49 protein-coding genes and 1 pseudogene (1 of these 50 running past the window's edge) are annotated in these 57,671 nt (G+C 69.8%); 29 read left to right on the top strand and 21 right to left on the bottom strand.

What is annotated here, in order from left to right; all coding sequences use genetic code 11:
* Positions 1-530, bottom strand: the 5' portion of a protein-coding gene (locus ACNPQM_RS07700) for a class I SAM-dependent methyltransferase (protein ID WP_418083406.1). The gene continues 301 nt to the left of window position 1, outside the view; the window shows 530 of its 831 coding nt (coding positions 1-530); its start codon is at positions 528-530; the stop codon falls past the left edge of the window.
* 165 nt (positions 531-695) lie between these two features.
* Here ACNPQM_RS07700 and ACNPQM_RS07695 point away from each other — a divergent pair, with 165 nt between their 5' ends.
* Positions 696-1,997 (top strand): sensor histidine kinase, encoded by a 1,302-nt coding sequence (locus ACNPQM_RS07695; RefSeq protein ID WP_418083405.1) that lies wholly within the window; start codon positions 696-698, stop codon positions 1,995-1,997.
* A gap of 11 nt (positions 1,998-2,008) precedes the next feature.
* A complete protein-coding gene (locus ACNPQM_RS07690) occupies positions 2,009-2,665 on the top strand; it encodes a response regulator transcription factor (RefSeq protein WP_358857126.1) in 657 nt (218 codons plus the stop codon).
* A gap of 213 nt (positions 2,666-2,878) precedes the next feature.
* On the opposite strand, the gene trpS is transcribed toward ACNPQM_RS07690, so the two are convergent.
* On the bottom strand, positions 2,879-3,949 hold the full coding sequence (trpS, locus tag ACNPQM_RS07685; protein ID WP_358856927.1) for a tryptophan--tRNA ligase: 1,071 nt from the start codon (positions 3,947-3,949) through the stop codon (positions 2,879-2,881).
* Positions 3,950-4,223: 274 nt separating this feature from the next.
* Positions 4,224-4,352 carry a DUF6126 family protein gene (locus ACNPQM_RS07680; RefSeq protein ID WP_234432866.1) on the bottom strand — a complete coding sequence of 43 codons (129 nt, stop codon included), beginning with the start codon at positions 4,350-4,352 and terminating at the stop codon, positions 4,224-4,226.
* Positions 4,353-4,518: 166 nt separating this feature from the next.
* Between ACNPQM_RS07680 and ACNPQM_RS07675 the strand changes: the two genes are divergently transcribed.
* The 3 genes from ACNPQM_RS07675 (at position 4,519) to ACNPQM_RS07665 (ending at position 6,806) form a co-directional block, all read left to right on the top strand.
* Positions 4,519-5,601 (top strand): LLM class flavin-dependent oxidoreductase, encoded by a 1,083-nt coding sequence (locus tag ACNPQM_RS07675; protein ID WP_345517276.1) that lies wholly within the window; start codon positions 4,519-4,521, stop codon positions 5,599-5,601.
* Between the two features lie 6 nt (positions 5,602-5,607).
* Positions 5,608-6,258 (top strand): FMN reductase, encoded by a 651-nt coding sequence (locus tag ACNPQM_RS07670; RefSeq protein ID WP_418083404.1) that lies wholly within the window; start codon positions 5,608-5,610, stop codon positions 6,256-6,258.
* A gap of 125 nt (positions 6,259-6,383) precedes the next feature.
* Complete coding sequence (locus ACNPQM_RS07665) at positions 6,384-6,806, top strand: universal stress protein (RefSeq protein WP_358860868.1); 423 nt, start codon at positions 6,384-6,386, stop codon at positions 6,804-6,806.
* A 206-nt stretch (positions 6,807-7,012) separates the two neighbouring features.
* On the opposite strand, the gene ACNPQM_RS07660 is transcribed toward ACNPQM_RS07665, so the two are convergent.
* Positions 7,013-7,417, bottom strand: a complete 405-nt coding sequence (locus ACNPQM_RS07660; protein ID WP_358860867.1) for a hypothetical protein — start codon at positions 7,415-7,417, stop codon at positions 7,013-7,015.
* A 118-nt stretch (positions 7,418-7,535) separates the two neighbouring features.
* Between ACNPQM_RS07660 and ACNPQM_RS07655 the strand changes: the two genes are divergently transcribed.
* On the top strand, positions 7,536-8,423 hold the full coding sequence (locus tag ACNPQM_RS07655) for a hypothetical protein (protein ID WP_418083403.1): 888 nt from the start codon (positions 7,536-7,538) through the stop codon (positions 8,421-8,423).
* Positions 8,424-8,559: 136 nt separating this feature from the next.
* Entirely contained in the window at positions 8,560-9,504 is a 945-nt protein-coding gene (locus ACNPQM_RS07650) for an NADP-dependent oxidoreductase (protein WP_418083402.1), read from the top strand.
* Positions 9,505-9,643: 139 nt separating this feature from the next.
* Here the strand turns inward: ACNPQM_RS07650 and ACNPQM_RS07645 are convergent, their stop codons facing one another.
* Positions 9,644-10,054 (bottom strand): RNA-binding S4 domain-containing protein, encoded by a 411-nt coding sequence (locus ACNPQM_RS07645; RefSeq protein WP_358860864.1) that lies wholly within the window; start codon positions 10,052-10,054, stop codon positions 9,644-9,646.
* A gap of 275 nt (positions 10,055-10,329) precedes the next feature.
* On the opposite strand from ACNPQM_RS07645, the gene ACNPQM_RS07640 reads away from it, so the two are divergent.
* Together ACNPQM_RS07640 and ACNPQM_RS07635 are read left to right on the top strand one after the other, a co-directional pair.
* Positions 10,330-11,811, top strand: a complete 1,482-nt coding sequence (locus ACNPQM_RS07640; RefSeq protein ID WP_418083401.1) for an APC family permease — start codon at positions 10,330-10,332, stop codon at positions 11,809-11,811.
* A gap of 49 nt (positions 11,812-11,860) precedes the next feature.
* Complete coding sequence (locus ACNPQM_RS07635) at positions 11,861-12,832, top strand: hypothetical protein (RefSeq protein WP_418083400.1); 972 nt, start codon at positions 11,861-11,863, stop codon at positions 12,830-12,832.
* An 18-nt stretch (positions 12,833-12,850) separates the two neighbouring features.
* On the opposite strand, the gene ACNPQM_RS07630 is transcribed toward ACNPQM_RS07635, so the two are convergent.
* Positions 12,851-14,920, bottom strand: coding sequence for a PhoX family protein (locus ACNPQM_RS07630; RefSeq protein WP_418083399.1), 2,070 nt, complete (start codon positions 14,918-14,920; stop codon positions 12,851-12,853).
* Positions 14,921-15,157: 237 nt separating this feature from the next.
* Here ACNPQM_RS07630 and ACNPQM_RS07625 point away from each other — a divergent pair, with 237 nt between their 5' ends.
* Positions 15,158-17,050 (top strand): VWA domain-containing protein, encoded by a 1,893-nt coding sequence (locus tag ACNPQM_RS07625; RefSeq protein ID WP_418083398.1) that lies wholly within the window; start codon positions 15,158-15,160, stop codon positions 17,048-17,050.
* Here ACNPQM_RS07625 and ACNPQM_RS07620 read toward each other — a convergent pair.
* Both ACNPQM_RS07620 and ACNPQM_RS07615 read right to left on the bottom strand, forming a co-directional pair.
* Positions 16,984-18,207, bottom strand: a complete 1,224-nt coding sequence (locus ACNPQM_RS07620; protein ID WP_418083397.1) for a sensor histidine kinase — start codon at positions 18,205-18,207, stop codon at positions 16,984-16,986. The genes ACNPQM_RS07625 and ACNPQM_RS07620 overlap by 67 nt on opposite strands.
* The gene (locus ACNPQM_RS07615; protein WP_358860871.1) at positions 18,204-18,857 is read right to left on the bottom strand and encodes a response regulator transcription factor; all 654 of its coding nucleotides are present in this window, start codon (positions 18,855-18,857) and stop codon (positions 18,204-18,206) included. Before ACNPQM_RS07615 ends, ACNPQM_RS07620 begins: the two co-directional genes overlap by 4 nt.
* A 147-nt stretch (positions 18,858-19,004) precedes the next feature.
* Between ACNPQM_RS07615 and metG the strand changes: the two genes are divergently transcribed.
* Complete coding sequence (metG, locus tag ACNPQM_RS07610; RefSeq protein ID WP_418083396.1) at positions 19,005-20,609, top strand: methionine--tRNA ligase; 1,605 nt, start codon at positions 19,005-19,007, stop codon at positions 20,607-20,609.
* A gap of 79 nt (positions 20,610-20,688) precedes the next feature.
* On the opposite strand, the gene ACNPQM_RS07605 is transcribed toward metG, so the two are convergent.
* The gene (locus ACNPQM_RS07605) at positions 20,689-21,495 is read right to left on the bottom strand and encodes a L,D-transpeptidase family protein (protein ID WP_418083395.1); all 807 of its coding nucleotides are present in this window, start codon (positions 21,493-21,495) and stop codon (positions 20,689-20,691) included.
* Positions 21,496-21,768: 273 nt separating this feature from the next.
* Entirely contained in the window at positions 21,769-23,553 is a 1,785-nt protein-coding gene (aspS, locus tag ACNPQM_RS07600) for an aspartate--tRNA ligase (RefSeq protein ID WP_418083394.1), read from the bottom strand.
* A gap of 182 nt (positions 23,554-23,735) precedes the next feature.
* Here aspS and ACNPQM_RS07595 point away from each other — a divergent pair, with 182 nt between their 5' ends.
* On the top strand, positions 23,736-25,841 hold the full coding sequence (locus ACNPQM_RS07595) for an ATP-binding SpoIIE family protein phosphatase (RefSeq protein ID WP_418083393.1): 2,106 nt from the start codon (positions 23,736-23,738) through the stop codon (positions 25,839-25,841).
* A gap of 34 nt (positions 25,842-25,875) precedes the next feature.
* Here the strand turns inward: ACNPQM_RS07595 and ACNPQM_RS07590 are convergent, their stop codons facing one another.
* The 3 genes from ACNPQM_RS07590 to ACNPQM_RS07580 all read right to left on the bottom strand — a co-directional run bounded on the left by ACNPQM_RS07590 (position 25,876) and on the right by ACNPQM_RS07580 (position 28,709).
* Complete coding sequence (locus ACNPQM_RS07590; protein WP_418083392.1) at positions 25,876-26,958, bottom strand: AI-2E family transporter; 1,083 nt, start codon at positions 26,956-26,958, stop codon at positions 25,876-25,878.
* Between the two features lie 86 nt (positions 26,959-27,044).
* A complete protein-coding gene (locus tag ACNPQM_RS07585) occupies positions 27,045-28,007 on the bottom strand; it encodes a pirin family protein (protein WP_418083391.1) in 963 nt (320 codons plus the stop codon).
* A gap of 261 nt (positions 28,008-28,268) precedes the next feature.
* Positions 28,269-28,709 carry an SseB family protein gene (locus tag ACNPQM_RS07580; protein WP_037701899.1) on the bottom strand — a complete coding sequence of 147 codons (441 nt, stop codon included), beginning with the start codon at positions 28,707-28,709 and terminating at the stop codon, positions 28,269-28,271.
* Positions 28,710-28,881: 172 nt separating this feature from the next.
* On the opposite strand from ACNPQM_RS07580, the gene ACNPQM_RS07575 reads away from it, so the two are divergent.
* The 3 genes and pseudogenes from ACNPQM_RS07575 to ACNPQM_RS07565 form a co-directional block, all read left to right on the top strand.
* A complete protein-coding gene (locus tag ACNPQM_RS07575) occupies positions 28,882-30,708 on the top strand; it encodes an acyl-CoA dehydrogenase (protein WP_418083390.1) in 1,827 nt (608 codons plus the stop codon).
* Between the two features lie 398 nt (positions 30,709-31,106).
* A complete protein-coding gene (locus tag ACNPQM_RS07570; RefSeq protein WP_358860851.1) occupies positions 31,107-32,405 on the top strand; it encodes a M18 family aminopeptidase in 1,299 nt (432 codons plus the stop codon).
* Positions 32,345-32,797: pseudogene (locus ACNPQM_RS07565) on the top strand (DUF4232 domain-containing protein); the annotation flags it as partial. The gene ACNPQM_RS07570 and the pseudogene ACNPQM_RS07565, both read left to right, overlap by 61 nt.
* Positions 32,798-32,928: 131 nt before the next feature.
* Here the strand turns inward: ACNPQM_RS07565 and ACNPQM_RS07560 are convergent.
* The gene (locus ACNPQM_RS07560) at positions 32,929-34,746 is read right to left on the bottom strand and encodes an NHL domain-containing thioredoxin family protein (RefSeq protein WP_418083389.1); all 1,818 of its coding nucleotides are present in this window, start codon (positions 34,744-34,746) and stop codon (positions 32,929-32,931) included.
* 121 nt (positions 34,747-34,867) lie between these two features.
* On the opposite strand from ACNPQM_RS07560, the gene ACNPQM_RS07555 reads away from it, so the two are divergent.
* Positions 34,868-35,359, top strand: a complete 492-nt coding sequence (locus tag ACNPQM_RS07555) for an LURP-one-related/scramblase family protein (protein ID WP_358860849.1) — start codon at positions 34,868-34,870, stop codon at positions 35,357-35,359.
* A 100-nt stretch (positions 35,360-35,459) separates the two neighbouring features.
* Here ACNPQM_RS07555 and ACNPQM_RS07550 read toward each other — a convergent pair whose 3' ends face one another.
* On the bottom strand, positions 35,460-36,260 hold the full coding sequence (locus ACNPQM_RS07550; RefSeq protein ID WP_418083388.1) for a carbon-nitrogen family hydrolase: 801 nt from the start codon (positions 36,258-36,260) through the stop codon (positions 35,460-35,462).
* A gap of 181 nt (positions 36,261-36,441) precedes the next feature.
* Between ACNPQM_RS07550 and ACNPQM_RS07545 the strand changes: the two genes are divergently transcribed.
* Positions 36,442-37,266 (top strand): maleylpyruvate isomerase family mycothiol-dependent enzyme, encoded by an 825-nt coding sequence (locus ACNPQM_RS07545; protein WP_358860847.1) that lies wholly within the window; start codon positions 36,442-36,444, stop codon positions 37,264-37,266.
* A gap of 62 nt (positions 37,267-37,328) precedes the next feature.
* On the opposite strand, the gene ACNPQM_RS07540 is transcribed toward ACNPQM_RS07545, so the two are convergent.
* Positions 37,329-38,639, bottom strand: a complete 1,311-nt coding sequence (locus ACNPQM_RS07540; protein WP_418083387.1) for an MFS transporter — start codon at positions 38,637-38,639, stop codon at positions 37,329-37,331.
* Positions 38,636-39,310, bottom strand: coding sequence for a GntR family transcriptional regulator (locus ACNPQM_RS07535; protein ID WP_358860845.1), 675 nt, complete (start codon positions 39,308-39,310; stop codon positions 38,636-38,638). The genes ACNPQM_RS07540 and ACNPQM_RS07535 overlap by 4 nt, the downstream gene beginning before the upstream one ends.
* Before the next feature lie 173 nt (positions 39,311-39,483).
* Here ACNPQM_RS07535 and ACNPQM_RS07530 point away from each other — a divergent pair, with 173 nt between their 5' ends.
* Both ACNPQM_RS07530 and ACNPQM_RS07525 read left to right on the top strand, forming a co-directional pair.
* Positions 39,484-40,383: a D-alanyl-D-alanine carboxypeptidase family protein gene (locus tag ACNPQM_RS07530; protein WP_418083386.1), complete on the top strand. Its 900-nt coding sequence runs from the start codon at positions 39,484-39,486 to the stop codon at positions 40,381-40,383.
* Between the two features lie 41 nt (positions 40,384-40,424).
* Positions 40,425-40,610 carry a hypothetical protein gene (locus tag ACNPQM_RS07525; RefSeq protein WP_418083385.1) on the top strand — a complete coding sequence of 62 codons (186 nt, stop codon included), beginning with the start codon at positions 40,425-40,427 and terminating at the stop codon, positions 40,608-40,610.
* A gap of 75 nt (positions 40,611-40,685) precedes the next feature.
* Here ACNPQM_RS07525 and ACNPQM_RS07520 read toward each other — a convergent pair whose 3' ends face one another.
* From ACNPQM_RS07520 to pdhA, 3 genes are read right to left on the bottom strand one after another with little or no spacing between them, the layout of a single operon-like run.
* Positions 40,686-42,086: a dihydrolipoamide acetyltransferase family protein gene (locus ACNPQM_RS07520; protein WP_418083384.1), complete on the bottom strand. Its 1,401-nt coding sequence runs from the start codon at positions 42,084-42,086 to the stop codon at positions 40,686-40,688.
* 11 nt (positions 42,087-42,097) lie between these two features.
* Entirely contained in the window at positions 42,098-43,078 is a 981-nt protein-coding gene (locus tag ACNPQM_RS07515; RefSeq protein WP_418083383.1) for an alpha-ketoacid dehydrogenase subunit beta, read from the bottom strand.
* A 2-nt stretch (positions 43,079-43,080) separates the two neighbouring features.
* A complete protein-coding gene (pdhA, locus tag ACNPQM_RS07510) occupies positions 43,081-44,229 on the bottom strand; it encodes a pyruvate dehydrogenase (acetyl-transferring) E1 component subunit alpha (protein WP_358860840.1) in 1,149 nt (382 codons plus the stop codon).
* Positions 44,230-44,567: 338 nt separating this feature from the next.
* On the opposite strand from pdhA, the gene ACNPQM_RS07505 reads away from it, so the two are divergent.
* The 3 genes from ACNPQM_RS07505 (at position 44,568) to ACNPQM_RS07495 (ending at position 46,843) form a co-directional block, all read left to right on the top strand.
* Positions 44,568-45,227 (top strand): response regulator transcription factor, encoded by a 660-nt coding sequence (locus ACNPQM_RS07505; protein ID WP_358860839.1) that lies wholly within the window; start codon positions 44,568-44,570, stop codon positions 45,225-45,227.
* Positions 45,228-45,367: 140 nt separating this feature from the next.
* Positions 45,368-45,796, top strand: coding sequence for a pyridoxamine 5'-phosphate oxidase family protein (locus ACNPQM_RS07500; RefSeq protein ID WP_418083382.1), 429 nt, complete (start codon positions 45,368-45,370; stop codon positions 45,794-45,796).
* Positions 45,797-45,859: 63 nt separating this feature from the next.
* On the top strand, positions 45,860-46,843 hold the full coding sequence (locus ACNPQM_RS07495) for a phosphotransferase (RefSeq protein ID WP_418083491.1): 984 nt from the start codon (positions 45,860-45,862) through the stop codon (positions 46,841-46,843).
* A gap of 203 nt (positions 46,844-47,046) precedes the next feature.
* Here the strand turns inward: ACNPQM_RS07495 and ACNPQM_RS07490 are convergent, their stop codons facing one another.
* A complete protein-coding gene (locus ACNPQM_RS07490; RefSeq protein WP_418083381.1) occupies positions 47,047-48,609 on the bottom strand; it encodes a protein kinase domain-containing protein in 1,563 nt (520 codons plus the stop codon).
* Between the two features lie 303 nt (positions 48,610-48,912).
* On the opposite strand from ACNPQM_RS07490, the gene ACNPQM_RS07485 reads away from it, so the two are divergent.
* The 7 genes from ACNPQM_RS07485 (at position 48,913) to ACNPQM_RS07455 (ending at position 57,512) form a co-directional block, all read left to right on the top strand.
* Positions 48,913-50,544, top strand: coding sequence for a protein kinase domain-containing protein (locus ACNPQM_RS07485; protein WP_418083380.1), 1,632 nt, complete (start codon positions 48,913-48,915; stop codon positions 50,542-50,544).
* 183 nt (positions 50,545-50,727) lie between these two features.
* Positions 50,728-51,153: a hypothetical protein gene (locus tag ACNPQM_RS07480; RefSeq protein WP_418083379.1), complete on the top strand. Its 426-nt coding sequence runs from the start codon at positions 50,728-50,730 to the stop codon at positions 51,151-51,153.
* A 926-nt stretch (positions 51,154-52,079) separates the two neighbouring features.
* Positions 52,080-52,271: a hypothetical protein gene (locus ACNPQM_RS07475; RefSeq protein WP_358860835.1), complete on the top strand. Its 192-nt coding sequence runs from the start codon at positions 52,080-52,082 to the stop codon at positions 52,269-52,271.
* 84 nt (positions 52,272-52,355) lie between these two features.
* The gene (locus ACNPQM_RS07470; RefSeq protein ID WP_418083378.1) at positions 52,356-52,970 is read left to right on the top strand and encodes a PadR family transcriptional regulator; all 615 of its coding nucleotides are present in this window, start codon (positions 52,356-52,358) and stop codon (positions 52,968-52,970) included.
* Positions 52,971-53,233: 263 nt separating this feature from the next.
* Positions 53,234-54,013, top strand: a complete 780-nt coding sequence (locus ACNPQM_RS07465) for an ABC transporter ATP-binding protein (protein WP_418083377.1) — start codon at positions 53,234-53,236, stop codon at positions 54,011-54,013.
* Entirely contained in the window at positions 54,010-56,844 is a 2,835-nt protein-coding gene (locus ACNPQM_RS07460) for an FtsX-like permease family protein (protein ID WP_418083376.1), read from the top strand. Before ACNPQM_RS07465 ends, ACNPQM_RS07460 begins: the two co-directional genes overlap by 4 nt.
* Positions 56,845-56,963: 119 nt before the next feature.
* On the top strand, positions 56,964-57,512 hold the full coding sequence (locus tag ACNPQM_RS07455) for a bacterial proteasome activator family protein (RefSeq protein ID WP_327245455.1): 549 nt from the start codon (positions 56,964-56,966) through the stop codon (positions 57,510-57,512).
* Positions 57,513-57,671: the final 159 nt, after the last annotated feature.

Below are 57,671 nucleotides of genomic sequence, written 5' to 3'. Positions count from 1 at the left end.
TCCATCAGTGCAGCCACTGTGCCCGGGACGAAATTGGTGAAGGGCAGGCCGGAGACGATGACGTCGTAGGACTGCCGTGTGTTCAGGTGCTCGATCCGCGTTTCGTGGATGCTGACCCGGACACCGCCCTCGCTCCGTACCGGCACGAACGCCTTGCCGGGCTGGTCGTCCCGCACCTTCGTATGCGTCGTGCGGCAGTCCCGCATCTGCGCGTGCGGCGCGGGTTCGCCCCGGCCCGGCCGGTATTCACGGACGACGCTCCGCAGGACGTCGGCGAAGCGCGGGTTCGCCTCGACCACGTCCAGAGTGCTTCCCGGGGCGAGCAGCGGCAGCAGACAGCGGGTGACAGGGCCGGTTCCTGCGCCCACCTCCAGTACATCCAGGGGTTGTCCGGCCCGCTCGATGACCGGTGCGGCGAGGGCGCCGGCGAGTCGGCGGCTGCTGGGTGCGACCGCGCCGGTGATGCGGAAGCCTCGCGCGGCCTCGGTGACGAAGAGCCGGGTGTCGGCGAAACGGGGCCATGAAGTCATACCAGTGACGCTAGGTAGCGGGCGCTCTTCGGGAATCGGCCGTTGCGTCCGGGTGTACCGGTACAGACGTCATCACCGAGGCGCACGCGCCCCCGACGAAAGTAGGGGGTGGACGCGACCCAAGACCGATGGGCCCCGGCCCCTTCGGCTGACTACGATCGGTCGGTGGAACACAAATACCCCCACCGGGGTCCGGTGTGGACGGAGTGGTTGCTGGCCGGCGGGGTGCTGCTCCTCGTCGCGCAGGGGCTGGCCAAAGCCCGCTTCGAGGTGCAACTGCTTTCCGCAGGACCGATTGTGGCTGTCGCCGCCGCACTGTTGCTGCCGCTTCGCTGGCGCAGTCCGCTCGGTGTGGTCCTTCTCGCCGGGGCGGCGCTGGGTGCGCAGGGCGCGTACGAACCCATGACCGTGATGGTTTTCCACCTGGCCGCACAGGGCCGGGTGCGGGTGGCGGTGACAGCGGGTGTGATCGCCGGTGCGCTGCCCTGGGTGTGCGCGCCGCCGCTCAGCGGAGGCATGACGCCGGCGTACGGCGCCGCGCTGCTGTTCGCGCTGGCGCTGACGGCCGGGCTGTGGTGGCACAGCCGTCGGCGGCTCATCGATTCACTGAGCGAACAGGTCGAACTCCGGGCCGAGCAGGCCAGGTCGGCGGAGCGGGCCCGGATCGCGGCCGAGATGCACGATGTGCTGGCCCATCGGCTGAGCCTGTTGGCGCTGCACACCGGGGTACTCGCGCTGCGTGCGGAGTCGCTGCCGCCGCAGATCGGTGAGCGGATCGCACTGCTGCGCGCCACCTCTGCCCAGGCGCTGGCCGATCTGCGGGACGTGCTGGGCGCCTTGCGTGCGGAGGACGATGCGGTGTGGGAGGACGGGAGGGATCCCGTGCAGAGAAAGGTGCCGGCTCCTGCGTTACGGAACCTTTCCGAACTGCTCGACGAGGTAAGGACCATCGGTCAGGATGTCGAGGCCGAACTGACGGGGGAACCCGATGCCGCACCCGCGACTCACCTCCTCGCGGTGCACCGGCTCGTTCAGGAAGGTCTCACCAACGCCCGCAAACACGCACCGGGCACGGCGGTGCGACTACGGGTGCACTACGGCGCCCCGGCCACGGAGGTGGAGTTGGTCAACTCGCCCCTCGCAGCGGCAGCTTCACGGGCCGATGGAGGCATCGGCCGGGGCTTCGGCCTGATCGGGCTCGCCGAACGGGTGGCCGGGCTGCACGGCTCTCTCGCCCACGGTCCGGAGCCGGATGGGGGATGGCGGCTCGCGGCCCGTCTGCCCATGAGTGCTCCGGACGGTGAGCCGGCCCGAAGAGCCTTCGAGGAAAACAGGGCGCCCCGCACGGCCGGACCTGTCGGCGGGCGAGCGGGCAGAACCTTCGGCAAAGGCGTGGCCAAGACCATGTGCAGGGGTGTGGTGAAGATGATCGGGAGGCGGTCCGTGAACCGGATCGGGCAGACATGAGCGAGGCTCGGATCATCAGCACGATGGTGGTGGACGACGACGCGTTGGTCCGGCTGGCCCTGACCGACCTCCTGGCGACCGACGCCGGCATCGAGGTCGTCGCCCAGGCGTCGGACGGCCTCCAGGCCGTGGAGGAGGCTGCCGTCCGTCGGGTGGACGTCGCCCTGATGGATGTGCGGATGCCGAGGCTGGACGGGATCGCGGCCATCGCGCGACTGCGGAACCTGCCGCATGCCCCTCGCGTCATCACTCTGACCACCTTCGACCTGGACGAATATGTGTACGAGGCATTGGCAGCGGGTGCCGACGGGTTTCTGCTCAAGGACTCGGACCCTGCCGAGATCCTGCGGGCCGTACATGTCGTGGCCGCCGGTTCGGCGATGCTGCATCCGTCCGCCGCACGTCGGCTGATCGACCGCTACCATCGCGGCGCCCGGCCGGGGGCCTCGGCCGTGCGCAGACGGGTGGGCCGGCTGACGCCGCGCGAGCGCGACGTCCTGGCATTGCTCGCGGAGGGGGCAACCAACTCGGAGATCGCCGGGGGGCTGCGGATGAGCGAGAGCACGGTGAAAGCCCATGTCAGTCGCATCCTGACGGCACTGGAAGTCGGAAATCGCGTCCAGGCGGCACTGGCCGCCCGGGACGCAGGCCTGATGCCTGACGCCTGAATCGTGCTCGCCGCATTGCGTGGCGGCGGTGGCGGGCGGGAGCGGCATGGCCCAGGCCCCGCGGGTGGCGGGCCTCCCCTGGAGGGCCGCCACCCGCAGCCGCGCCGATGACGCCTGGAACATCGCGGCACTGATCCTGGACGTGTCGGCACGGAACGCCTGGCCGGAAGCCGACCCGGCCCGACCTGGCTGCCCCGACCCGGCCGGGATCCGCTACAGCACGCCCCCCATCACCCCCCGCACCTCCGCCAGCGTGGCCTCGGCGACGGCATTGGCTCGCTCGTTGCCGGTCCGCAGGACCGACCGTACGTACGCCATGTCCTGCGCGTACTCCGCCCGCCGCGCACGCACCGGCGCCAGCCGCTCGTTGACGGCCTCCGTCACGGTCCGCTTGAGCACGGCGCCACCGCCGTCTCCGATCTCCTCGGCGACCTCGTGCGGGTCGCGGTCGAGGCAGAGCGCGGCGAGGAGTACGAGCCCCGACACTTCGGGCCGGGTCTCCGGTTCGTACGTGATGTGCCGGTCGGTGTCCGTCTTCGCCCCGCGGATCAGCCGGGCGGTCTCGTCGGCGGTGGCGCCGAGCGCGATCGAGTTGCCCCGGCTCTTGCTCATCTTGCCGCCGTCGGTGCCGAGCAGGAGGGGCGCGGCGGAGAGCAGGGCGTCCGGCTCCGGAAAGACCGTCCCGTACCGCTCGTTGAAGCGGCGGGCGACGCTCCGGGTCACTTCGAGGTGCGGCAGCTGGTCCTGTCCGACGGGGACGAGGTTGCCCTTGCAGAACAGGATGTCGGCGGCCTGGTGCACGGGATATGTGAACATCAGCCCGCTGACGGCGGACTGCCGGGAGTGCGCGATCTCGTCCTTGACCGTGGGATTACGGTTCAGCTCGGCAACGGAGACGAGGCTGAGGAACGGCAGCATCAGCTGGTTCAGCGCGGGCACGGCGCTGTGGTTGAAGATCGTGGTGCGGGCCGGGTCGATACCGATGGCCAGGTAGTCCAGCAGCATCCCCTCCATGTGCTCGGTGAGCCGGTCGGCGACGTCCCGGTCGGTGAGCACCTGGTAGTCGGCGATGATCACGAAGACGTCCACGCCGAGGTCCTGGAGCCGGACACGGTTGTGCAGGGTCCCGAAGTAGTGCCCGAGGTGCAGCGCCCCGGTGGGCCGGTCCCCGGTCATCACCCGGAACCGCCCGGGATCCTGCTGGATCTGCTGCTCCAGCTCGGCACTGCGGCGCTGGGCGGGGGTGGTGACGGATGCGGTGACGGGTGCGGCGGCGGTGGTCATGGTCTCTCCTCGCGGTGCTGGTTGCGTGGAGGACGGCCCGCCAGGAGCGGCATCCGTACCCGTGCGAGGGCGCAGAAAAGGGCCGTCCATATCGAACGGCCCTGGTTCCGTGCAGATGAGGCGGCCGCTCCTAAGTGGAGCGCCACCAGTTTCGGCACGGTACGGAGGTCATGGGCCGAGTGTAACGCGGTCAGGCTCCGCCCACCCGGCTTCGGCGGTGCTGCAATCACGGCGAGAACCCTCGCGGCCGTCGGCGTTCCGCCCGGCGGGCGGCTCACTTGTGGGCGTGCTCGCCCACGTAGAACAGCAGGTAGACGAAGCCCGCGAAGAGGTGCGTGGCGAAGACGTAGACGAAGACGCGCAGCGCGACGCCACGCTCCTTCCAGCTCTCGCTCTCGCTCACGGGCCCTGCTTTCCTTCGTGCCGACGCGTTCCTGGCCTGTCTCGCCGTCCAGGGTACGCGCCGCCGGGGTCCCCGCTCCGGCGACGGAATAGGCAGAAGGGGTGCCCTGTTGTAGAGTGCGACCAAGTAGTTCAAGGTTCAACCATTACTTACGGAGGCGGGCGCCATGGAGTTCGGGATCTTCACCGTCGGAGACGTCACCACCGACCCCACGACCGGCAGGACGCCGACCGAGCACGAGCGGATCAAGGCGACCCTCGCAATCGCCCTGAAGGCCGAGGAAGTGGGCCTGGACGTCTTCGCGACCGGAGAGCACCACAACCCGCCGTTCGTCCCGTCCTCGCCGACGACCACGCTCGGCTACATCGCCGCCCGCACCGAGAACCTCATCCTGTCGACGTCCACGACGCTGATCACCACCAACGACCCGGTGAAGATCGCCGAGGACTACGCGACGCTGCAGCACCTCGCGGACGGCCGGGTCGACCTGATGATGGGGCGCGGCAACACCGGGCCGGTCTACCCGTGGTTCGGCAAGGACATCCGCCAGGGCATCCCGCTCGCCATCGAGAACTACGCCCTGCTGCACAAGCTGTGGCGGGAGGACGTCGTCGACTGGGAGGGCAAGTTCCGCACACCCCTGCAGTCCTTCACCGCGACCCCGCGCCCGCTGGACGGCGTCCCGCCGTTCGTCTGGCACGGTTCCATCCGCTCCCCGGAGATCGCGGAGCAGGCCGCGTACTACGGCGACGGGTTCTTCCACAACAACATCTTCTGGCCCATCGAGCACACCAAGAAGATGGTGAACCTCTACCGGCAGCGGTACGCGCACTACGGGCACGGCACCGCCGAGCAGGCCATCGTCGGCCTCGGCGGCCAGGTGTTCATGCGGAAGAACTCGCAGGACGCGGTACGGGAGTTCCGCCCGTACTTCGACAACGCGCCGGTCTACGGGCACGGGCCCTCCCTGGAGGACTTCTCGCAGCAGACGCCGCTGACCGTCGGCTCCCCGCAGGAGGTCATCGAACGGACCCTGTCGTTCCGTGACGCCGTCGGCGACTACCAGCGCCAGCTGTTCCTGATGGACCACGCGGGACTCCCGCTGAAGACGGTCCTGGAGCAGCTCGACATTCTCGGCGAGGAGGTCGTCCCGGTGCTGCGCAAGGAGTTCGCCAACATGCGGCCGGCCGGAGTGCCGGAATCCGCCCCCGTCCACCCGGCCGTCGCCGCCCGCACGAAGGAGATCTGACCCACCATGCAGAACGAGGCTCTGAAGATCGTCGCCGTGTCCGCAGGGCTGAGCCAGCCGTCGTCGACCCGACTGCTGGCCGACCGGCTGGCGGCCGCCGCCAGGGAGCGGCTGGCCGCCGAGCAGGACCGGCCGGTGGAGGTCCAGGTGATCGAGCTGCGCGATCTGGCCGTCGACATCGCGAACCACCTGGTGACGGGGTTCCCGCCGCGGGCGCTGAGCGAGGCGATCGGTGCGGTGACGGCGGCGGACGGCCTGATAGCCGTGTCGCCGGTCTTCACCGCCTCGTACAGCGGACTGTTCAAGTCGTTCTTCGACCTGATCGACAACACGGCGCTGACCGGCAAGCCCGTCCTCATCGCGGCGACCGGCGGCACCGGCCGGCACTCGCTCGTCCTGGAGCACGCGATGCGGCCCCTCTTCGGCTACCTGCGAGCGACGGTCGTACCGACGTCCGTGTACGCCGCGTCGGAGGACTGGGGCTCGTCAGGTGACGAGTACACCGAGGGGCTGCCGTCCCGGATCCGGCGCGCGGGCGGCGAACTCGCGGGGATGATCGCGGGCGGCCGGGCGGTCTCCGGAGCATCCAGGGCACGGGGGCTCGACGACGAGGTGGTGCCGTTCGAGCAGCAACTCGCCGACCTGCGGCTGGACTGACCTGCCGCTGCCGGGCGGGGCGGACCCACCCGGAGGGCTTCTGTCCGGTTTGACTACAGTGACCCGTAACGATGCATCGTGAGGTGTATCACACAGATGTGAGCTGAACCGACCTGGAGGCAGAGATGGGCAGGATCGTGGTGGGCGTGGACGGCTCCGAGTCGTCGATCAAGGCGCTGCACTGGGCCGTACGCCAGGCCGAGCTGACCGGTGACTCGGTGGAGGCCGTCAACAGCTGGGAGTACCCCGCGACGAGCTGGGCGTCCATGATGCCGGGTATGCCGGAGGACTTCGATCCGCAGGCCCTGGCGACCGTCTCGCTCACCGAGGCGCTGGAGGAGGCCCTCGGCGCCGAGGGCGCGGCCGCGGTCAGCAAGATCGTGGTGATCGGCAACCCGGCGCAGGCCCTGCTGGACCGCGCGAAGGGCGCGAACCTGCTGGTCGTCGGAGCGCGCGGATACAGCGGCTTCAAGGCGACCCTGCTCGGCTCGGTCAGCCTCCACGTCACCCAGCACGCGCCGTGCCCGGTGACCGTCGTCCGCGACTGACCGGGTGAACTCGGCGAACGAAAAGGAGGGGCGGTCCCGTTCGGGGCCGCCCCTCCTTAGTTTTGTCCGCGGCGTCCTTCGTGCGCGCCTCACGTTCCGCCGCCGGCCTCCTCGTACCGGACGGTCCCGCCCGGCCCCGCCGATGCCGGGGCCTCCCCCGCGGAGAAGCTCAAGGATGAAGGGGGAGGAGGAGACGGGGCGCGGAGTCAGTCCTCCGTCACGTGGAACGCGTAGAAGGCGCACACCCACATTCCGGTTCCGGTCACCAGGGCCAGGATGGTGGACGCGAGCACGCTCTTGTCGGACAGGCTGTACAGGAAGCCGACCGTACCGCCGAACAGAGCGCCGTACGCGGTGGCCTTGGTTCCTGAGGGCAGTCGCTTCTGTACCCGGCCGAGGCCGTAGCAGAGCGCCGCCAGCACGGCGCCGGTGATCAGACCGAGCGCGAGCTGTGTGCCGGTGAGCACACCGCCGCCGCGCACGATGGACGTCGCCCACCAGCCCGCGATCACGCCCAGGGCGACGGGCATGGCCCAGCTGAGTGTGCTGGGGCGGTGGGTGCGCGCCCGTGCGCGGCGGTGGCGCGTCGGCACCGAGGCGTGTGTCGTCATGGCCGAAAGCTCCTTCCTTCACCCCGTTCCCTCCAGGGCACACCCGGCCGTGGGGCCCGGCAACTCGAACGGGGTACCGCCCGGAGCGCACCGCTGCCGTCCGGGATTCCCTTGAGGGGTGCGGACCTCTCTCTCGGTGACGTTGTCGACGGTACTGGTTGCGCTGCTCGCCGTCCTCGTCCCGCTGAGCGCGCTGGCCGCCTGGGTCGATCTGGAGATCGACAACACGGACCGGTACGTCGCCGCGGTGGAGCCGCTCGCCTCCGACCCCGATGTGCAGGCCATCGTGGCCGGTCTGATCACCGACGAGGCGATGAAGAACATCGAAGTCGGGCCGCTCCAGGACACCGTGCGGGGCTTCCTGTACGAGGCGGTGCAGTCGTTCACCACCACCGATGCCTTCCGTACGGCTTGGGACGCCGCCAACCGCACCGCCCACCAGGCAGTCACCGCCGCGCTGAACGGGAAGACCGGCGAGGCAGTGACCATCGATCTGGCGGCGGTGACGGAGCAGGTCAAACAGAATCTGCTGAACAACGGGGTACCGCTCGCCGACCGGATCCCGGTCCAGCACACCGAGATCACGCTGATCTCCGCCGACCGTGCCGACCAGCTGCGCCGCACCTTCCGTCTGCTCCGGACCGGCAGTATCTGGCCCGCCGTCGGGACCGTGCTGTTCGCTCTCGCGGCCGTGGCCGTCGCGGCGGTGCGCGGCCGGCCGGGACGCCGGGGCGCCGCCCTCGCCGCACTGACGGCCACGGCGCTCGTCGGGCTCGGATTCGCCCTCGGCGCGCTGGTGCTGCGCGCACTGATCGCGATTGCCCGGAACCGGGTGCTGGCCGGGGTGCCGGGCAGCGACCACGACGCGGCGGCAGCGGTGTACGACGCGCTGACGGCTTCGCTCCGTACGACGGTGTGGATCGTCCTCGGTGCGGGGCTGGCGGTGGCGCTGTGTGCGGTGGCCGCACGGGTGTGGGTGGGTCGGGGATCCGCCGCACGGGCGTGATCCGGCCCGCCTCGCGGGCGCCCCCGTGGCTGAGCGCTGGGCGCCGCACCCGGTTCGACGTGCGGCGGCGCGCGGGCCGGGCAAGAGTGGAGTGCAGGACTGCGTGACCGTCGGGGTCGACTGAGAGGTCTTCCGTATGCGAGCCATAGCCGTCAGCGCGTTCCGGGCCGATCCTTCACTGGTCGAGCTTCCCAAGCCGGATCCCCGGGCCGGCGAGGTACGGGTGAAGATCATGTACGCCGCGCTCAACCCGTGCGACTGGCAGATCGCGGAAAACCCCCCGGAAGGGGCTGCGGAGCCGGTGTTCCCGCTGGTCGTCGGCGTGGACTACGCGGGCCGGGTGGACATGGTCGGCAGCGGCGAGAACCGCTTCCGGGTGGGCGACAAGGTCTTCGGCCGGGTGAGCGGATCGCGGGCCGGCCAGGGCACGTACTGCGACTACGTGTCCGTCCCGCAGGACTCCGCGATCACCCTGGTCCCGAACGGTCTCCCGCTCCGGACCGCGGCGGCGCTCCCGTCCGCCGGGATGACCGCGGCGCAACTCCTGGAGACCGCGGTGCTCCGCGGCCACGAGAGTCTGATCATCATCGGAGCGGCGGGCGGCGTCGGCAGCTATCTGACCCAGCTCGCGTCCGCCCGGGACCTGCGCGTCGTCGCCGCCGTGCGCGGCGACGAGCACAGGCGGATGAGGGCGCTCGGAGCTGCGGTCACCATCGACACGACCGCCCGTCCGCTCGAAGCGGCGGTACGGGAGGCGTGCCCGGAAGGCATCGACGCGCTCGTCGACCTGGTGTCCACCACCCCGGACGGCTTCGCGGCGCATGCGGCGCTGGTCCGGGCCGGGGGTGTGGCCGTCTCCACGCGGGGCGTCGCCGGGCGGGCCGCCCTGCCCACCGGTGTCAGCGGCATCGACTTCCGCCTGGAGCCGACACCCGTACTGCTCGACGTCCTGGCGACGGGGGCCCTGGAGGGTGTGCTCAGGGTGCCCATCGACATCGAACTCCCGCTGGAGAAGGCCCCGCAGGCGCTCGACCGGAACCGCACGGGCGGCGCCCGCGGCAAGACCCTGTTCGCGCTCTGATCCGCAGCGTCCGAACCGAACTGCCGGGCGACGAGAAAGGGGCACTGACGCCGCTGCGCCGGAAGGTCGAGGCGGCACGGGCGATCGCCTCCCGCAGCCGAGGGCGTCGGGAGCCCACTCCCTGTCGTGGGGGAGGCCGTCAGGCCGGCCGGCCCCCGTGGCCGCGGCTCTGCAGGCGTTCCATCTCTCGGCGGTCGCGTTTGGTCGGGCGGCCCGTGCCGCGGTCGCGGACCGGCACCTGGATGACCGCTTCGCGCGGCGGCGGGGGCGGGCTGTTGTCGACGAAGCACTCCGCCGCCACCGGCGGGCCGACCCGTTTCTTCACGATCCTGGACACGACGACGATCCGGTCGCGGCCGGCGTGCCGGAGCCGCACCTCGTCCCCCACATGCAGGGTCTGCGCCGGCTTGGCACGGTCCCCGTTGACCTTGACGTGCCCCGCGCGGCAGGCGGCAGCGGCCTGCGAACGGGTCTTGGTCAGCCGTACCGACCAGATCCAGCTGTCGACGCGGACGCTTCCCTCCGCCTGCGGTGCCTCACCCGAAACCATGTCTCCGACTGTAGGCCTTCCGCCCGAGCTGTGAACGTCGTACGGGACTCACGCATCGGTCTTGGACCCCCATGTGCGGGTCGGTCTTACCGCCCAGGCCCACACAGCTGTAATCACGGGACTACGATGCGGACGATCTTTCTGAACGGACTGACCGCATCCGTTCGGAGTTTCGAAGATCTTTCTCTGACATGCCGCCACATGTCGTGCCTCTGAGGGATGTACGGGGATTCCGCCGTGGCACGCCGTACTTCCGGAAGCAGTTGAGATCAGCGATGCGCAACACGCCCGCCCGGCCCGGCCGTGGGCTCCAGCCCAATGCCCTCGGTACGTTCAACACGATCGTGATGGCGGTCGCGGGCAGCGCCCCCGCCTATTCGCTGGCCGCCACCAGTGCCGTGCTCGTCGGTACGGTCGGTCTCGGCGGGCCCGCCGCCCTGCTGTACTGCGCGATACCGATGCTCGGCATCGCCCTCGCCTACCGGCAGCTCGGCCGGATCGACGTCAACGCGGGCGCCGGTTACTCCTGGGTCGGCAGGACCCTGCACCCTTTCCTCGGTTTCCTCAGCGGCTGGGCGCTGGTCGTCGCGGCGACCCTCTTCATGGTCGCCGGATCGCTGCCCGCAGGGACGATGACGCTCACCGTCATCGACTCGCACTCCGCCGACAACACGACACTCGCCACCCTCATCGGGGCGGGCTGGTTCCTGCTGATGCTGCTCGTCGTGCTCGGCGGGGTGCGGCTCAGTGCCCGAACCCAGCTGCTCATCTCCGGGGTCGAGCTGGTGATCCTGCTGCTCTTCGCGGTCGTCGCGCTGGTCCACGGCTCCGCGGACACCGGAGCCGGTGCGGCACACGCCTTCGAATGGTCCTGGCTCGGCCTCGGGCATTTCGACGGGGTCTCCGACTTCGCCTCCGGCGCGCTGATCGCCGCGTTCTACTACTGGGGTTGGGACGTCACCGGCAACCTCAGCGAGGAGACCCGCGACAGCCGCCGCACCGCGGGGCTGGCCGGGATCGTCGGCGTGCTCACCGTCTTCGCGCTCGTCGAAGTGTTCGCGATCGCGGTGAACGTGATCCTCTCCCCCGACGACATCCAGCAGCACAGCGCCAACGTCCTGACCGTGCTCGGGGAGAAGGTGTGGCCCGGCGTCGGCGGAAAGCTTCTGGTGATGGCGGTGATGCTGTCCACCGTCGCAACCCTGCAGACCACGCTCATCCAGGTCACGCGCTCCCTGTTCGCGATGGGCCGCGACCGCACGATGCCCGCTGCTTTCGGCCGGGTGCACCGCAGCTGGAACACGCCGTGGGTGGCTGTCGCGGCCGTCGGCGGGGTCGCCCTCGTCCTGATCCTCGCCTCGCTCGCCCTCGGCCGCGTGCAACGGATCCTGGGGGTGGCCGTGGAGGCCATCGGATTGCAGATCGCCGTGTACTACGGGCTCGCGGGGCTGGCCGCCGTCGTCGCGTACCGCAAACTGCTCCTCCGCTCGGTCCCGGACTTCGTCCTCGGCGGGCTCTGGCCGCTGACCGGCTCGCTCTTCATGTTCTGGATCTTCTTCGAGGCGCTCGGCAACTTCAGCAGAACGGCGCTCGCGCTCGGCCTCGGCGGTCTTGCCGTGGGTGTCGTCCCGATGCTCTGGTACCGGCGGCGCGGCAGTTCGTACTACCGTCCGGCGAAGCTCGATGCCTCACGGACCGTGCAGGCCGAGGATTCGCCCGGTTACACCGATTCCGCCACGATCGTCACCGACTTCTGATCCCCGGTCCCTCCCCCCACCAGCCCCGAGAGGAGACGACCCTCCGAGCATGGCTGTACGCCGACGCCGCACCCCCCCACCCGTGCGCTTCGACCCGGATTTCGGCGACCGGTCGCTCACCGCGGCCCGCCAGGACATCGTCATCGGCCGCTGGCAGGGCGTACGCGATCTGCTGCACGCCACCGGCAACGCGTGGGCGCTGCGCACCCACCGGACCCGGCTGCTCGCCCACGCCGCCGCGGGCAGCTCCACCGTGGAGACCTGGCTCGCCGCCGAACCGAAGAACGCCGACGCGCACGTACTGAAGGCGGCGACCGACGTCGTACGGCTCTTCGGGCGGGCGGTCATGGCTGGCCGCGGGATCGCCGTCGACCAGGACCGGGTGGACCGCGTCGTCCACTGCTGCCTGCGGGCCGCCGAGACCTGCCCGTCCGACCCGATGCCGTGGGCGTCGCTGCTGACCGTGGCGCGGCTGTACGAGGACGGGGCCCGGCGCCGGATCACACAGTGGTGGGACGAACTGCTGCGCCGCGACCCCCACCACATGGAGGGGCACACCCAGCTGCTGCGCTACTACTCGGCGCGCTGGCACGGCACCCACGGCACCATGTACGACTTCGCGCGCGACGCGGCGGGCGCGGCGCCGCCCGGTTCCTCGCTTCCGGTGCTGGTGCAGATCGCCAGGGTCGAGGAGTACCGGTACGTCTCCGATGCCACGCACGGGCGGCCCGTCGTGGCGCCGCGCACCGGGCAGCAGCACTGGGACCACGAGCTGGCGGTGACCGAGGTGTGCCGCACCTCGCAGCGGTGGCTCGGGATGCGCGCGGCGGGGCCGGTGCCCCCGGAGGAGGTCGGCGAGCTGAACTACCTCGCGCACGCGGCCTGTTACGCGGGGCGTCCCGCGGAGGCCGCGGAGGCGTTCCGGCTGCTGGACGGGCGGGCGGTGCTGGTGCCGTGGTCCTACACCGGGGACGCCCAGGCGCAGTTCACGCGGTGGCGCCGCCAGGTCGCCACCGCGTGAACCCTTGCACGAGCGGGCTCAGACTCCGATGTCGCGGCCGTCCTTGCGCCAGACGGCGACGACCGACGGGCGCACGATCATGCCCGGCCCGTCCGGCCAGCTGCTCGCCGGCTCCTCGACGGACGCGCCGTCGATCTCGCCCGGGTGCTGCACCGCGACGAGCACCCGGCGGTCCTGGACCAGCGGACCGCAGGTCTCGGCGCCGCTCGGCACCGTCAGGAACTGCTTGAGCTCACCACGCCGCTCACCATGGGTGGCGACCCCGAACAGGCCGTCGTGCGAGCCGAGCTGGTTGCCGTCCGTGGCAATCCACAGGTTGCCGTGCGGGTCGAACGCCACGTTGTCCGGGCAGGAGATGGGGCTGACCTTCTCCTTGGGGAAGCCGGAGAAGTACGTCGCCGGGTCGTTCGGGTCACCCGCGACGAGGAACAGCCGCCAGGCGAAGCCGTCCGAGGCCGGGTCGTCCCCCTGCTCGGCGAGCTCCAGGATCTGGCCGTGCTTGTTCAGGTTGCGCGGGTTCGCCTCGTCGGCGCCCGCCTTGCCCGGCTTGCCGCGGTCGGTGTTGTTCGTCAGCACGACATAGACCCGGCCGGTGCGCGGCGACGGCTCGATGTCCTCAGGTCGGTCCATCTTCGTGGCGCCGACCTTGTCACCGGCCAGTCGCGTGAAGACGTACACCTCCTCGGCGGTCATCCCGGGAACGTGGGAAGTGTCGCCCGTCGCCAGCGGGATCCAGACGCCGCTGCCGTCGAACTCACCGTCGGAGGGCAGCTTCCCGGAGCCGTCGATCTCGGCGGCCGGGGAGTCGCCGGTCAGCTTGGCGACGTACAACGTCCCCTCGTCCAGAAGGGTGAGGTTGTGCTCGCGGGCGGCCCGCGAGTTCCCCTTCTTCATCTTCTTCGACGATACGAACTTGTAGAAATAGTCGAAGCGTTCGTCGTCACCCATGTAGACGACCGGCCGGCCGTCGGCGGTCAGGCGGGGCTGCGCGGCCTCGTGCTTGAAGCGGCCGAGGGCGGTGCGCTTGCGCGGCGTCGCTTCCGGGTCGTACGGGTCGAGCTCGACGACCCAGCCGAAGCGGTGTGCCTCGTTCGGCTCCTGCGCCAGATCGAACCGCTTGTCGAAACGCTCCCACTTGCGCTCGGTGGCGCCGGCCGCGATGCCGTACCGCTTGTCGGTCGCACTGGAGCCGTTGGCGAAGTACTGGTTGAAGTTCTCCTCGCCGTGCAGCGTGGTGCCCCACGGAGTCGTGCCGCCCGCGCAGTTGTTGAGCGTGCCGAGCACCTTGCGGCCGGTGCGGTCGGCGGACGTACGGAGCAGGGGGCTGCCCGCGACCGGGCCGGTGACCTCGAACTCGCTGGTCGCGGTGAGGCGGCGGTTCAGCGGGTGACGGCTGACCGGCGACAGCTTGCCGGTGCGGCTCTCGTCCTGGACGACGACTACGGACAGTCCGTGCGCCGCCCAGGCGATCTCGACCTGCTCGCGGGTCGGGTTGGCCGGATCGTAGCCACGGAACATGAGGTTCTCGTCCGTGTACTCATGGTTGGCGACCAGGACCTGACGGCCGCGCTCACCAGGGAGCGGGAGCAGGGAGAGGAAGTCGTTGTTGTAACCGAACTGGCCTGCCTGCGCCTTCGCGGACTGCTTGTCCGGGTCGAAGGCGGGCGCGCCACGCAGAATCGGCTCGCCCCAGCGGATCACGACATTCTGGTCGTAGCCGTCCGGGATGGTGACCTTGTCGTCCTTGTTCGGCGCGACGGGCGCGAAGCGCAGACCCCGGGCGCCGGAGGCGGCGGGAGTCGTCGGCCTGTCCGGTGTGTGCCCGTGGCCCGCGAGCTCGGCGGCCTCGGCCTGCGGCGCGGCCGGGCCGGCCAGGACAGTCGTCCCGGCGGCAGCGGCGACGGTCACCACGGCTGCGGCACGCATCATCGAACGGCGCGAAAGGGCACCGGCGATGACATCGCCGACGTATTCGTTGTCGCTGGTGTTCGGAATCTCCTGGAAGCAGGCGTCACCACAGCGGTAGCGGCAGGTCAGCGCAGAGCGCCCGCCCGGGTGCGAACTGATGAGCGGCAGCAGGTTGCGCACGTGTTTTCCCTCCGTATGTGTGTCTCGCGTGACGGTAAGTGCGCAGTCATGCCGCACGAGGACCTCCGCATGAACGGAGAGTGAAGTCAGGGCCAGTGCTGCCCATTTGACACGGGCGCGGGCCGCACCAACGAACGGCCGGATCTGGCCGCTAACCTTACGTATCCGCCCTGGCCAGGGATAAATTCCCGCAGTACGGACATTCATCGCACCCAACTCATGCGAAAGGCCTCGCCCATGGGCATTCGGAGCTTGCTGCGCAAGGTGTTCGGCCGCGACCGCGCGGAGCAGGTCGAACCGACGACGGCCACGGTCCCGCCCCAGACGGAGCGCACCGGGCCGACGGAGGCGGAGCCCGTCGCGGTGACGGTGACGGCGGACGAGACGGTGGCGGCATCCACCCCGCCCGCCAAGGCCTCGGTGCCCGCTCCCGCCTCGCGCCGGTCCGCCTCGCCCGAGAGCGGACTGGCCGCGGACCTGGTGGCGGAGGCCTTCGACAGGCCGTCGGCCCCCACCCCGAAGTCCACCCCCACAGTCCCGGCCCAGGGCTCGGCCCCGGAACCGGCCGCAGCCGAGACCGCGTCAGAGCCGGTCGCGGAGGCGATCGCTGGGGCGCCCGAGGCGGAGGTTGAGGCGGAGCCGGTCGCTGCGGAACCCGAGGCAAAGGCTGAAGCGGAACCGGTCGCTGCGGAACCCGAGGCGGAGATTGAAGCGGAACCGGTCGCTGCCGAGGCCGAGGTCGAAGCCGCGCCGGTCACCGCCGAGGCCCAGGTTGAGCCGGCCACCGCCGAGGTAGAGGTCGAAGCCGAGCGGGCCGCCGCCGAGGTCGAGCCGGAGACTGCTCCCGAGGCTGCGGTGGAGCCGGAAGCAGAGGCGCTCACTGCAGTGCCCGAGGCCGAGCCGGTCGCTGCCGAGGCCGAGGTCGAAGCCGCGCCGGTCGCCGAAGCCCAGCGGGAGGCCACTGCCGAGCCCGAGGCCGAGGCCGAGCCGGTTGCCGCCAAGGACGAGGACAAGGCTGCACCGGTCGCCGCCGAGGCCCAGGTCGAAGCCGCGCCGGTCGCCGCCGAAGCCCAGGTTGAGCCGGCCACCGCCGAGGTAGAGGTCGAAGCCGAGCCGGCCGCCGTGGCCCCCACCCCGGAGGCCGCCGTCGAAGCCGAGCCGGTCGCCGCCGAGGTTGAGCCCGAGGCCGAGCCGGTCGCTGTGGCCGCCGCGCCGGAGACCCCGGCCGAGTCCGAGCCGGCCGCGCCGGAGACGGTCGTCGTCGTGGCCGAGGCCGAGCCCGAAACGCCGGCCGAGAACGAGCCGACTGCTCCGGCCTCCGCACCCGAGCCCGCGCCGGTCGCCGCCGCGGTCGCCCCCGCTCCCGCACCGGAACCCGCCGCAGAGGCACCCGTCACCGACGTGCCCTCCGAGGTCCCCGCACCCGCCGACGAGCCCACCCCCGCCCTACCCCTCGCCCGGGTCGCGTCCAGTGCACCTGCGCTCGCCGAGCCGTACAAGGCTGCCCAAGCCGCACTGGAGGCGCACGGCCTGACCGGGCTCCGCGCCACCGTCTACCTGGTGCTCGACCGTTCCGGCTCCATGCGGCCGTTCTACAAGGACGGCAGTGCCCAGCACCTGGGCGACCGCACGCTCGCCCTCGCCGCGCACCTGGACGAGACCGCGACCGTGCCCGTCGTCTTCTTCTCGACCGACATCGACGGCACCGGCACGGTCGACCTCAGCGCTCACGAGGGCCGGATCGACGAGCTGCACGCGGGGCTCGGCCGTCTGGGCCGTACGAGCTACCACCGTGCCGTCGAGGAGGTCGTCGCGCACTACGAGAAGTCGGAGGCCACCGGTCCCGCCCTGGTGATCTTCCAGACGGACGGCCCGCCGGACACCAAGCAGCCCGCCAAGCAGGCGCTCGTCGAGGCGGCGCGGCTACCGCTGTTCTTCCAGTTCGTCGCGTTCGGCGAGGAGGACGCGAAGGGCTTCGAGTTCCTGCGGAAGCTGGACGCCCCGAACGCCGCGTTCTTCCACGCGGGCCCCACCCCGCGCGAGGTGCCGGACGCCACGCTCTATCAGGAGCTTCTCGCCGCGCTCCCCGCCTGGCTCGCCACCCGGGAGCCCGCCCCCGACAAGGGCTGACCCGGCAGGCCGACCGGCAGACGTACGGTCACGGCGAGCCCGCCCCCAAGGCGCGGCACCGCCGTGACCGTACCGCCGTGCGCCACCGCAATGGAATGCACGATCGAAAGACCGAGTCCGGAGCCGGGACCCATCCGGTCCCGGCCCTCGCCCCGCCGGAACGGCTCGAAGAGTCCCGGGATGTCTGACTCCGCCACCAGCGGCCCGGTGTTGCACACCTCCAGAACCGGCTCATCGGCCCCGCCCCCTGCGACGGACACCTCCACCGTCCCGTCGGGCACGTTGTACGTCACCGCGTTGGCCAGCAGGTTCGCCACCAGCTGGGCCAGCAGCAGCCGGTTCCCCCGTATCCCGCACGGCTGCGCCGATACCCGCACACCCGGATACCGGGCCGCCTCCTCCGCCACCACCTGTGCGAGATCGACCGTGTCCCGCTCGCCCACCGCGAGCCCCCGCTCGCTGCGCGCCAGCACCAGCAGCCCCTCGATGAGCCGCTCGCTGCGCCGGTTGTTGTCGAGGAGCGTCTCCCTGACCCGTACGAGATCCTCAGGGGTCGGGTCGTCCAGTCCGATCTGGATCGCGGCCCGCTGGGTGGCCAGCGGTGTCCGCAGCTCGTGCGAGGCGTTGGCGATGAACCGCCGCTGACTGTCGAACGCCTTCTGCAGCCGGGCCAGCAGCGCGTCCAGCGTGTCGCTGAGCTCCTTCAGCTCGTCGTCGGGTCCGTTCGAAGCGATCCGTTCGTGCAGCGTGTGCTCGGAGAGGCGGCGTGCCTTCGCGGTCATCGCGTGGACGGGCCGCAGTACCCGCCCCGCGGTCCACCAGCCCACCCCGACGGCGCACGCCGTCATCACGAGCAGCGCTGCCGCGGACCAGATCAGCAGCTGGTGGCCGGCCGCGTCGCTGACATGGTCGGTGAGGTCGTAGACGGTGGGCGGGCCGAGGCTCCGCCGGGTGATGAGCGGACCGTTCACCGCGTAGCCCGGCTGGACGACAGCGGCGGTGGCGGCGATCTCGCGGGCCTGCGAGTCCGTACCGGCGCGGGAGGCAAGGTTGACGGTGGTGAGCAGCGCGGTCCCGAGGACCAGGAACACCCCGCCGTACACGAGCGCGATCCGCGTCCGGATCGTGGCGTGCCGGACGGCCGAGGGGAGCCTCACAGGGCGTACCCCACACCTTGCACCGTACGGATCAGGGCGGGTTCCCCGAGCTTCCCGCGCAGCTTGCTCATGCAGACGCGGACGGCGCCGGTGAACGGGTCGGCGTTGGCGTCCCAGGCGCGCTCCAGCAGTTCTTCCGCGCTGACCGTCCCACCGTCCGCCTCCAGCAGCAGCTGCAGCACGCTGAACTCCTTCGGCGAAAGGTCCAGCTCCCGGCCGTCGCGGGACGCGGTGCGCCGTACGGTGTCGAGCCGGACGCCGTGCCGCTGCAGTTGCGGCGGTACGGGCCGGGCGCTGCGCCGCCGCAGCGCCCGTACCCGTGACACCAGCTCCGGGAACTCGAACGGCTTGCCCAGATAGTCGTCGGCGCCGAGGTCGAGACCCGAGACGCGGTCCTCCATGGAACCGGCAGCCGTGAGCATCAGGATCCGGGTGCGCGAGCCGGAGGCGACGAGTCCGCGCGCCACGTCGTCGCCGTGCACCCGTGGCAGATCGCGGTCGAGGACGACGACGTCGTAGTCGTGAAGCCCCAGGTAGGCGACGGCCGCGTCGCCGCTGTAGACCGTGTCGACGGCGAACCCCGCCCGCCGCAGACCGGTGGCGACGAGCTCCGCCAGGATCTCCTCGTCCTCGGCGACCAGTACCCGCATGGTGATGTCCCCTGCCTCGTGCATGCCTGTCCGCTGCCTCCCAGGATGGGTCATTGCTACCGGAAGGCATGTTTCGCAAAAGTCTCCATGGCCGGGCGGCGTTTATCGGTGTGAGTGGATCACCCACGGGCCGTTAGGATTTCGACCATGGCGGCCACTGGATCCGAGAAGCAGGGGGCGACGGCGTACTACGTCTCGACCCCCATTTACTACGTCAACGACGCTCCTCACCTGGGCCACGCCTACACGACCGTCGCAGGCGACGTGCTCACCCGCTGGCACCGCCAGCGCGGCGAGAAGGTGTGGTACCTCACCGGCACGGACGAGCACGGTCAGAAGATCATGCGCACTGCCGAGGCGAACAACGTCACTCCGCAGGAGTGGTGCGACAAGCTCGTCGAGGAGGCCTGGAAGCCCCTCTGGGAGCACCTGAACATCGCGAACGACGACTTCATCCGTACGACGGAGAAGCGGCACACGGACCGTGTGCAGGAGTTCGTGCAGGACCTGTACGACAAGGGCGAGATCTACAAGGGCGGGTACGAAGGCCCGTACTGCGTGGGCTGTGAGGAGTACAAGCTCCCCGGCGACCTCATCGAGGCGGAGGACGGCACGAAGCTGTGCGCCGTCCACAAGAAGCCGGTGGAGATCCTCAAGGAGGAGAACTACTTCTTCAAGCTGAGCGAGTACGGCCCGAAGCTGCTGGAGTTCTACGCGAACAACCCCGGCTTCATCCAGCCCGAGTCTGCCCGCAACGAGGTCGTGAACTTCGTCCGGCAGGGTCTGCAGGACCTGTCGATCTCGCGCTCCACGTTCGACTGGGGCGTCCCGGTGCCGTGGGACGAGAAGCACGTCATCTACGTGTGGGTCGACGCGCTGCTCAACTACGCGACGGCGGTCGGCTACGGCGCCAACCAGGAGAAGTTCGACGGGACGTTCCCGGCCGATGTGCACCTGATCGGCAAGGACATCCTCCGCTTCCACTCGGTCATCTGGCCCGCGATGCTGATGGCGCAGGGCCTGCCGCTGCCCGGCAAGGTCGTGGCCAACGGCTGGCTGATGGTCGGCGGCGAGAAGATGTCGAAGTCGAACCTGACCGGCATCAAGCCGCAGGATCTGACCTCCCACTTCGGCGTGGACGCGTACCGCTGGTACTTCCTGCGGGCGATCGCTTACGGCAACGACGGCTCGTTCTCCTGGGAGGACTTCACCGCCCGCTACACCTCCGAGCTCGCCAACGACTACGGCAACCTCGCCTCACGCGTCGCCGCCATGGTCGGCAAGTACTTCGGCGGGTCGCTCCCGGAGGCCACGGCCGCCGGTGAGGCCGAGAAGGCAGTCCAGGAGGGTCTTGCGAAGGCCGTCGCCACGGCCGACCGGAAGATCGGCGAGGAGGTGGACTTCCAGACCGGCATCCTGGCGATCTTCGACTTCGTGAAGCAGGTCAACGGCTACATCACGGAGCAGGAGCCCTGGAAGGTCGCCAAGGACGAGTCCCCCGAGGGCCGGGCCCGCCTCGCGACGATTCTGTACACGGCCGCCGAGGCGCTGCGCGGTGTCGCGGTCCTGCTGAACGCGGTGATGCCGGAGACCTCGCAGAAGCTGTGGGAGTCCCTCGGCGCCGAGGCGTCCCTGGGCGCCCTGCCCGACCAGCTCGTGCAGGAAGCGGGCAGCTGGGGTCAGCTGCCGGCGGGCGCGACGGTGACGAAGGGTGCGGTGCTGTTCCCGCGCCTGGAAGAGAAGCCCGCGTAGTTCTCGCGACGCAGAAGAGGGGCCCGGACCGGTGACGGTGCGGGCCCCTCGCGTATGCGGGCTCCTCCGGTGCCCGATGTCATCCGCGGGCCAGGGCCGCGGCGTCACCCATGACGACCACCGGCACCTTTGCCGGGTCGAGGGCACGCAGCAGTTCCCTCATCCGGTCCTTGGGGAGCGAGATGCAGCCCTGGGTCGGTCCGCCGTGGTCGACATGGAGCCAGATGCCGCCGCCCCGCTCCTCGCCGAGCGGACGGGTCGGGTCCAGTGGAGAGGCGCCGGGGATGCGGTTGTAGTCGATGGCGATGACGTAGTCGAAGGACCCTTCCAGAGAGTCCCCGTGGAACCCTTCGCCGCTGATGTTGAAGAGCGGGTTCTGCTCGTACGGGAACGCGGTGCCCGGTGCGGCGCGCCGACCGCCCGCGGCCGTCAGCCCGTAGACCCCGATGGGGGTCCGGAGGTCACCCGCCCGGTGCTCGGCGGTCCAGCCCTTCAGGGCGTTGTGGGCGGGCCACGGGCCCATGACCGGCTGCCAGCCCACCATGGGGTCCTCACGGGCGTAGAGGACTGCGGTGGCCAGACTGGAGTCGGGTGAGACCCCGGTGACGACCAGTGCCTGCCGGGAATCGGCCGGGATCGCCGCCCTGATCCCCGGCCCCAGCAACTGGATCTCTCCAGGCCGCGCGGGGGCGGCCGGTCCACGGGCGCCTGCGACCGGGCCCGCCGCACCGGAGGTACCGACGGGCGCGGGGGCGTGGGAGCCGTTGCTGGGGACAGTGGCGGGTGCGGTGCCTGAGGAACCGCACCCGGTCAGCACGAGGAAGAGTGCGGCGCAGACGGCGTACGGCGGACGTCTGGACCTGCGGCGTGACGCGCGTTCGGGCACGAGGGCTCTCCTAGGGATCGGTGTCGAAGGCGGAGGCGAGTCCCCGCGCCAAGTCCCCGAGCCAGTCTTTGCCGCCCCCGCTCCCGACTAATCAGACAAAGGGGCCATCCGGCCGCATCCGATCAGCTTCTCTTTGCCACTGCGGGCGTGTCGTGAGCTGTGTGTTGCTGTGCAGGACGCTCGACCAGGAGCAGAACGTGAAACAGCCCCCGGCCGTCGGCCGGGGGCTGTTTCACGTGGAACGGAAGCGGACCTCAACGGTCCGGAACCGGTCTACTTCTCGGTCTTGTCCTTCGCCGCCGCGACCGGCTTGCGCAGCTGGATGTTCAGCTCACGCAGACGACCCTCGTCCAGCTGGGTGGGCGCGCCCATCATCAGGTCCTGCGCGTTGCCGTTGAGCGGGAAGGCGATCGTCTCGCGGATGTTCGGCTCGTCGGCCAGCAGCATCACGATGCGGTCGACGCCGGGGGCGATGCCACCGTGCGGCGGGGCGCCGAGACGAAACGCGCGGAGCATGCCCGCGAACTCCTGCTCGACGGTCTCGCGGTCGTAACCGGCGATCTCGAACGCCTTGAGCATCAGCTCGGGCTCGTGGTTACGGATGGCGCCGGAGGACAGTTCGATGCCGTTGCAGACGATGTCGTACTGCCAGGCGAGGATGTCCAGCGGGTCCTTCGTCTCCAGGTCCTCCAGGCCGCCCTGGGGCATCGAGAAGGGGTTGTGCGAGAAGTCGATCCTGCCGGTCTCCTCGTCCTTCTCGTACATCGGGAAGTCGACGATCCAGCAGAACCGGAAGACGCCCTCCTCGAAGTGGCCGGCGCGCTTGGCGGCCTCGACCCGGACGGCCGACATGATCTTGGAGACCTCGTCGAACTCCCCGGCGCCGAAGAAGACGGCGTGGCCCGGGACGAGCGACAGACGCTCGGTGAGGGTCTTGATGTCCGACTCGGTGAGGAACTTGGCGATCGGACCGGCAAGGGTGCCGTCCTCACCGACGCGGACCCAGGCGAGACCCTTGGCGCCGTGCTCGACGGCGTACTCACCCAGACCGTCGAAGAACTTACGGGACTGGCCCGCGGTGTCCGGCACCGGAAGGGCGCGGACGTGCTTGCCGGCGAACGCCTTGAACTCCGAGTCCGCAAAGACATCGGAGATGTCGACGAGCTCCAGCTTGGCGCGCAGGTCCGGCTTGTCGTTGCCGTACTTCAGCATCGACTCGCGGAACGGGATCCGCGGGAACGGCGACGTGACGTGGCGGCCGTTGCCGAACTCCTCGAAGAGCTCGGTCATCAGCTTCTCGATCGGCCGGAAGACGTCCTCCTGCTCGACGAACGACATCTCGACGTCGAGCTGGTAGAACTCGCCGGGGGAGCGGTCGGCGCGGGCGTCCTCGTCGCGGAAGCACGGCGCGATCTGGAAGTAGCGGTCGAAGCCGGAGATCATCAGCAGCTGCTTGAACTGCTGCGGAGCCTGCGGCAGCGCGTAGAACTTGCCGGGGTTCAGCCGGGACGGGACGACGAAGTCACGGGCGCCCTCGGGGGAGGTCGCGGTGAGGATCGGGGTCGCCATCTCGTTGAAGCCGAGGGCCACCATCTTCGAGCGGATCGAGGCGATGACGGCGGAGCGCAGCATGATGTTGCGGTGCATGCGCTCGCGGCGCAGGTCGAGGAAGCGGTACTCCAGGCGCCGCTCCTCGTTGACCCCGTCCTCGGCGTTGATCGTGAAGGGCAGCGGGGCTGCCTCGCCGAGCACCTCGACCTCGGCGACCTCGATCTCGATCTCGCCGGTCGGGAGCTCCGGGTTGACGTTGTCGGCACCGCGCGCGGAGACCTTGCCGTCGATCCGGACGACGGTCTCCTTGGTGAGCTTCGACAGGGCTTCGTTGCCGGGCGTGCCGGGGCGGGCGACGAGCTGCACCAGACCGTAGTGATCGCGCAGATCGATGAAGAGGATGCCGCCCAGGTCTCGACGATTGTGCAGCCAGCCGCTCAGCCGGACGTCGGTGCCGACGTCAGAGGCGCGGAGCTCGCCGCAGGTGTGGGACCTGTACCGATGCATCGTCGTTCATCCAGTCTTCGCAGTTTGGTGGATTCAGCCTCCCCAGGCTACCGCCCGCGCCCGCACCACTTCATTGCCATAACCCCAGGCAAGATCATCCGGCATGGTCGGGGCGCTCCGCGGGAGCCCGTCGGCGGCCTCCTCGGTGGCATCAACAGCACACATCTTCCTAAAGTAGGGCAATGCGCACCGAGGACGTCCTGGCCGCGACGGCGACCGGCCTGTGGCGCTGGGACAACGGAGCCGGGACCGTCACGCTCGATGCGGAGGGAGCCCGGCTGCTGGAGCTGCCCGCCGAAGCCGGTGTCTTCCGGGAGGCCGCGGTGCGCGCGCGTTTCCATCCGGTCGACTGGAACGAGATCAACGCAGTGGTGAACCTCGCGGTCGTCGAGGGCACCCTGGCCGAGGCACGGCTGCGCATCGTGGACGACCGCGGGCGGGTGCTCCGTACCGTACGCACCCGTTCCAAACCGCTGCCGACGGGCAGCGAGGACTATGTGCTGGTCGGCACGCTCCAGGAGGTCGCCGAACCGCAGCCGGGAACCACCGGCGCGCACACCCCCATCACCGGGGACTGGCGCCGCTCCCGGGAGGCGTTCCTCCTGGACGCGGGGCGGGCACTGGCCGAGGCCCGGTCGACCGCCGAGGTGCTGCGGGTCGCGGCGTCGCTCTCCATGCCCGGGTTCTCGCCGGACGGGCTCGCCGTCTTCGGTGTCGCGGGCGACCGCCTGACGATCATCGGGCACCACGGGCACACCGTGGGCGGCGAGGACCCGTTCACCGACATGACGCTGGAGACGGACTATCCGGCCGCAGAGGTCGTACGGACCGGGCGGGCGATCTACCTCCCGTCGCCGGAGGAGTACCGCCGCCGCTTCCCGGCCACCTGGCCGCTCGCCGGCCGCTTCCGACGCCGCTCCTGGGCCTTTCTCCCGCTGATCGTGGCGGGCCGCACGATGGGCGCCTGGATGGCGGGGTTCCGGCACCCGGTGGCGTTCTCACCGGACGAACGATCCGTGCTGACGACCGTCGCCAGGATGCTCGCCCAGGCCCTGGCACGGGCCGGTGCGGCCGAGACCGAGCGGGAGCTCTCGCAGGGGCTCCAGCGGTCGATGATGCCGTCCCTGGGCCCCGACATCCCCGGCATGACGGTCGCCGCCCGGTACGTGCCGACCGGCGGCGGGCTCCAAGTGGGCGGCGACTGGTACGACATGATCCCGCTCCCCAACGGCCGTATCGCCCTGGTCATCGGCGACGTCCAGGGCCATGACGTGCGGGCGGCCGGGCTGATGGGGCAGCTGCGGATCGCTCTGCGCGCGTACGCCTCCGAAGGGCACCGCCCGGACGCGGTGCTCTCCCGCGCCTCCCGGTTCCTCTCCGGGCTCACCGACGCGTACGACGACGGGGAGGAGACCGGGCCCCGCTTCGCGACGTGCCTGTACGCGGAGGCCGACCCCGAGACCGGCACGCTCGACATCGCCCGGGCCGGACACCCCGACCCGGTGGTGATCAGCGCCGACGGGACCGCGGTGATCCGGCAGACCGGTGGCGGGCTGCCGCTCGGCATCGAGACGGACGCCGACTATCCGACGACTCAGATCGTCCTGGAGACCGGCGAGACGATCATGTTGTGCACGGACGGGCTGATCGAGACCGGCGGCCACGACATGGCGACCGGCTGGGTGCGGCTCCGGCCGGTCCTGGAGGAGCAGACCGGCGACCTGGAGAAGCTCGCCGACGCGCTGGTACAGGCGGTGCACGGGCCGGGCTCGCACTACACGACCGGTCCGCTCGCCGACCGCTGCGAGGACGACGTCGCGGTGCTGCTGCTGCGGCGCGAGTCGGGTGCCCCGCGGCAGGCGGCGCCGCGCCGCACCGCACTGACCATCGCGCAGGCCGAGCCCGAGCGGATCGCGGCGGCGCGGCAGCAGCTGCGCGAGCTGCTGCACGACTGGGCGGACCCGGAGCAGGTCGATGCCGCGGTCCTGATGATCTCCGAGATGGCGACCAACGTGCTCCTCCACACGGACGGGGACGCGCTGATGGTCGCCGAGGCGACCGGAGAGCAGGGGGAGCGGCGGCTGCGCGTGGAGGTGGCGGACGGCAGCGACGAGCTGCCGCACAAGCGGCAGCCCGGCGAGCTGGCCTCCAGTGGTCGGGGGCTGGTGCTGATGGAGATGCTGGCCGACGCGTGGGGGGTGGATCCGCAGGGCACCGGGAAGTCGATCTGGTTCGAGTTGTCCGAGTCGGCCGAGCCGGTGGAGGCGGCCGGGGCAGACGGGGCATAGGGAGTTCCGGTGCGGCCGGGTACCGTTCCCGCCCTCAGCCGTCGGAGGGATCCGGCGGGGCGGATGGCGGTTCGTCCTGGGCGTTGCGCGTGCGGAGTTCGCCGAGGATGCCGAACGCCGCCGCGCACGCCGGTACCGCCAGCAGCATGCCCAGCACGCCCGCCACACTCGCGCCCGCGGTCAGCGCGATCATGATCATGGCCGGGTGCATCTGGACCGTACGGCTCTGGATCAACGGCTGCAGTACGTGCCCCTCCAGCACCTGTACCGCGAGCACCACCCCGAGCGCCCAGAGCGCGATCACGAGCCCCCGGTCGACGAGCGCCACCAGAACGGCGACGGCACCCGAGATGAACGCCCCGAGATACGGGATATATGCGCCGGCGAAGACCAGCGCCCCCAGCCCCACCGCCCCGGGCACCCGCAGGATCAGCAGACCTACGGTGATGCAGAGGGCATCGATCAGCGCGATGAGCGTCGTGCCCCGCATGAAGCCCTCGACCGCTTCGAACGCCCGCCGTCCCATCGCCTCGACCAGGTCACCGGTGCCGCGCGGAGCGACGGAGTGCGCGAGTTTCACGGCCCGGTCGGAGTCGCGCAGGAAGAAGAAGGTGAGCAGCAGGGCGAGGACGCCGGTCGCGATCAGCGAGCCGACCAGGCTGATCCCGGTGAGCAGTCCGCCCGCGGCGCTCGCGCCGAACTTCTCGACGAGCTTCCGCGCGTTGGCGACGAGGTCGTTCACATTGGTGTTCCGGGCGACGCCGAAATGGTCGATGACCCACTGCGCGGCGTCCTTCAGTGACCGGACGATCTGGTCGCCGGTGTCGATGAACGCGGTGACGACGATGTAGCCGGCGCCGCCGGCGAACGCGACGAGCAGCGCGCAGGTGAGCCCGGCGGCCACCGACCGGTTCACCCCTCGGACGGCCAGCCAGCGGTAAACGGGGCCGAGCAGCGCCGTACCGAGCAGGGCGAGCAGCACCGGGGTGACGGCCGTCTTGAGGACGACGCACAGCCAGATGGCGACCGCGGCAACACCGGTGATCAGCAGAAGTACGGCGCACCAGGCAGCTGTTCGCCGGGCGGCGTCGGGCAGGAGGGGTTTCCGGGTGTCCACCCTCCCACCCGATCACGACGCGGGAGCCATGTCCCGCTTGTGCGACCGAACGAGTGACGGGCCGTCAGGCCGACCCGTCACGCAGGTCACTCACCCATGCCGTGGACTGCGGGCACGGTGCCGAGGCGGCCGGCCTGGAAGTCCTCGAAGGCCTGCTTCAGTTCGGCCTGGCTGTTCATGACGAACGGCCCGTAGTGCGCCATCGGCTCCCGGATGGGGCGGCCGCCGAGGAGGACGACCTCCAGGTCCGGGGTGTGGCCGTCCTGCTTCTCGTCCGCGCGGACGGTCAGCGAGGAGCCTGCGCCGAAGACGGCGGTCTGCCCCATGTGGACGGGACGGCGCTCCTGACCGACCGTGCCGCGACCGGCCAGCACGTACGCGAGTCCGTTGAAGTCCTCGCGCCAGGGCAGGGTCACCTCGGCGCCGGGACGCACCGTGGCGTGGATCATCGTGATCGGGGTGTGGGTGATCCCCGGACCCTTGTGCCCGTCGAGCTCACCGGCGATGACGCGGAGCAGCGCGCCACCGTCCGGGGAGGCGAGGAGCTGGACCTGGCCGCCGCGGATGTCCTGGTAGCGGGGGGCCATCATCTTGTCGGCCTTGGGCAGGTTCACCCAGAGCTGCAGCCCGTGGAAGAGGCCGCCCGACATGACGAGGGACTCCGGCGGCGCCTCGATGTGGAGGAGGCCGGATCCGGCCGTCATCCACTGGGTGTCACCGTTCTGGATGGTGCCGCCGCCACCGTTGCTGTCCTGGTGGACGAAGGTTCCGTCGATCAGGTACGTCACGGTCTCGAAGCCGCGGTGCGGGTGCCACGGGGTGCCCTTCGGCTCTCCGGGCTGGTACTCCACCTCACCCATCTGATCCATCATGATGAACGGGTCGAGGTACTTGTAGTTGATCCCGGCGAACGCGCGGCGAACCGGGAAGCCTTCGCCCTCGAATCCGCTCGGCGCCGTCGTGACGGCGAGCACGGGACGGGCCGTGGCGTCGCCCGAGGCGGCGACCTTGGGCAGGGTCAGCGGGTTTTCGACGGTCACTGCGGGCATTGGGAGCCACCTCCGGGATTGTCCTGGCTTCAATTTAGTTGAACGGTGAACATCTTGCAAGGGCTGCGGCATTCCCGCACTGCCGCAGCCGCTCCCCGGACAACGAGAAGGGGTCCGTACCTGTCGGGTACGGACCCCTTCTCGGAGGTCAGGAATCAAGCGTCTGCGAAGCAGTGGCACCTGCGCCGTGACCGGCAGCACTTGCCCCATGAGGAGCGTGCATGCCAGACGCCGCCTGGCGGAAGGCTTGCGAAAGCTGCCCTAGCCGTACATGCGGCGCATCGCGAAATCGACCATCTGCTCCACGGCCTTGGCGTCGAAGACCATGCGGTGCTCGCCCTCCATGTCGAGGACGAAGCCGTAGCCGGTCGGCAGCAGATCGATCACCTCGGCGCCGGTGATCACGAAGTACTTGGACTCCTTGCCCGCGTACAGCCGCAGCTCCTTGAGCGTGGTGAACATGGGAATCACCGGTTGCTGGGTGTTGTGCAGGGCAAGGAACCCGGGGTTGTCGCCGCGCGGGCAGTAGACCTTCGACGACGCGAAGATCTGCTGGAAGTCCTCGGCGGACAGAGAACCCGTGGTGAAGGCCCGTACCGCATCACCGAGGGAGGGCGGCGAGGGCTCGGGGTACAGCGGCTGCTCGCCGTAGCCGCCACCCATCTGCTGCTGTGCGCCCTGGTTCTGGTCGTAGCCGTACATGCCGCAAAGAGTAATCGGCCACATCACGTCCTTGAGGGGTTGCGTCTTATTACTGACGGGTAGCATCATCGGTGAGGTCAGCTGATATACGCACCGCCAGCTCGTCGCCCGCCCGGCCCTCACCCCTCCCTGGGGCGCTGTGCGCCACTGCTATTGATTACGGAGCCTTCCCATGGGGCACTACAAGTCGAATCTCCGCGACATCGAGTTCAACCTCTTCGAGGTCCTCGGGCGCGACAAGCTGTACGGCACCGGACCGTTCGCGGAGATGGACGTCGAGACCGCGAAGAGCATCCTCGACGAGGTCAACCGCCTCGCTGAGAACGAGCTCGCCGACTCGTTCGCCGCCGCCGACCGCAACCCGCCGGTCTTCGACCCGGAGACCAGCACCGCACCGGTCCCGGCCTCCTTCAAGAAGTCCTACCAGGCCTTCATGGACTCCGAGTACTGGCGCCTTGGTCTGCCCGAGGAGATCGGCGGCACCACCTCGCCGCGCTCCCTGATCTGGTCTTACGCGGAGCTGCTCCTCGGCTCGAACCCGGCCGTGTGGATGTACTCCTCCGGCCCGGCGTTCGCCGGAATCCTCTTCGACGAGGGCAACGAGGCGCAGAAGAAGATCGCCGAGATCGCCGTCGAGAAGCAGTGGGGCTCGACGATGGTGCTGACCGAGCCGGACGCCGGTTCGGACGTCGGCGCCGGCCGCACGAAGGCCGTCGAGCAGGAGGACGGCTCCTGGCACATCGAGGGTGTGAAGCGCTTCATCACCTCGGGCGAGCACGACATGTCCGAGAACATCATTCACTACGTGCTGGCCCGCCCCGAGGGCGCAGGCCCTGGCACGAAGGGCCTGTCGCTCTTCATGGTCCCGAAGTTCCACTTCGACTGGACCACCGGCGAGTTGGGCGAGCGCAACGGCGTGTATGCGACGAACGTCGAGCACAAGATGGGCCTCAAGGCGTCCAACACGTGCGAGATGACGTTCGGCGACCAGCACCCCGCCAAGGGCTGGCTGATCGGTGACAAGCACGACGGCATCCGCCAGATGTTCCGCATCATCGAGTTCGCCCGGATGATGGTCGGCACGAAGGCCATCGCCACCCTCTCGACGGGCTACCTGAACGCCCTGGAGTACGCCAAGGAGCGCGTCCAGGGCACCGACCTGGCGAACTTCATGGACAAGACCGCGCCCAAGGTCACCATCACGCACCACCCCGACGTGCGCCGTTCGCTGATGACGCAGAAGGCGTACGCGGAGGGCATGCGCTCCCTCGTGCTGTACACCGCCTCCGTCCAGGACGCGATCCAGGAGAAGGAGGCCGCAGGCGAGGACGCCAAGGCGCTGCACGGCCTCAACGACCTGCTGCTCCCGATCGTGAAGGGCTACGGCTCCGAGAAGTCGTACGAGCAGCTGGCGCAGTCGCTCCAGACGTTCGGCGGCTCCGGATACCTCCAGGAGTACCCGATCGAGCAGTACATCCGTGACGCCAAGATCGACACGCTGTACGAGGGCACGACGGCGATCCAGGGCCAGGACTTCTTCTTCCGGAAGATCGTCCGCGACCAGGGTGCCTCGCTCAATGCCCTCTCCGAGGAGATCAAGAAGTTCCTCGCGGGCGCCCAGGGCAACGAGGAACTGTCCGGCGCGCTGGACTCGCTCGCCAAGGCGGCCGTGGACCTGGAGGCGATCGTCGGCACGATGATCGCCGACCTCACGGCGACCGGCGAGGACGTCAAGAACATCTACAAGGTGGGCCTCAACACCACCCGCCTGCTGATGGCCTCCGGCGATGTCGTCGTCGGCTACCTGCTGCTCAAGGGTGCGGCCGTGGCGGCCGAGAAGCTGCCGGCCGCCTCCGCGAAGGATGTCGCCTTCTACCAGGGCAAGATCGCCGCCGCGAAGTTCTTCGCCGCGAACGTCCTGCCGGGCGTCTCCGCCGAGCGCGCGCTCGCCGAGTCCGTCGACAACTCGCTGATGGAGCTGGACGAGGCCGCGTTCTAGGTCGTGTCTCGAAAGTAGCGTCGTCCGCCCGTAGGGCGGGCCGGGCGGCGTCCGGTGCATGCGATCGCAAGGCGGAGGGTCGCCCCGATACCGGTCGTATCGGGGCGAGCCCGACAATGCGGCGAGCGTGCGTGCCGGACGCCGCCCGGCAGACGGGACTTTCGAGACACGCCCTAGGGCGCACTCCGCCCACGATCGTCAACACGCACCGTCACCCGGACACGCTTTCGGGTGGCGGTGCTGTCGTATCAGCTGGGTACGTCGACTGCCGGCCCGGAATGCCGTTCATGAGAGGAACCATGACCGTCGAGGCACTGTCGCTCCCCGGACGTTGAGCGGGCCGCCCGCCCACGGGCGACGGTGAATCCGGCCGGTCCGGCCTCGTTACAGTGAGGAACATGAGTTCTCCCCGCCGCTTCGACCGCGGTCACACCGACGACCTGATGGCCTTCCTGATGTCCAGCCCCTCCCCGTACCACGCCGTGGCCACCGCCGCGGCGCGGCTGGAGAAGGCCGGCTTCCGGCAGGTCGAGGAGACTGCGGCCTGGGACGCTTCCACCGGTGGGAAGTACGTGCTGCGCGGCGGGGCGATCGTCGCCTGGTACGTGCCGGAAGGCGCCGGGGCGCACACCCCCTTCCGCATCGTCGGCGCGCACACCGACTCGCCGAATCTGCGGGTGAAGCCGCTGCCCGACACGGGGTCGTACGGCTGGCGGCAGATCGCCGTCGAGGTGTACGGCGGCACGCTGCTCAACACCTGGCTGGACCGGGACCTCGGTCTCGCCGGCCGGATTTCACTGCGCGACGGCACGCACCGGCTGGTCAACATCGACCGGCCGCTGCTGCGCGTGCCTCAGCTGGCCGTGCATCTGGACCGGTCGGCCAACACCGACGGCCTCAAGCTCGACCGGCAGAAGCACATGCAGCCGATCTGGGGGCTCGGGGACGTCGAGGAGGGCGACCTGATCCGGTTCGTCGCCGAGGAGGCGGGCGTCGCCGCCGACGACGTGACCGGCTGGGACCTGATGCCGCACGCCGTGGAACCGCCGGCCTACCTGGGCCGGGACCGCGAGCTGCTGGCCGGGCCGCGGATGGACAACCTGCTCTCCGTGCACGCGGCGACGGCCGCGCTCGCCGCAGTCGCCGGACAGCCGGACGACGAGATTCCGTACATCCCGGTGCTGGCCGCGTTCGACCACGAGGAGAACGGTTCGCAGTCCGACACCGGCGCCGACGGCCCGCTGCTCGGCACGGTGCTGGAGCGCTCCGTCTTCGCCCGTGGCGGCACGTACGAGGACCGTGCCCGGGCGTTCGCGGGGACCATCTGCCTCTCCTCCGACACCGGTCACGCGATCCACCCCAACTACGGGGAGCGCCACGACCCGACGCACCACCCGGTGGCGAACGGCGGGCCGATCCTCAAGGTCAACGTCAACATGCGGTACGCGACGGACGGCAGCGGCCGGGCCGTGTTCGCGGCGGCGTGCGAGAAGGCGGGCGTGCCGTGGCAGACGTTCGTCTCCAACAACTCGATGCCGTGCGGCACGACCATCGGCCCGATCACCGCGGCCCGGCACGGCATCCAGACCGTGGACATCGGCGTCGCGATCCTGTCGATGCACAGCGCGCGTGAGCTGTGCGGCGCGGACGACCCGTATCTGCTGGCGAACGCGCTGACGTCCTTCCTGGCAGGCTGATCCGCCTTCCGCACATTGTTGTTGCCGGGCCGGGTACGCGATCCGTACACCGGCCCGGAGCCTCCGGGCCGCGTTGCAGGACTGCGAGCGGGCCGTCGGCGTGGCCCGCGAAGCGCACACCGGAGTCGTCGGAGTCCGCGCAGTCCGGCGGCACTGCGCAGACCGGCGGCACTGCGCAGACCGGCGGTGCCGCCTACCAGAGCGGCCCGCCCTGCACGCACATCGTCCTGACCGCGAAGAACACCTCGGATCACAACTGCCGGCTGAACGGCTTCCCGGAGATCCAGGTCCTGGAGAGCCACCAGGAGAACGTGCCGGCGGTCGCCGCGAGCAGGCCGCCCACGCCCATCGTGCTCACCGCGGGCGCCCCCGCCTACGCGCTGGTGAAGCTGTCGGACGGCGGGGGCGACGAGAACAACGAGCCCGTCACGGCGTTCTCCGTCACGCTCGACGCAGTGGGCGACCGGCTATTGGACGTACGGGCTGCGCAACGGCACGGACGGCTTCTGAGCCTGTCGGCCGGTCAGGCCGGCTCGTCCATTCCGGCAAGCACCAGCGGCAGCCGCGGCGTTCCCTGCGCACTCACGCGGACGGGGACGCCCCAGTCCTGCTGGTGGACGTGGCAGGCCGGGTACTCGTTCTCCGGGTCGTCGTCGCAGGACGCCGCCATCGCGGACACATGCAGGACCCCTTCGGTGACGCCGTCGGCCAGGACCAGGTCGCGGAAGAGATCGGTGCCGGGCCCCGCCCCCTCCGCCACCAGCTCGGGCGGGGTCGACGAGACCAGCAGCCGGGTCGAGGGACCGTACCGGGTGTCCAGCTTCTGCCCGGCGGGCGCCTGGAAGACCACGTCGAGCCGAAGCGTGCCGGGGGAGATCTCGGTGGCCGCGCGCTGGGTGCGGTGCGCCTGGCCGGCGACGCGTACGGCTTCCTCGGGCAGCCGCAGCCGGGTCAGCCGGTGCCGGGCGGATTCGACGACGACAAGATCACCGTCGACCAGCACCGCGTCGCTCGGCTCGCGCAGATCCGTGGCCAGCGTGGTGACCTCGCCACGGACGGGGTCGTAACGGCGCAGGGCGTGGTTGTACGTGTCGCTGACGGCGACGGACCCGTCCGGGAGCGCGGTGACGCCCAGCGGGTGCTGGAAGAGCGCCTGGCCGGCCGCGCCGTCGCGGTGGCCGAAGTCGAAGAGTCCGGTACCGACGGCGGTGTGCACGGTCCCGTCCCGGTCGACGTACCGCAACGCGGACGTCTCCGAGTCGGCGACCCAGAGCCGGTCACCGTCGGCGGAGGCGGCAAGGCCGGACGGCTGGGCGAACCAGGCCTCGTCGGCCGGACCGTCGACGAGTCCTTCGTTGGTCGTGCCCGCGGCGACCTGCACGGTTCCGGAGTCGGGGTCGTACGACCACAGCTGGTGCACGCCCGCCATGGCGATCCACAGCCGGTCCGCGAACCAGGCGACGTCCCACGGGGAGGAGAGGTCGACCTCGCGCGCCGGGCCGGTCGTCAAAGACCCCTGCCACCACTGGCGGCCGGTACCGGCGAGGGTCGTCGTCACCCCCGTCGTGAGATCGAGGGCGCGGATGGCGTGGTTGACGGTGTCGGCGACGGCGATCCGGCCGTCGGGCAGCACGGCGAGCCCCTGCGGCTCGCTGAACCGCACCTCGTCGGGTCCGCCGTCCGCGAACCCGCGGTCCCCGGTGCCGAAGTGACGGCGCACCGTTTCGCCGTCGGGGTCGAGCTCGACGAGGCGGTGCCGGGTGGTGTCGGAGACCAGGAAGCCGCCGTCGGCCAGCAGCAGGGCCTTGCCGGGGAAGCGCAGATGCGTGGCGACGGGCTCGGGCGCCACGTACGGGCCGTCGCCACGGCGCAGCGTGCCCTTCTCGGCGTGCTCGGCCTCCAGCTCCTCGACGAGCTTCTCGATGGCGTGCGCATGGCCCTCGCCGGCGTGCTGGGCGACGACATAGCCCTCGGGGTCGATGACGACGAGCGTCGGCCAGGCCCGTACGGCGTACTGCTTCCAGGTGGCGAGCTCGGGGTCGTCGAGGACCGGGTGATGGACCTCGTACCGCTCGACGGCGTCGACGACGGCCTGGTGCTCGGCCTCGTGGACGAACTTCGGCGAGTGCACACCGATGATCACCACGGTGTCGCGGTGCTTCTCCTCCAGCTCGCGCAGCTCATCGAGGACATGCAGACAGTTCACACAGCAAAATGTCCAAAAATCCAGAATGACAATGCGCCCTCGCAGGTCAGCGAGGGTGTACTGATGGTCACCGGTATTGAGCCAGCCGCCCTTGCCGACCAGCTCGGGGGCCCTGACGCGCGCACGTGTTGCCATGTGAACAGTCAACATCACCGTGGCGCGTCTGCATTCCGGAGGGGCTCCGGCATTTTTGAGGTGCCACGCGCCCCGGGGAGTCTCACGTATCCCGGGGGGTCACCGGGGGAACCTGTCAGCCATGAGATTCCTGGTGCGTGAGCGACTGTTCGCCGTCGGCGACGACTACTGGATCGAGGACGCGGACGGGCGCAAGGTCTTCCTCGTCGACGGCAAAGCGATGCGGGTGCGCGACACCTTCGAACTCAAGGACGCGCAGGGCCGGGTCCTTGTCGAGATCCGGCAGAAGCTGCTCAGCCTGCGCGACACGATGCTCATCGAGCGCGACGGCGAGCAGCTCGCCCGGGTCAAGCGGAAGCGGCTCTCGCTGCTGCGCAACCATTACCGGGTGACGCTGGTCGACGGCACCGAGCTCGATGTCAGCGGCAAGATCCTGGACCGTGAGTTCGCCATCGACTACGACGGTGAACTCCTGGCCCAGATCTCACGGCGTTGGCTGACCGTACGGGACACGTACGGCATCGATGTCGTACGGGAGGACGCCGACGCGGCACTGCTCATCGCCGTGTCGGTGTGCGTCATCGTGCTCGCGGACAAGGAGCGCGACGGCTGACCGGGACGTTTCACGTGAAACCGGGCCCCGCCCGGCGATGGGGCGAGGCCCGGTCCGGCGGATGCCCGACGGTGGTGCGAAGTCCGGTCCGACCGATGCGTCAACAGCCGCTCGACGGCGGGACGAGACCCAGCCGTCGGTCCTTGAGCGCCGGGAACTGCTCCCGCGTGGCGGTGACCTTCGCCGGGTCGAACTCCACGGTGAGCACTTCCTCGTCCGCGCCCGCCTCGGCGAGCACCTCGCCCCACGGGTCGACGGCGATGCTGTGCCCGGCCTGCTGGATCCCGGCGTGGGTGCCGGCGGTGCCGACGGCCAGGACATACGCCTGGTTCTCCACGGCACGCGCCTGGGCGAGCAGAGTCCAGTGGGCGCGGCGCCGCTCCGGCCAGCCCGCCGGGACGACGAGTGTCTGCGCACCGGCGTCGACGAGGCCGCGGAACAGTTCGGGGAAGCGCAGGTCGTAGCAGGTGGCGAGGCCGAGCGTGGTCTGCGGCAGGGCGACCGTGACCAGGTCCTCGCCGGCTCCCATCATCACCGCCTCGCCCTGGTCGAAGCCGAAGCGGTGGATCTTGCGGTACGCGGCGGCGCGCTCGCCCTCGGGCGTGAAGACCAGCGAGGTGTTGTAGAGCGTGCCGTCGTCGGCGCGCTCCACGAAGGAGCCCGCATGCAGCCAGACCCCGGCGTCGGCCGCGGCCTTCGCCATCACGTCGTGGGTGGGCCCTTGGAGCGGTTCCGCCTCGTCGGCGAAGGCGGTGTACGCGAAGGCGCCGACCGGCCACAGCTCGGGAAGGACCACCAGATCGGCACCGCATTGGCCCGCGACCAGGGAAGCGGCCCGCTCCCTGCGGGAATTGACGGATTCGTCCGGGTCTACTGCGATCTGGATAAGGGAGGCGCGCACACTACCACCGTCCTGGCATTCGAGCCGTCAACACGGCCTACGATCGTCACACGAAAGCACTGCCGGGGTGCCTGCTCGCAGCGTAACTTAGCGATCGAACCTCCCACACAGCCCGCAGCCGCCGCCCGCCGACCGCGCCAGCAGTCCAGCCCATGCACCGCAGAACCGCACGAGGGGTCCCGTGACCGTCCATCCCAGCCTCCAGACCTACGCCGATGCCTGGACCCACTCCATCGAGTCGATAGCTGAGCTGGTGACGCCGCTCGCCGAGGGGGAGTGGAATCGCCGTACACCGTGCCCCGGCTGGTCGGTGCGCGACATCGTCTCGCACATCATCGGTATGGAGTGCGAGCAGCTCGGCGACCCGCGGCCGATCCACACGCTGCCGCGCGATCTCTACCACGTACAGAACGACTTCACCCGTTATATGGAGATACAGGTCGATGTGCGGCGCCACCACACGGCACCCGAGATGACCTCCGAGCTGGAGTACACGATCATCCGCCGCTCGCGTCAGCTGCGGAACGAGTCGCGTGCCCCGGAGACCATGACCCGCGCGCCGCTCGGCGCCGAGCAGACCCTCGAACTGGCACTGCGGATGCGAGCCTTCGACGTCTGGGTGCACGAGCAGGATCTGCGTACGACGCTGGGCAAGCCCGGCAATCTCGACTCCCCCGGCGCCACCATCACCCGGGACACGCTCCTCGCCGCGCTGCCGAAGGTGGTCGCCAAGGACGCGGGCGCACCGCCGAATTCGGCGGTCGTGCTCGATGTGCACGGGCCGATGGAGTTCCTGCGCACGGTCAGGGTCGACGCGGACGGCCGTGGTTCGGTGGACGGTTCGCCGTCGCTGGGGCCCGCGGTGACACTGGCGATGGACTGGGAGACGTACGTCCGGCTGGCCTGCGGGCGGGTGCGGGCGACGGCGGTCGCGGACCGGATCAAGGTCGAGGGCGACCAGGAGCTGGCAACGGCGATCCTGCAGAACTTCGCCGTCACGCCGTAACGGCACGGCCGGCGGCGCCCGTCCTTGTGAGGCGAAGAGACGGGCGCCGGCCGCGGCAGGCGTCACGCGGGAACGTGCACTGCCTCCACGCGGCTGATCACATGGTGGTTCCGCTCGCGGAGCGTGGCGCGGGCGTGCAGCCGCAGGATCTGCACGACCCCGACCGCCTCCAGGACGAAGACCGAGGCGAACGCGATGCGGAAGTTGTCCCCCGTCGCGTCGAGCAGCACACCGACGGCGAACAGTGTCGTCATCGAGGCAATGAAACCGCCCATGTTGACGATCCCCGATGCGGTGCCCTGGCGCTGCGGCGGGTTGGCCGGGCGTGCGAAGTCGAAGCCGATCATCGAGGCGGGTCCACAGGCGCCGAGCACCGCGCAGAGCGTGATCAGCAGCCACATCGGCGCGTGGTCTTCCGGGTACAGGATCGTCGACGCCCACACGACGGCCGTCACCGCGACCGTGCCGAGGGCGAGCGGGGCGCGCGCGGCGTGGTGGCGGGCGATGACCTGTCCGTAGACGAGGCCGACGGCCATGTTGGAGAGCACCACCAGGGTGAGCAGCTCCCCGGCAGTGGACCGGCTAAGCCCCTGTGCCTCCACCAGGAACGGCATCCCCCACAGCAGCAGGAACACCATGGCCGGGAACTGCGTGGTGAAGTGCACCCACATCCCGAGCCGGGTGCCGGGCTCCCGCCACGAGGCGGCGATCTGCTTGCGTACGTACGCGGCGCCCGCGTGTTCAACGGGCGGCGGCTCGTATCCCTCGGGGTGGTCCTTCAGGAAGAGGAGGGTCAGGACGAGGACCACGGCCCCGGCGGCCGCGCTGCCCGCGAACGTGGCGGTCCAGCCGAAGCTGTGCAGGGCGCGGGCGATGAAGAGCGTGGAGACGAGGTTGCCCGCCATGCCGAACAGTGCGGCGATCTGGCCGATCAGCGGTCCGCGCCGGGCCGGGAACCAGCGGGCACCGAGCCGCAGCACGCTGATGAACGTCATCGCGTCGCCGCAGCCGAGCAGCGCCCGGGAGGCCAGCGCCATGCCGTACGACGGGGAGAGAGCGAAGCCGAGCTGCCCGACGGTGAACAGGACGGCCCCGAGGGTGAGGACCTTCTTGGTGCCGAGCCGGTCGACCATCAGGCCGACAGGTATCTGCATGCCCGCGTAGACGAGCAGCTGCAGGATGGAGAACGTCGACAGCGCGGAGGCGTTGACGTCGAACCGGTCGGCGGCGTCGAGACCGGCGACCCCGAGGCTCGTACGGAAGATGATGGCGACGAAGTAGACGGCGACGCCGATGCCCCAGACCCGGGCGGCCCGCCGGCCGCCGGGCGGATCACCGGGCAGGGACAGGGTGGGAGCGGCAGCAGAACTCACCGGTCCTCACCCCGGACCAGCACCCTGACCCGGCTGACATGGCGTCTTACGACCTGCGCGGCACCGTCCGCGTCCCCGGCCCTGATGGCCTCCAGCAGCTCGGTGTGCTCGGTGATGTTGGCGGCGATCCTGCTGGGATGCGCCTCCATCACGGCGACGCCCATCCGCAACTGCCGGTCACGCAGCTGGTCGTAGAGGCGTGACAGGATCTCGTTGCCGGCGTTGCGCACGATCTCGGCGTGGAAGCAGCGGTCCGCGACCGACACGGCGGCCAGGTCCCCGGCCGCCACCTGCCGTCGCTGCTCGTCGAGCAGTTCCTCCAGGCGGGCGATCAGCTTCGCCGAGGCGGGCACGGCCTTGCGGGCGGCGAACTCCTCCACGAGCAGCCGGGTCTCCACCACATCCGCGATCTCCTGCGCGGAGACGGCAAGCACCAGGGCCCCCTTCTTCGGATAGAGCTTGATCAGCCCTTCGACCTCCAGCCGCAGCAAGGCCTCGCGCACGGGTGTACGGGAGACGCCCACGGCGTCCGCGAGGTCGCCCTCGGTGAGGAGGGTGCCCCCCTCGTAACGGCGGTCGAGGACCGCCTGCTTGATGTGGGTGTAGACGCGTTCGGCGGCGGGCGGCTGCTTGACGGGCGGGCGCGTCACGACAGGGGGTGCGGCAGGCATGCACACAGCATAGATACAACATGCACCCATGCGGCGGCACTGTCCGGAATCTGGACGGTAAAACCCCGGAAATTACTCGGGGATTCAGCACATCCATTCGCACACCTCGTGAGTCTCACCACCGAGCGGCACCGACATGCGGCCGCATTCCAGGGGCATTTGGAGCGTTCAAGTTGAAAATTGGTATTAAGGGCATAAACCGCGTTTCCGCCACTGCCACCGTGGCTCTTACCGCGGGTGCCGTCATCGCGGGCAGCGTCTTCGCCTCCACGGCGCAGGCTGCCACGCCGCCCACCCCCACGATTACCGCCGCGGGCGGCTACGTGATGAACAACGGAACCGCGAAGACGCTGTACACGAAGGCTGCGGACACCCGTCGCTCCACCGGCTCGACCACCAAGATCATGACGGCCAAGGTGGTGCTGGCGCAGAGCAACCTCAACCTGGACTCCAAGGTCACGATCCAGAAGGCGTACAGCGACTACATCGTCGCCAACAACGCCTCGTCGGCTCGCCTGATCGTCGGCGACAAGGTCACCGTCCGCCAGCTCCTCTACGGTCTGATGCTGCCGTCCGGCTGCGACGCCGCGTACGCGCTCGCCGACAAGTACGGCACCGGCACCACCCGCGCGGCCCGCGTGAAGTCGTTCATCGGCAAGATGAACGCCTCCGCCAAGTCCCTCGGTCTGACGAACACCCACTTCGACTCGTTCGACGGCATAGGGAACGGCTCGAACTACTCGACGCCGCGCGACCTGACGAAGATCGCCAGCAGCGCAATGAAGAACTCCACCTTCCGCACCATCGTGAAGACCAAGTCGACCTCGCAGAAGGTCACCACGAAGAGCGGTGGCTACCGCTACATGTCGTGGTCCAACACCAACACGATGCTCAGCAGCTACAGCGGCGCGATCGGCGTGAAGACCGGCTCCGGCCCGACGGCCAAGTACTGCCTGGTCTTCGCCGCGACCCGGAACGGCAAGACGGTCATCGGCACCGTGCTCGCCTCCACGAGCGCGACCACCCGGACCGCGGACATGAAGAAGATCATGGACTACTCCTTCCAGAAGTAGTCCTCCACCCTTGCTTCCGGGGGCACGAGGAGGGGTCCGCCGTGCGGAACGGCGGGCCCTTTCCTGCACCCGGCCGCGGGCTCTCCGCGATTCCTCGTGGGCGGCCTCGCAGCGTCGCCGCACCGTCGGTCGCCGCCATCCACCTCTACCGGGTGACCGCCGTGTACGCCGACGGCACCTGGCCGGCGTCCGCCGAGGACCGGGTGATCCCGGCCCCCGCCGAGTGACCTGCCCCGACAGAAAAGCGGGCCCGCGCGGAAGGAATCTCCGCGCAGGCCCGCTTCTTCCGTCTCACACGGCCATCAGGCCCAGGTGATCAGCCTCTTGGGCTGTTCCAGGATCGCGGCGACATCCGCCAGGACCTTGGAACCGAGCTCGCCGTCGATCAGACGATGATCGAACGACAGCGCCAGCGTGGTGACCTGACGGGGCTTCACCTTGCCCTTGTGGACCCACGGCTGCAGCTTGATCGCACCGACCGCGAGGATCGCGGACTCGCCCGGGTTCAGGATCGGCGTACCCGTGTCGACGCCGAAGACGCCGACGTTGGTGATCGTCACCGTGCCGCCCGCCATGGCGGCGGGAGACGTCCTGCCGTCCCGGGCCGTGGCGACCAGCTCGCCCAGTGCTGCGGCGAGCTGCGGCAGGGTCTTGTCCTGCGCGTCCTTGATGTTCGGCACGATCAGACCGCGCGGGGTGGCGGCCGCGATGCCCAGGTTCACATAGTGCTTCTGCACGATCTCCTGGTTGGCCTCGTCCCAGGCCGCGTTGATCTCCGGGTTCCGCTTGATCGCAACCAGGAGCGCCTTGGCAATGATCAGGAGCGGGTTGACCCTGACCCCCGCCATGTCCTTGTCGTCCTTGAGCTCCGCCACGAGCTTCATCGTGCGCGTGACGTCGACCGTCACGAACTCGGTGACATGCGGTGCGGTGAACGCACTGCCGACCATGGCCTGCGCGATGGCCTTCCGCACACCCTTGACCGGAATACGGGTCTCCCGGGCACCCGGTACCGGAGCGGGAGCGGTGACCACCGGTTCCGGGACCGTGGCCGGTACCGGGGCCGGTGCGGCCGCCGGCGCCTGCGCCGGTGCGGCCGCCGCGTGCACGTCCTCGCGCGTGATGATCCCGCCCTCGCCGGTCGGGACGACCGTGGCCAGGTCGATGCCCAGGTCCTTGGCCAGCTTGCGCACCGGCGGCTTGGCGAGCGGGCGGCTCTCCTGGACGGCCGGTCCGTGACCGTTCAGCTCGCCCTGAATCGCGGCAGCCGCGGCCGCCGGCTGCGCCGCGCCCTTGCGGGCGCGGCGCTTGGTGGAGGACTCGGCCACGCCGTAGCCCACCAGCACCGGCTGGCGGCCCTTCGGTGCCTCCGGTTCCGCAGCCGGTTCCGGTTCGGCCGAGGCCGGAGCCGCCTCCGCAGCCGTGTCACCGCTGCCCGGCGCCACGTCCACCGCGATGATCACCTGGCCGACGTCGACGGTCGTGCCCTCGGCGAAGCGCAGCTCGTGCACCACGCCGTCGAACGGGATCGGCAGCTCCACGGCCGCCTTCGCGGTCTCGACCTCGCAGACGACCTGGCCGTCGGTGACGGTGTCACCCGGCTGTACGTACCACTTGAGGATCTCGGCCTCGGTCAGTCCCTCGCCCACGTCGGGCATCTTGAACTCACGGAAGCGAGCAGACGTTTCGGTCATCGTCGTCACGACCCCTCTCCTCAGTACGCCAGCGAGCGGTCGACGGCGTCGAGCACCCGGTCCAGGCCCGGCAGATACTCGTCCTCGAGACGCGCCGGCGGATACGGGACGTGGTAGCCGCCGACCCTGAGCACCGGTGCCTCCAGATGGTAGAAGCAGCGCTCGGTGATGCGGGCGGCAATCTCGGCACCGGAGCCGTAGAACACCGGCGCCTCGTGGACGACGACCAGCCGGCCGGTCTTCTCGACCGAGGCCTGGACGGCGTCGAAGTCGATCGGGGAGATCGACCGCAGGTCCAGGACCTCGATCGACTTGCCCTCCTCCTGGGCGGCCGCGGCGGCCTCCAGGCAGACCTTCACCATCGGGCCGTACGCGGCGAGGGTGAGGTCCGAGCCCTCCCGTACCGTCGCGGCCTTGTGCAGCGGACCGGGAATGAGGTCGGTCTCGACCTCGCCCTTGTCCCAGTAACGCCGCTTCGGCTCGAAGAAGATGACCGGGTCGTCGCTCTGGACGGCCTGCTGCATCATCCAGTAGGCATCCGACGCATTGGACGGCGAGACCACCTTCAACCCCGCGACGTGCGCGAACAGCGCCTCGGGCGACTCGCTGTGGTGCTCGACGGCGCCGATGCCGCCGCCGTACGGGATCCGGACGACGACCGGCAGCTTGATCTTGCCGAGGGCACGGGCGTGCATCTTCGCGAGCTGCGTGACGATCTGGTCGTACGCGGGGAAGACGAAGCCGTCGAACTGGATCTCCACGATCGGCCGGTAGCCGCGCAGGGCCAGACCGATCGCGGTGCCGACGATGCCGGACTCGGCGAGCGGCGTGTCGATGACCCGGTCCTCGCCGAAGTCCTTCTGGAGCCCGTCGGTGATCCGGAAGACCCCGCCCAGCTTGCCGACGTCCTCACCCATGATGAGGACCTTGGGGTCGGTGTCGAGGGCCTTGCGCAGCGACTCGTTGAGCGCCTTCGCGATGGACATCTTTTCCAGGGCCATGACTAGTTGCCCTCCTCGGCGAACGAAGCCTGGTAGGCGGCGAACTGGGCGCGCTCCTCGTCGACGAGGGGGTTGCCGTCGGCGTACGCGTGGTCGAAGATCGCCATCCGGTCCGGATCGGGCATGGCCCGTACCGCTTCACGGACCCGCTTGCCGAGAGCCTCGCTCTCCTCGTCGAGCGCGGAGAAGTACGCCTCGTCGGCGAGGCCCTGCTTCTCCAGATACGTCCTGAGCCGCAGGATCGGGTCCTTGGCCTCCCAGGAGGCGCGTTCCTCGTCCGCCCGGTACTTCGTCGGGTCGTCGGAGGTGGTGTGCGCGCCCATCCGGTAGGTGAACGCCTCGACGAGGGTGGGTCCCTCGCCCCGGCGGGCCCGCTCCAGCGCCGACTTGGTGACGGCGAGGCAGGCGAGTACGTCGTTGCCGTCGACCCGGACGCCGGGGAAGCCGAAGCCCTGCGCGCGCTGGTAGAGCGGGACGCGGGTCTGCCTCTCGGTGGGCTCGGAGATCGCCCACTGGTTGTTCTGGCAGAAGAAGACGACCGGGGCGTTGTAGACCGCGGAGAAGGTGAACGACTCGGCGACGTCGCCCTGGCTGGAGGCACCGTCCCCGAAGTACGCGATCACAGCGGAGTCCGCGCCGTCCTTGGCGACGCCCATGGCGTAGCCGGTGGCGTGCAGGGTCTGCGAGCCGATGACGATCGTGTACAGGTGGAAGTTGTTGCTGTTCGGGTCCCAGCCGCCGTGATTCACACCGCGGAACATCCCGAGCAGATTGGTCGGGTCGACCCCGCGGCACCAGGCGACACCGTGCTCACGGTAGGTCGGGAAGACGTAGTCGTCGTCGCGCAGTGCTCGGCCGGAACCGATCTGCGCGGCCTCCTGGCCGAGCAGCGAGGCCCACAGACCCAGTTCGCCCTGACGCTGCAGGGCGGTCGCCTCGGCGTCGAAGCGGCGGGTCAGGACCATGTCCCGGTACAGACCGCGCAGCTCGTCCGCGGTCAGGTCGATCGTGTAGTCCGGGTGCTCGACGCGCTCGCCCTCGGGCGTCAGCAGCTGTACAAGCTCGGGCTCGGAACTCTGTGGCGTCTTCGCGGCGCTGGTCCGCTTGCTGCTGCGTCGCGGTTTGCGCGCGGCAGTGCTCTCCACGGTCACGTGCGTGCTCCTCCGTCGGTCCGGCCCCCGGGGTCTGCCGGGAGACCAGTGCGGCTCGCCTGTGTCCGTACCCGTGCACGGGGTGGGTGCCGCTCGGCCGGGAACAGGCGTGACAGGTGCCCCGGCGAGCGTCCTGTCAAAGGCACGTTACCCAGTGCATCGCACAACTGCGAAACACTCCCTGACCTGCGATTTTGCTTGGATTTCCAAGTAAATCGAGAAATTCGGGAACTCTCGCTGGTCACAGCGCTGGGAACGGCCTTGCAGGCCGCCGGAACAACGGCACGTTATCCCGCCGTTCAGCGGCAGGGAAGAGGGGAGTGTGTGAGACTGCGATTGTGCGCGAAGAAGGAAAAATCACCGTATTTCTGTTGGACGATCATGAAGTCGTCCGACGCGGTGTCCATGAGCTGCTCTCGGTCGAGGACGACATCGAAGTCGTCGGCGAAGCCGGTACGGCGGCGGACGCTCTGGTGCGCATCCCCGCCACGCGGCCCGATGTGGCGGTGCTCGACGTACGGCTGCCGGACGGCAGCGGGGTGGAGGTCTGCCGTGAGATCCGGTCCCTGGACGACAGCATCCACTGCCTGATGCTGACCTCGTACGCCGATGACGAAGCTCTCTTCGACGCGATCATGGCGGGTGCGTCGGGATATGTGCTCAAGGCGATCCGCGGCAATGAGCTGCTGAATGCGGTACGGGATGTGGCGGCCGGAAAATCGCTGCTGGACCCGGTCGCGACCGCGCGTGTGCTGGAGCGGCTGCGCGAGGGGAAGAAGGGCCGGGGCGACGACAAGCTCGCGAGCCTCACCGACCAGGAGCGCAAGATCCTCGATCTGATCGGCGAGGGGCTGACGAACCGGGTGATCGGTGAGCGGCTCCATCTCGCCGAGAAGACGATCAAGAACTATGTCTCCAGCCTGCTCTCCAAGCTGGGCATGGAGCGCCGCTCGCAGGCAGCCGCCTATGTGGCGCGGCTCCAGGCCGAGCAGCACTGAGCGGTACGGGACGGGCCGCGGGCGCCCTCCCTCCTCTCCGACGGGGCCGTGGTCCCGGGCGGTCCTCGGGACTTTGGTCCCGGATCACCCGGGGCTGCGGCCTCTTTCTGTGCCCATCACGGTGCCGCAGAGTGGAGCGCATGTCCTCCGAGGAACTGCAGGCGATCGAGTTGCTCGCCGGGGTGCCGTACGGCCGGCTGGCGACGACCCGACGGGCACTCCCCTGTCTGGCGGTGGCCCGCCACATCGTGGTCGACGGCCACGTCGTCCTGCGGATGCACAGCGGACTCGGGTACCACGCCTCGTGCGACGGCACCGTCGTCGCGTACGGGGCGGACAATTTCAACACGGCAGCCTCCGGCGACGGCGGCAACCTGTGGTCGGTCCAGTTCACCGGTCCTGCCGAGATCGTGCATCCGACCGAGGAGCAGCGCGAGCGCTTCGGTGCGGCACCTCGGGAGGTCAGCGGCGAACCCTTCGAGCCGGTCTACCTCCGCCTCGCCCCGCACTTCGTCACGGTGCACACTCTGAGCCACCACGCAAGTCAGGCGAACCGACACGCAGCGTGATCTACCATCTGGCGAGTGCCGCGCTCATCTGTCACCCTTCCGCCTGTTCCTCCGGTCGGCGAGGTGCTGCGCCGCTACCCGGACGCCGGTGAGCCCCTCAGCTGCAAGCCCCTCACCAAGGGCCTCCTCAACCACGGCTACCGCGTCTCCACCACCCACGGCTCGTACTTTCTCAAACACCATCTCGACGACTCCACCGGCGACCGCGCGACGATCGTCCGCCAGCACCGCGCCACCCAGCGGCTGCAGTCCCTCGGGGTGCCGGTCGCCCCGCCCGTCGAGGACACGGAGGGCGGCACGGTCACGGAGATCGACGGCCGGTGCTACGCGCTGCACCCCTGGGTGGACGGACTGCACCGGGTCGGCGCCCAGCTGACCCTCGCCCAGTCGGAACGGCTCGGGACGCTCCTCGGAGCCGTACACACGGGGCTCGCGCAGGTGATGGAGACGGGGACGGCCGGGGGGCGCGGGCATGCCAGCCCGGACGCCGTCGACACGTTCGCGCTGATCGACGACCTGCTGGCCGCGGCGCGCGAGCACCGCCCCCGGGACTCCTTCGACGAGCTGGCCGAGCACCGCCTCGTCGAACGGCGCGCCCTGCTGGAGCGGCACGCCGACCGCCGGCCGCCCACCCCCGACATCCCGGCGACCGGCTGGGTGCACGGCGACTTCCACCCGCTGAACGTGCTGTACCAGGGCGCCGACCCGGTGGCGATCATCGACTGGGACCGGCTGGGGGTTCAGCCGCGCGCCGAGGAGGCGGTACGGGCCGCGGCGATCTTCTTCGTACAGCCCGCCGGGAAGCTGGACCTGGAGAGGGTACGGGCCTACGCGCGGGCCTACCGGTGTGCGGTCGGGGCGGGCGCCTGCGAACTGGCTGCCGCGGTGCACCGGGTGTGGTGGGAGCGTCTCAACGACTTCTGGATACTGCGCTGGCGCTATCGCCTGGACGACCGAAGGGCCGACCCGCAGTTTCCTGCGGTGTCGGCCCTGGCGGTCTGGTGGACGCGGGAGTACGAGGCAGTGCGCGACGCCTTCACGGGGTGAGGGCGGGCAGGGCCACAGGGGCTCTGCTAGGGCGTGTTCCGAAAGTAGCGTCGTCCGGCCGTAGGGCGGGCCGGGCGGCGTCCGGTTTGTGCGATCGCAAGGCGGAGGCTCGCCCCGATACCGGTCGTATCGGGGCGAGCCCGACAACGCGGCGAGCGTGCGTGCCAGGCGTCGCCCGGCAGGCGGGACTGTCGAAGCACGCCCTAAGGCGTACCACCGGCCGCGCTGTCACCGGGGCTGCCGCCGGCTGCCCCGGCAGCGTCGCCGCCACCCGGGGTGCCCGGAGCAGTCGCGGTGTCACTCGGCAGGGGGGTCTCGCCACCGGTCGTACCCTCGTTCGTCGTGCCGTCGGACGTGCCGGTGTCCGGCGGGGTGGCCGTGTTGGACGGGGTCTGGGACGGCGTGGTCTGCGAGGGCGACCGGGAGAAGGACGGCGGGTTGTTCGGCTGCTGCTTGCCACCGGTGGTGTCGTCCGCCGGCGGGACGATGTCCGACTGCTCGTCGGTCGGCTCCGCCGAACTCTTCGTGGCTGCGGGGGAGCTGGAGGTCGTGGTCGGCGTCTTCTTGTGGGTGGTGTCGCTGTTGTCCGCGGCGTTCACCGCGATGGCGACACCCGCCCCGATCGCGATCAGCGCGAGGACGACGAACAGCCAGAGCTTGCCGCGGCCGCCACCGCTCCGGTGTCCGCCGTCGTACCCGCCGTCGTCCGGATTCATCGGTGGCAGGATCGGGCTCTGCGAGGTGTCCCCGTGCTGCGGGTGCCCCATCGCCATCGTCCCGCCGGACATGCCCATGGCGGGGGTGTTGCCGAACTCGTGCGCGGCGACCGGCCCGGTGTTCCACGTACCCGAATGACCACCCTGCACCTGGAGCATCTGCAGGCTGTACTGGATCAGCCCGCGCATCTCCTCGGCGCTCTGGAACCGGTCGTCCGGGTCCTTCGCGAGCGACCGCATGACGAGCCCGTCCAGCTCCGGCGGCACCGCTTCCAGGATCTCGGACGGCGGGACCGGAATGTCCTGAACGTGCTGGTACACCACGGAGAGCGGCGTCTCGCCCGTGAACGGGGGCCGCAGCGCCAGGAGTTCGTAGAGCAGACAGCCGGTGGCGTACAGGTCGGAGCGATGGTCGACGGCCTTGCCCAGCGCCTGCTCGGGGGAGAGGTACTGCGGCGTGCCCATGACCATGCCGGTCTGGGTCATCGTCGACTGCGCGCCGTGCAGCGCACGGGCGATGCCGAAGTCCATCACCTTGACGGCGCCGGAGTTCGTGATGATCACGTTGGCCGGCTTGATGTCACGGTGCACGATGCCGTGCTGGTGCGAGTACGCGAGGGCCTCCAGCACCCCCGAGACGATGATCAACGCCTGCTCGGGCGGCGGCGCTTCGGCGTTGAGCAGGAGATCACGGATGGTGCGGCCCTCGACGAGCTCCATCACGATGTACGGGACGGTCTGGCCGCCCACGACGTCCTCACCGGAGTCGTACACGGCGACGATCGCATGGTGGTTGAGGCCTGCGACCGACTGCGCCTCACGCGTGAACCGGGCCTTGGAGACCGGGTCCTCGGCAAGATCGGAACGGAGCAGCTTCACCGCGACGGTACGTCCCAGCCGGACGTCCTCCGCGGCAAAGACCTCGGCCATACCACCCCGGCCCAGCCGGTGTGTCATCCGGTAACGTCCGTCGCCGACCACACCTCCGATACCCCAGGAGTCGGCTGCATCCGAGACTCCGCCGCCGTTTGCTTCGGGTTCGGGTGCCATCAGTCCTCGCCGTCGTTTCTGTCCGCGCGTCCACGGGTTCTCACGGTGTCTTGCGTGCCTTGCTGCATTGCCACGTCACGCTACAGGCTCTGCCGGACACCCTGTTCTCGAGAGGGACGGGCCATCAAACCGGCTGCCGCACCGCTCACGCAAATTCCGTGCTTTTCCTGTAACGCTTCCGAGACGCTTCCTGTGCGTAGGGTCACGGAACGGGCACCCGGCTTGACGTGCCGTACCCCTCGGGCAGACTTGGCGCGTCATACGGATCTTCGCGCGGGACGCGTGCCGAGGGGGAAGCAAGTCATGAGCCAGGACGGCGCACACGGCGCCCAGGGTCGCTACGCGGGCGGTTCGGTCGCCGGCGGCCGCTACCAGCTTCGCGACCTGCTCGGCGAAGGCGGGATGGCGTCCGTATATCTGGCGTACGACTCCGCGCTCGACCGTCAAGTGGCGATCAAGACTCTGCACACGGAGCTGGGACGTGAGCAGTCCTTCCGTGAGCGGTTCCGTCGCGAGGCTCAGGCCGTGGCCAAGCTGCAGCACACCAACATCGTCTCGGTCTTCGACACCGGCGAGGACGAGCTCGGCGGCGCGCTGATGCCGTACATCGTCATGGAGTACGTCGAGGGGGAGCCGCTCGGCTCCGTGCTCCAGGCGGACATCCGCAGTTACGGTGCGATGCCGGCCGAGAAGGCACTCAAGGTCACCGGCGACGTGCTGGCCGCGCTGGACACCAGCCATGAAATGGGCCTGGTCCACCGCGACATCAAGCCCGGCAACGTGATGGTGACCAAGCGCGGCGTCGTCAAGGTCATGGACTTCGGCATCGCCCGCGCCATGCAGTCGGGCGTCACGTCGATGACGCAGACCGGCATGGTCGTCGGCACCCCGCAGTACCTCTCCCCCGAACAGGCCCTGGGCCGTGGGGTGGACGCGCGCTCCGACCTGTACTCGGTCGGCATCATGCTGTTCCAGCTGCTGACCGGACGGATCCCGTTCGACGCGGACTCGCCGCTCGCCATCGCGTACGCGCACGTCCAGGAGGAGCCGGTCGTGCCGTCCTCCATCAACCGATCGATCACTCCGGCGATGGACGCACTGGTCGCCCGGGCACTGAAGAAGAACCCGAACGAGCGCTTCCCCAGCGCGGCGGCGATGCAGGACGAGATCACGCGCGTGCTGAGCGCGGGCGGTCAGACGGGCGCCCCGGTGATCATCGGCGGCGCGGCCGGACCGGCGAACAGCGGCTCGGGCGTCGGCTCCGCGGTCTTCCCGCCGGTCGACCAGTCCACGCAGGCGCCGCAGGGCGTGCAGATGCCGTACCAGCCGCAGCAGTACCAGCAGCAGCCCGGCCCGTACGGCCCGCCGACCCCGGCGCCCACGCCGTCGCCGGGCTACGGCTACCCGCAGTCGAACCCGGCGTACCGGACCCCGGCCCCGACGCCGTACGCGACCTCGCCGCAGCCGGTGGGTGGCGGCGGTGGCACCGGTGGCGGCGGCAAGCGGAACATGCCGGTGATCGTCGGTTCGATCGTGGTCGCGCTGATCGCGATCGGCGGCCTGATCACAGTGCTGTCGCTGAAGAACGAACCGGGCTCGGACACGGGCAAGGGCGGTGACCCGAGCAGCTCGACGGTGGCGGGCGAGCACAAGGATCCGGAGCGGAACCGGACGATGAAGACGGAGGCCTGCACCGACCCCTCCGAGGACAGCGACGACCCGAGCAAGATCGAGGCGCCGAACTTCACGTACAAGGACTACCTCTCCGCCAAGGCGTGCGCCAGGGACGCTGGCTGGACGATCAAGAAGATCAATGTCCCGGGCAACACCTACGCCGAGGACCAGGTCCTGGAACAGTTCCCGTCCGCCGGCACCGCCATGGATCCGAAGGGCGCCCACTTCGAGCTGCGCGTCTCTACGGGCGACCCTGCGTAGTAGCACCTCGGATTCACCGAAAGCACCCGTTCCGCGAGGGCATCACACGGTATGGCGCCATTATTGTGCCGTCGGCTCACGCAGAGCGGCCCACGTTGGTCGACACGCCCGTGAACACAGCATTGACATGTACATACTATGTAATACTGTGCGGACGGCAATCGCCAACGCAAAGGAATTCACATGCGCAAAAATCTGCTTGCCTTGACTTCCGCATGCATCGCGGCTGCAGTTGCCATACCTGTCGCGGCATCGCCAGCAGCAGCGGCGCCCGTGGGGGCGTCATGCAGCATTACCGGCGCCAAAGGCAGCGGCTCATGGGAGTTCGTTAACGCCAATAGCATTAAGAACGTGAATCTCACGGTCACGGACACCGCCGCGGACGGCCATCATGTAGCGATCCGGTTGCTCACGGTGGACCGCAACTTGGTATCGCACAACTGGACATTGCATCACCTCTACGACGGCAAGGGCACCTCGCACACGTGGACAACGACGGCCACGGACACCAGAGGTCTCAAGTACGTCTACATCGAGGTCAGCGTGATGGAAGGAAGCGATGAGCTCGCGATGTGCAACGATCGCTCCATCACCAACCCTTACATCTGAGCCAACGCCAAAATACTGACGGGAAATGGACTGGCCACCGGTTTCGACTGGTGGCCAGTCCATTTCCGTCACTGGAGTCACAATACGCACTGCCGCGGATCTCAATAGTTCTCCGCATTCCAAGGAGCCATTGAGGTCGAATCTATTGGTGTTCAGAATTCACCAGCGCACGTTCAAAAGTTCCATACCCGAGCCGATGCGGATATGAGGAAGCTTGGCCGAAGCGCAGCGTTGAGATGCCGGAGACGCTACCCGCCCATGTATCCATCGCCTGAGATGCCGGACATACCACCACATGTGACGCTACCGACATGGCTTCAGCACTCCTCTCCATATGGTCGTCGAGGTGTGTGGCCTGTCTGGTGATAGCCGCGGGGGCGGCCTTCGGACCGGCACAGGGACAGGCACACTCCGACCAGCGCACTTCCGGTGGTACGCCGGGGCTGACCCGGGCTCGGCCCGGCGGATCGGTTGGCGCTCCGCCGCCCCCCGAGCGCTCCTCGCCCCCGAACCCCGCCGCCCCGACCGTCACCCCTTCCTCCGACGCATCCGCCGGTCCTTCGGGCGAACCCTCGGTCACCCCTTCGGCCGAGCACTCGACGATTCCGTCCTCGCCCTCCTCGCCGTCCCCGGCCGCATCGACCGGCAGGCCGGCCACCCCCTCCTCCTCGGCCTCGCCCTCGGCTTCACGCCCCGCCTCACCCCCGGCTTCACGCCCCGCCTCGCCCTCGGCTTCACGCCCCGCCTCACCCTCCCCCACGGCATCCGTGAGCCGGTCCGCCAGGCCGTCGGCCCGCCCCGAGGCTCAGCCGCCACTCGCTGGACGGCAGGCCGGGGAAGGGCGCCTGCGGCCGGGCCGGCCGCTCTCTCCGGAGGAGCTCGCTCATCGCGACACCCCCCACGGCCTGCCCGAGGTGCAGCCCGTCGTGACGACTCCCGTCGCGGTGCCCGCGGCCACGCCCGAGGTGAGCGACCCCCCGCCGGAGGGCCGACTCGCGCCGCAGTCACTCGACACTCCCGCCGCGCGGCGAGTGCAGAGGGTGTCGCTGGGCGCCGGAATCGCACTGATAGGGCTGGGGCTGGGCTTCCTGGCGTTCCGTCTGCGCCGGCCGAACTGAGACAGGACCCACGAGCCCTCCGCTACGTCCGCGCGTTCCAGCAGGAGCTTGCATTGCGCAGCATACTCGGTATACATACTCGGTATGTCGATCCGCCACGGGCTGCTGGCCCTGCTGGAACGGGGGCCCAGATACGGCTCCCAGCTCCGTACCGAATTCGAGTCACGCACCGGCTCCACCTGGCCGCTCAACGTCGGCCAGGTCTACACGACTCTGAGCAGGCTGGAGCGCGACGGCCTGGTCGTCCAGGACGACGAGGACGACCAGGGACACGCCCTCTACGCGATCACGGACGACGGCCGCACCGAGCTGCGGAGCTGGTTCGAGACGCCCGTCGACCGCAGCAACCCGCCCCGTGACGAGCTGGCCATCAAGCTCGCCATGGCGGTCGGCGCGCCCGGTGTCGACATCCTGGCCGTCATCCAGTCCCAGCGCCACCACACGGTCAAGGCGATGCAGGACTACACCCGTCTCAAGGCCCAGGCCCTCGCCGATGCCCCGGCCAACCGCGACGAGGTCGCCTGGCTGCTCGTACTGGAGCAGCTGATCTTCCAGGCGGAGGCCGAGGCCCGCTGGCTGGACCACTGCGAGTCCCGGCTGGTCCGCCTCGCCGAGGCCGCCGCCACGGAGCCGGAGCCCGAGGGACGTACGGCCAAACGCGCCCCGGCCCGTACCGCCCGGCCACGCACCCGACGCTGACCACGACCACCCGGAAACCGGCACCGAGCTCAGACCGTCCACGTACGCACCGAGCTCAGACCGTCCACGGACTGCCACGTACGCACCCGGCACACACACCGCGGACCGCGGCGTACACGCTTCGCGCCGGTCACCGGCCGCTTCGGTAGCAGCGACCATCTCGGTTTCACGACCGATCCGGTATCACCGACCGCTTCGGTATCGGCGACGGCCTCCTCGGTCGTCGCCCCACAAGACCCGTTCCAAGGGGGGAACCACCCATCATGTCCTCGCGCGCCCCGTCCCGACCCGTGTCCTCGTCCGGTTCGGCACTGCCGGTCGACGCACCGGTGCTCGAACTCCGAGCGCTCACCCGCACCCACGGCACCGGCGTCGCCGAGGTGCATGCCCTGCGCGGCATCGACCTCTCCGTGCACGCCGGTGAACTCGTCGCCGTGATGGGCCCGTCCGGCTCCGGCAAGTCCACCCTGCTGACCATCGCGGGCGGTCTCGACACCGCGTCCAGCGGCCAGGTCATCATCGAGGGCCGGGACATCGCCGGCCTCGGCCGCAAGGGCATCGCCGCCCTGCGCCGCCGCAGCGTGGGCTATGTCTTCCAGGACTACAACCTGATACCGGCGCTCACCGCCGCCGAGAACATCGCCCTGCCGCGCGAGCTCGACGGGGTCTCCGTGCGCAAGGCCCGCACGGAGGCGCGGGCGGCGCTGGAGGAGCTGAACCTCCTGGAGATCGCCGACCGGTTCCCGGACGAGATGTCCGGCGGCCAGCAGCAACGCGTCGCGATCGCCCGCGCACTGGTGGGGGACCGGCGCCTGGTGCTCGCCGACGAACCGACCGGAGCGCTCGACTCCGAGACCGGCGAGGCGGTGCTCGCGCTCCTGCGCAACCGCTGTGACCAGGGTGCGGCCGCTGTGATGGTGACGCACGAGCCGCGGTATGCCGCCTGGGCGGACCGGGTCGTGTTCCTCCGGGACGGTTCGATCGTCGACCAGACGCTCACCGCCGACGCCGACTCGCTGCTGGCCGCCGAGGGCGCCAGGTGAGCATCTTCACGGGCTGGCGGGCCTCCCTCCGCATAGCCAGGCGCGACGCGATGCGCGCCAAGGGCCGCAGCGCACTGGTCGTCGCGATGATCGCTGTCCCGGTGCTCGGCGTCACGGCACTCGATGTGACGTACCGCAGCATGACGCCGACCGCCACCGAGGCGCTGACCAGCGAAATAGGCTCCGCCGACGCGCTGTTCAGGGACCAGATGATCGGACCCATCGAGCAGCTCCCCGACGCGGGCACCTACATGAGCGTCGGCGACGCACCCCCCGCGGGGAACGGCGACCCGGTCGACGTCAGGACGGCGTTCCCCAAGGGGGCGCGGGCGGTCAGCATCCAGTCCGTCCCGGCGAGTGTCACCACCCGGTTCGGCGTCACGAACACTGAAATCGTCGAGATCCGGACGTCGGACAGGATGGTCCGCGGCAAGATCGACCTCGTGCGTGGCGCCTACCCGCACGGCACGGGCGAGATGGCCGCCACCGAGCCGTTCCTGAAGGCGACCGGACTGCACGTCGGCTCGACCACCACCGTGCGCAACTCCGGCCGGGAGTACACCATCACCGGTGTGGTCGAGCGGCCCGGCGAGCTGAACACCCAGGCCCTCTATGCCGACCCCGGTACGGTCATCGCACCGTGGAAGGACAGGGCCGACCACGACAAGAAGGTGCTTCCGCCGAACGCCGGGTCCATGGACTGGCTGGTCAAGGGCCCGGCAGGGGTGGGCGTGACCTGGCCGCACATCTTGGAGGCCAATAAGAAGGGCGTGCTCGTCACGTCCCGGCAGGTCGTCCTCGACCCGCCGCCGGACTCCGAGGTCCCGCTGGCCGCCAGAAACCCCGGCATCAACGACACCGGATCCGAAGAGCTCAGCACGGCACTCGTCACCGTGATCGCCATGGCGGTCCTGGAGATCGTGCTGCTCGCCGGACCGGCCTTCGCGGTCGGCGCGCGCCGCTCCCGTCGCCAGCTCGGCCTTCTCGGCACCTGCGGCGGAGACCGGCGCCACGTCAGGGCCGTGGTGCTCGGTGGCGGTCTCGTGCTCGGTGGCATCGGCGCGGTGACGGGTGTCGTGGTGGGCCTCGGACTCACCACGGCTCTCCAGCCCATGATCGAGGACTGGGCCGGACAACGGTTCGGTCCCCTCTCGATGCCCCCGCTGGAGTTGCTGCTCATCTCCGTGATCGGCCTGATCACCGGCCTGCTGGCGGCACTCGCCCCGGCGATCGTGGCGAGCCGGCAGTCCGTACTGGAGTCGCTCACCGGACGGCGCGGTGTCCGCCGTTCCTCACGGCTGCTGCCCATCCTGGGCGCCTGCGTGCTGGCTTCCGGTGCCGCGATCGCCCTCTACGGCGGCACCAGCGGGAATTCGACGCTGGTCGCCGGCGGCTCGATCATCGCCGAACTCGGGCTGCTCGCCTGCATCCCGGTGATCGTCGGTTTCCTGGGGCGGCTCGGCAGGATGCTGCCTCTCTCGCCCCGGATGGCGCTGCGGGACGCGGCCCGCAACCGCGGTCGCACCGCTCCCGCCGTGGCTGCGGTGATGGCGGCCGTCGCGGGTTCGGTGGCCATCGCCACGAACATGTCCAGCTACATGGCCGAGGCGGAGTACAACTACGTTCCGTCGCTCACCAAGGGGACCATCATCGTCGCGTCCTCCGAGGAGGCGGTAGAACGCCTTCCGCTGGCCCGGGCAGCGGTGGAGCGCAACATGGCCGTCAGCAGCGGACACGCGGACTTCCGGCGGGTCTGGGCAGGCAGCGACTGCAGTGTGTACGAGGAGAACCACTGCGGCTCGCTGGAACTGGTCAAGCCCACCGGCAAGGCCCACAGCTGCCCGCTCACCCGCAAGGGAGCCAAGGAACTCGCCGCGCGGCTCTCCGCCGACGAGCACAAGAAGCTGATGCGTTCCCCTGCCTGCCTCACCGACCTGATGGGGTGGGGCCTCTTCAGCGCCGACGGGAACAGCATCGTCGTCGCGGACGCGGCCCTGCTCGACACGTATGTGAAGCTCGACGACCCGGCAGCCGCCAAGGCACTGGTCGCGGGAACTCCGGTGCTGCTCAACCCGGTGTACGCGGAGAACGGCGAGGTCACCGTCAAGGCGGTCCACCGGTACAGCGAGAAGGACACGAAGAACCGGAAGCTGCACCCGGGCAAGACGCGGACCACCACGGACACGCTGAAGGTGTACGTGGCCCCCGCGAAGTACGCCGCCACCCCCGGAATACGCATGATCCTTCCGGAGAGGACCGCGGAGCGGCTCAGCCTGCACACCAGGGCATCCGGGAGCGTGTACACCGTCGCCCATACGCCGACGAGCGCCGACGACCAGCGGGTGTCCGGTGCCATCGAGCAGGCCGGCGGGGGTATCTGGGTGCGGTCCGAATCCGGCCCCAGCCACCGGCAGAACACCGTGCTGCTGATCCTGACCCTGTTCGCCGGCACCGTGACTCTGGGCGCCGCCGCGATCACCACGGGCCTCGCCAAGGCGGACGCGGAAGCCGATCTGAACACCCTCAGCGCCGTGGGTGCGACTCCGAGCATGCGGCGGAAACTGTCCGGCTTCCAGTGTGTGGTGGTGGCGCTCACAGGTGTGGTGCTCGGCACACTGGCGGGGCTGGTGCCCGCGGTGGCACTGCGCCTCATCGATTCGCGGGAAGCGCTGAAGTTGATGCGGCTCGACCCCACGCAGTCGGCGTACACGCCGATCGTGCTGCCCTGGGCGACCATCGGTGTGCTCGTCGTGTGCATCCCGCTGCTGGCCGGGGTGCTCGCGGCGGCGCTCACACGGTCGCGCCTGGCGCTGGCACGGCGCGCCGGATGACGAGGCGTCCGATGAGATCAATGACCTGACCGGCTGATTCGGTGCCCCCAAAGACGGTGGATCAACCGTTTGCGGGGGCACCACCGTGTTGTACAGCAGGCGTGCGAGACAATGGCGCCATGGAGATGCCGAGGAATGAACGGTCGCAGGAGCACCCCCAAGTCCTCGTAGTGGGACAGGACGGCATGGCGATCGGCGGCGGTGGCACTGACGACGAATCGCGTGAGGTCCCAGTGACAGAAATGGTCGAACAGCCCGCAAAGGTCATGCGCATCGGCAGCATGATCAAGCAGCTCCTGGAAGAGGTCAGGGCGGCTCCTCTCGACGAGGCGAGCCGGGTCCGGCTCAAGGAGATCCACGCAAGCTCAGTGAAAGAGCTGGAGGATGGCCTGGCCCCGGAGCTGGTGGAGGAACTTGAACGGCTCTCCCTGCCGTTCACCGAGGAGTCGGTGCCCTCCGAGGCGGAACTCCGGATTGCACAGGCTCAGTTGGTCGGCTGGCTGGAGGGTCTCTTCCACGGCATCCAGACGGCGCTGTTCGCCCAGCAGATGGCGGCCCGGGCGCAACTGGAGCAGATGCGCCGCGCCCTCCCGCCGGGCAGCGGTCACGAGGACGATGACGGCGCGTCGGACGCGCACGGGGCGATCCGCTCGGGACCGTACCTGTAAGCCCGAACGCCTTTTCCACCTATCCACTGCCCCTCCCGGCAAGCTTTGCCCCGTCGCGCCGCCCGGCAGACGACGCTCCTCATGGGGCACACATTGCCGGTCACGGCACTACGCACGGACGGACAGCGGGGCCAGGCACACGAATTCGTGTGCCTGGCC

Source organism: Streptomyces sp. NPDC056231, from assembly GCF_048270745.1.
Lineage (GTDB): Bacteria > Actinomycetota > Actinomycetes > Streptomycetales > Streptomycetaceae > Streptomyces.
This window is presented reverse-complemented; position numbering and strand designations above follow the sequence as displayed.

Coding starts and splice junctions, on each gene's coding strand:
- trpS (WP_358856927.1), bottom strand. CDS start 3,949: ATGACCACCGCCGCCGCACCCGTCACCGCATCCGTCACCACCCCCGCC.
- ACNPQM_RS07675 (WP_345517276.1), top strand. CDS start 4,519: ATGGAGTTCGGGATCTTCACCGTCGGAGACGTCACCACCGACCCCACG.
- ACNPQM_RS07670 (WP_418083404.1), top strand. CDS start 5,608: ATGCAGAACGAGGCTCTGAAGATCGTCGCCGTGTCCGCAGGGCTGAGC.
- ACNPQM_RS07665 (WP_358860868.1), top strand. CDS start 6,384: ATGGGCAGGATCGTGGTGGGCGTGGACGGCTCCGAGTCGTCGATCAAG.
- ACNPQM_RS07660 (WP_358860867.1), bottom strand. CDS start 7,417: ATGACGACACACGCCTCGGTGCCGACGCGCCACCGCCGCGCACGGGCG.
- ACNPQM_RS07650 (WP_418083402.1), top strand. CDS start 8,560: ATGCGAGCCATAGCCGTCAGCGCGTTCCGGGCCGATCCTTCACTGGTC.
- ACNPQM_RS07645 (WP_358860864.1), bottom strand. CDS start 10,054: ATGGTTTCGGGTGAGGCACCGCAGGCGGAGGGAAGCGTCCGCGTCGAC.
- ACNPQM_RS07640 (WP_418083401.1), top strand. CDS start 10,330: ATGCGCAACACGCCCGCCCGGCCCGGCCGTGGGCTCCAGCCCAATGCC.
- ACNPQM_RS07635 (WP_418083400.1), top strand. CDS start 11,861: ATGGCTGTACGCCGACGCCGCACCCCCCCACCCGTGCGCTTCGACCCG.
- ACNPQM_RS07625 (WP_418083398.1), top strand. CDS start 15,158: ATGGGCATTCGGAGCTTGCTGCGCAAGGTGTTCGGCCGCGACCGCGCG.
- ACNPQM_RS07615 (WP_358860871.1), bottom strand. CDS start 18,857: ATGCGGGTACTGGTCGCCGAGGACGAGGAGATCCTGGCGGAGCTCGTC.
- metG (WP_418083396.1), top strand. CDS start 19,005: ATGGCGGCCACTGGATCCGAGAAGCAGGGGGCGACGGCGTACTACGTC.
- aspS (WP_418083394.1), bottom strand. CDS start 23,553: ATGCATCGGTACAGGTCCCACACCTGCGGCGAGCTCCGCGCCTCTGAC.
- ACNPQM_RS07595 (WP_418083393.1), top strand. CDS start 23,736: ATGCGCACCGAGGACGTCCTGGCCGCGACGGCGACCGGCCTGTGGCGC.
- ACNPQM_RS07585 (WP_418083391.1), bottom strand. CDS start 28,007: ATGCCCGCAGTGACCGTCGAAAACCCGCTGACCCTGCCCAAGGTCGCC.
- ACNPQM_RS07580 (WP_037701899.1), bottom strand. CDS start 28,709: ATGTACGGCTACGACCAGAACCAGGGCGCACAGCAGCAGATGGGTGGC.
- ACNPQM_RS07575 (WP_418083390.1), top strand. CDS start 28,882: ATGGGGCACTACAAGTCGAATCTCCGCGACATCGAGTTCAACCTCTTC.
- ACNPQM_RS07570 (WP_358860851.1), top strand. CDS start 31,107: ATGAGTTCTCCCCGCCGCTTCGACCGCGGTCACACCGACGACCTGATG.
- ACNPQM_RS07560 (WP_418083389.1), bottom strand. CDS start 34,746: ATGGCAACACGTGCGCGCGTCAGGGCCCCCGAGCTGGTCGGCAAGGGC.
- ACNPQM_RS07555 (WP_358860849.1), top strand. CDS start 34,868: ATGAGATTCCTGGTGCGTGAGCGACTGTTCGCCGTCGGCGACGACTAC.
- ACNPQM_RS07535 (WP_358860845.1), bottom strand. CDS start 39,310: ATGCCTGCCGCACCCCCTGTCGTGACGCGCCCGCCCGTCAAGCAGCCG.
- ACNPQM_RS07515 (WP_418083383.1), bottom strand. CDS start 43,078: ATGGCCCTGGAAAAGATGTCCATCGCGAAGGCGCTCAACGAGTCGCTG.
- ACNPQM_RS07500 (WP_418083382.1), top strand. CDS start 45,368: ATGTCCTCCGAGGAACTGCAGGCGATCGAGTTGCTCGCCGGGGTGCCG.
- ACNPQM_RS07490 (WP_418083381.1), bottom strand. CDS start 48,609: ATGGCACCCGAACCCGAAGCAAACGGCGGCGGAGTCTCGGATGCAGCC.
- ACNPQM_RS07485 (WP_418083380.1), top strand. CDS start 48,913: ATGAGCCAGGACGGCGCACACGGCGCCCAGGGTCGCTACGCGGGCGGT.
- ACNPQM_RS07480 (WP_418083379.1), top strand. CDS start 50,728: ATGCGCAAAAATCTGCTTGCCTTGACTTCCGCATGCATCGCGGCTGCA.
- ACNPQM_RS07470 (WP_418083378.1), top strand. CDS start 52,356: ATGTCGATCCGCCACGGGCTGCTGGCCCTGCTGGAACGGGGGCCCAGA.
- ACNPQM_RS07465 (WP_418083377.1), top strand. CDS start 53,234: ATGTCCTCGCGCGCCCCGTCCCGACCCGTGTCCTCGTCCGGTTCGGCA.
- ACNPQM_RS07455 (WP_327245455.1), top strand. CDS start 56,964: ATGGAGATGCCGAGGAATGAACGGTCGCAGGAGCACCCCCAAGTCCTC.